Origin of the sequence: Fictibacillus arsenicus, from assembly GCF_001999465.1 — a bacterium.
Lineage (GTDB): Bacteria > Bacillota > Bacilli > Bacillales > Fictibacillaceae > Fictibacillus > Fictibacillus arsenicus.
This window is the reverse complement of sequence record NZ_MQMF01000001.1, coordinates 1-57,671: the sequence shown is the minus strand read 5'-3', so window position 1 is coordinate 57,671 and position 57,671 is coordinate 1. Positions and strand designations below refer to the sequence as shown.

59 protein-coding genes and 1 riboswitch (1 of these 60 running past the window's edge) are annotated in these 57,671 nt (G+C 38.2%); of the genes, 55 read left to right on the top strand and 4 right to left on the bottom strand.

Annotated features, from left to right (window positions below; translation table 11 throughout):
- Window positions 1-116, top strand: the final stretch of a protein-coding gene (locus UN64_RS00295) for a hypothetical protein (protein ID WP_077359131.1). The gene continues 301 nt to the left of window position 1, outside the view; 116 of the gene's 417 nt are visible here — the last part of the coding sequence; the start codon falls outside the window, past its left edge; its stop codon occupies window positions 114-116.
- Window positions 117-138: 22 nt separating this feature from the next.
- On the opposite strand, the gene sda is transcribed toward UN64_RS00295, so the two are convergent.
- The gene (sda, locus tag UN64_RS00290) at window positions 139-282 is read right to left on the bottom strand and encodes a sporulation histidine kinase inhibitor Sda (RefSeq protein WP_077359130.1); all 144 of its coding nucleotides are present in this window, start codon (window positions 280-282) and stop codon (window positions 139-141) included.
- Window positions 283-690: 408 nt separating this feature from the next.
- Between sda and UN64_RS00285 the strand changes: the two genes are divergently transcribed.
- The 13 genes from UN64_RS00285 to UN64_RS00225 all read left to right on the top strand — a co-directional run bounded on the left by UN64_RS00285 (window position 691) and on the right by UN64_RS00225 (window position 13,594).
- Window positions 691-1,206 carry a YqeG family HAD IIIA-type phosphatase gene (locus UN64_RS00285; protein WP_077359129.1) on the top strand — a complete coding sequence of 172 codons (516 nt, stop codon included), beginning with the start codon at window positions 691-693 and terminating at the stop codon, window positions 1,204-1,206.
- A complete protein-coding gene (yqeH, locus tag UN64_RS00280; protein ID WP_077361042.1) occupies window positions 1,203-2,306 on the top strand; it encodes a ribosome biogenesis GTPase YqeH in 1,104 nt (367 codons plus the stop codon). The genes UN64_RS00285 and yqeH overlap by 4 nt, the downstream gene beginning before the upstream one ends.
- A 14-nt stretch (window positions 2,307-2,320) precedes the next feature.
- Window positions 2,321-3,148, top strand: a complete 828-nt coding sequence (aroE, locus tag UN64_RS00275) for a shikimate dehydrogenase (protein WP_077359128.1) — start codon at window positions 2,321-2,323, stop codon at window positions 3,146-3,148.
- 2 nt (window positions 3,149-3,150) lie between these two features.
- On the top strand, window positions 3,151-3,441 hold the full coding sequence (gene yhbY / locus UN64_RS00270) for a ribosome assembly RNA-binding protein YhbY (RefSeq protein WP_077359127.1): 291 nt from the start codon (window positions 3,151-3,153) through the stop codon (window positions 3,439-3,441).
- A gap of 12 nt (window positions 3,442-3,453) precedes the next feature.
- Entirely contained in the window at window positions 3,454-4,032 is a 579-nt protein-coding gene (locus UN64_RS00265; protein ID WP_245801932.1) for a nicotinate-nucleotide adenylyltransferase, read from the top strand.
- Window positions 4,025-4,597: a bis(5'-nucleosyl)-tetraphosphatase (symmetrical) YqeK gene (gene yqeK / locus UN64_RS00260; RefSeq protein WP_077359126.1), complete on the top strand. Its 573-nt coding sequence runs from the start codon at window positions 4,025-4,027 to the stop codon at window positions 4,595-4,597. Before UN64_RS00265 ends, yqeK begins: the two co-directional genes overlap by 8 nt.
- Window positions 4,598-4,611: 14 nt before the next feature.
- Window positions 4,612-4,980 carry a ribosome silencing factor gene (gene rsfS, locus UN64_RS00255; RefSeq protein WP_077359125.1) on the top strand — a complete coding sequence of 123 codons (369 nt, stop codon included), beginning with the start codon at window positions 4,612-4,614 and terminating at the stop codon, window positions 4,978-4,980.
- Window positions 4,980-5,720: a class I SAM-dependent DNA methyltransferase gene (locus UN64_RS00250; RefSeq protein ID WP_077359124.1), complete on the top strand. Its 741-nt coding sequence runs from the start codon at window positions 4,980-4,982 to the stop codon at window positions 5,718-5,720. The genes rsfS and UN64_RS00250 overlap by 1 nt, the downstream gene beginning before the upstream one ends.
- 105 nt (window positions 5,721-5,825) lie before the next feature.
- Window positions 5,826-7,190 carry a sigma-54 interaction domain-containing protein gene (locus UN64_RS00245; protein WP_077359123.1) on the top strand — a complete coding sequence of 455 codons (1,365 nt, stop codon included), beginning with the start codon at window positions 5,826-5,828 and terminating at the stop codon, window positions 7,188-7,190.
- Window positions 7,191-7,489: 299 nt separating this feature from the next.
- A complete protein-coding gene (locus tag UN64_RS00240; RefSeq protein WP_077359122.1) occupies window positions 7,490-8,884 on the top strand; it encodes a GntP family permease in 1,395 nt (464 codons plus the stop codon).
- 27 nt (window positions 8,885-8,911) lie between these two features.
- The gene (locus UN64_RS00235) at window positions 8,912-9,697 is read left to right on the top strand and encodes a 3-hydroxybutyrate dehydrogenase (protein ID WP_077359121.1); all 786 of its coding nucleotides are present in this window, start codon (window positions 8,912-8,914) and stop codon (window positions 9,695-9,697) included.
- A 68-nt stretch (window positions 9,698-9,765) separates the two neighbouring features.
- Window positions 9,766-9,968, top strand: a riboswitch (cobalamin riboswitch).
- A gap of 358 nt (window positions 9,969-10,326) precedes the next feature.
- Window positions 10,327-12,552 carry a ribonucleoside-diphosphate reductase subunit alpha gene (locus UN64_RS00230; RefSeq protein WP_077359120.1) on the top strand — a complete coding sequence of 742 codons (2,226 nt, stop codon included), beginning with the start codon at window positions 10,327-10,329 and terminating at the stop codon, window positions 12,550-12,552.
- A 4-nt stretch (window positions 12,553-12,556) separates the two neighbouring features.
- Window positions 12,557-13,594: a ribonucleotide-diphosphate reductase subunit beta gene (locus tag UN64_RS00225; protein ID WP_077361038.1), complete on the top strand. Its 1,038-nt coding sequence runs from the start codon at window positions 12,557-12,559 to the stop codon at window positions 13,592-13,594.
- Between the two features lie 64 nt (window positions 13,595-13,658).
- Here UN64_RS00225 and comER read toward each other — a convergent pair whose 3' ends face one another.
- A complete protein-coding gene (gene comER / locus UN64_RS00220) occupies window positions 13,659-14,495 on the bottom strand; it encodes a late competence protein ComER (protein WP_077359119.1) in 837 nt (278 codons plus the stop codon).
- Between the two features lie 98 nt (window positions 14,496-14,593).
- Here comER and UN64_RS00215 point away from each other — a divergent pair, with 98 nt between their 5' ends.
- The 3 genes from UN64_RS00215 (at window position 14,594) to UN64_RS00205 (ending at window position 18,035) form a co-directional block, all read left to right on the top strand.
- Entirely contained in the window at window positions 14,594-15,220 is a 627-nt protein-coding gene (locus UN64_RS00215; protein WP_077359118.1) for a helix-hairpin-helix domain-containing protein, read from the top strand.
- A gap of 67 nt (window positions 15,221-15,287) precedes the next feature.
- Window positions 15,288-15,743 (top strand): ComE operon protein 2, encoded by a 456-nt coding sequence (locus UN64_RS00210; protein WP_066291133.1) that lies wholly within the window; start codon window positions 15,288-15,290, stop codon window positions 15,741-15,743.
- 3 nt (window positions 15,744-15,746) lie between these two features.
- Entirely contained in the window at window positions 15,747-18,035 is a 2,289-nt protein-coding gene (locus UN64_RS00205; protein ID WP_077359117.1) for a DNA internalization-related competence protein ComEC/Rec2, read from the top strand.
- Between the two features lie 39 nt (window positions 18,036-18,074).
- On the opposite strand, the gene UN64_RS00200 is transcribed toward UN64_RS00205, so the two are convergent.
- The gene (locus tag UN64_RS00200) at window positions 18,075-18,206 is read right to left on the bottom strand and encodes a YqzM family protein (RefSeq protein WP_077359116.1); all 132 of its coding nucleotides are present in this window, start codon (window positions 18,204-18,206) and stop codon (window positions 18,075-18,077) included.
- 274 nt (window positions 18,207-18,480) lie between these two features.
- On the opposite strand from UN64_RS00200, the gene holA reads away from it, so the two are divergent.
- Window positions 18,481-19,533 (top strand): DNA polymerase III subunit delta, encoded by a 1,053-nt coding sequence (gene holA, locus UN64_RS00195; RefSeq protein WP_077359115.1) that lies wholly within the window; start codon window positions 18,481-18,483, stop codon window positions 19,531-19,533.
- A 492-nt stretch (window positions 19,534-20,025) separates the two neighbouring features.
- Here holA and rpsT read toward each other — a convergent pair whose 3' ends face one another.
- The gene (gene rpsT / locus UN64_RS00190; RefSeq protein WP_066291124.1) at window positions 20,026-20,292 is read right to left on the bottom strand and encodes a 30S ribosomal protein S20; all 267 of its coding nucleotides are present in this window, start codon (window positions 20,290-20,292) and stop codon (window positions 20,026-20,028) included.
- A 158-nt stretch (window positions 20,293-20,450) separates the two neighbouring features.
- On the opposite strand from rpsT, the gene gpr reads away from it, so the two are divergent.
- The 37 genes from gpr (at window position 20,451) to UN64_RS00005 (ending at window position 57,306) form a co-directional block, all read left to right on the top strand.
- Entirely contained in the window at window positions 20,451-21,560 is a 1,110-nt protein-coding gene (gene gpr, locus UN64_RS00185; protein WP_077359114.1) for a GPR endopeptidase, read from the top strand.
- A gap of 155 nt (window positions 21,561-21,715) precedes the next feature.
- Complete coding sequence (locus UN64_RS00180) at window positions 21,716-22,063, top strand: DUF3679 domain-containing protein (protein ID WP_077359113.1); 348 nt, start codon at window positions 21,716-21,718, stop codon at window positions 22,061-22,063.
- Between the two features lie 138 nt (window positions 22,064-22,201).
- A complete protein-coding gene (lepA, locus tag UN64_RS00175) occupies window positions 22,202-24,037 on the top strand; it encodes a translation elongation factor 4 (RefSeq protein WP_077359112.1) in 1,836 nt (611 codons plus the stop codon).
- A gap of 73 nt (window positions 24,038-24,110) precedes the next feature.
- Window positions 24,111-25,256: a radical SAM family heme chaperone HemW gene (gene hemW, locus UN64_RS00170; protein ID WP_077359111.1), complete on the top strand. Its 1,146-nt coding sequence runs from the start codon at window positions 24,111-24,113 to the stop codon at window positions 25,254-25,256.
- Window positions 25,257-25,336: 80 nt separating this feature from the next.
- Window positions 25,337-26,362 carry a heat-inducible transcriptional repressor HrcA gene (gene hrcA / locus UN64_RS00165; protein ID WP_077359110.1) on the top strand — a complete coding sequence of 342 codons (1,026 nt, stop codon included), beginning with the start codon at window positions 25,337-25,339 and terminating at the stop codon, window positions 26,360-26,362.
- Window positions 26,363-26,384: 22 nt separating this feature from the next.
- Window positions 26,385-26,969: a nucleotide exchange factor GrpE gene (grpE, locus tag UN64_RS00160; protein ID WP_077359109.1), complete on the top strand. Its 585-nt coding sequence runs from the start codon at window positions 26,385-26,387 to the stop codon at window positions 26,967-26,969.
- Window positions 26,970-26,998: 29 nt separating this feature from the next.
- The gene (gene dnaK, locus UN64_RS00155; RefSeq protein ID WP_077359108.1) at window positions 26,999-28,822 is read left to right on the top strand and encodes a molecular chaperone DnaK; all 1,824 of its coding nucleotides are present in this window, start codon (window positions 26,999-27,001) and stop codon (window positions 28,820-28,822) included.
- A gap of 475 nt (window positions 28,823-29,297) precedes the next feature.
- Window positions 29,298-30,410, top strand: coding sequence for a molecular chaperone DnaJ (gene dnaJ, locus UN64_RS00150; protein ID WP_077359107.1), 1,113 nt, complete (start codon window positions 29,298-29,300; stop codon window positions 30,408-30,410).
- A gap of 37 nt (window positions 30,411-30,447) precedes the next feature.
- A complete protein-coding gene (gene prmA / locus UN64_RS00145; RefSeq protein ID WP_077359106.1) occupies window positions 30,448-31,389 on the top strand; it encodes a 50S ribosomal protein L11 methyltransferase in 942 nt (313 codons plus the stop codon).
- An 18-nt stretch (window positions 31,390-31,407) separates the two neighbouring features.
- On the top strand, window positions 31,408-32,160 hold the full coding sequence (locus UN64_RS00140) for a 16S rRNA (uracil(1498)-N(3))-methyltransferase (RefSeq protein ID WP_077359105.1): 753 nt from the start codon (window positions 31,408-31,410) through the stop codon (window positions 32,158-32,160).
- A 5-nt stretch (window positions 32,161-32,165) separates the two neighbouring features.
- Window positions 32,166-33,518 carry a tRNA (N(6)-L-threonylcarbamoyladenosine(37)-C(2))-methylthiotransferase MtaB gene (gene mtaB, locus UN64_RS00135; RefSeq protein ID WP_077359104.1) on the top strand — a complete coding sequence of 451 codons (1,353 nt, stop codon included), beginning with the start codon at window positions 32,166-32,168 and terminating at the stop codon, window positions 33,516-33,518.
- A 121-nt stretch (window positions 33,519-33,639) separates the two neighbouring features.
- Window positions 33,640-34,314 (top strand): deoxyribose-phosphate aldolase, encoded by a 675-nt coding sequence (gene deoC, locus UN64_RS00130; RefSeq protein WP_066291090.1) that lies wholly within the window; start codon window positions 33,640-33,642, stop codon window positions 34,312-34,314.
- 138 nt (window positions 34,315-34,452) lie between these two features.
- A complete protein-coding gene (gene rpsU, locus UN64_RS00125; RefSeq protein ID WP_007202240.1) occupies window positions 34,453-34,626 on the top strand; it encodes a 30S ribosomal protein S21 in 174 nt (57 codons plus the stop codon).
- A gap of 14 nt (window positions 34,627-34,640) precedes the next feature.
- Entirely contained in the window at window positions 34,641-35,084 is a 444-nt protein-coding gene (locus UN64_RS00120) for a GatB/YqeY domain-containing protein (RefSeq protein WP_077359103.1), read from the top strand.
- Between the two features lie 566 nt (window positions 35,085-35,650).
- Entirely contained in the window at window positions 35,651-36,985 is a 1,335-nt protein-coding gene (locus UN64_RS00115) for an NfeD family protein (RefSeq protein ID WP_425590091.1), read from the top strand.
- Window positions 36,986-37,001: 16 nt separating this feature from the next.
- Window positions 37,002-38,009, top strand: a complete 1,008-nt coding sequence (floA, locus tag UN64_RS00110; RefSeq protein ID WP_066291082.1) for a flotillin-like protein FloA — start codon at window positions 37,002-37,004, stop codon at window positions 38,007-38,009.
- Between the two features lie 2 nt (window positions 38,010-38,011).
- Window positions 38,012-38,437 carry a hypothetical protein gene (locus UN64_RS00105; protein WP_077359101.1) on the top strand — a complete coding sequence of 142 codons (426 nt, stop codon included), beginning with the start codon at window positions 38,012-38,014 and terminating at the stop codon, window positions 38,435-38,437.
- A 74-nt stretch (window positions 38,438-38,511) separates the two neighbouring features.
- On the top strand, window positions 38,512-38,793 hold the full coding sequence (gene yqfC / locus UN64_RS00100; RefSeq protein ID WP_077359100.1) for a sporulation protein YqfC: 282 nt from the start codon (window positions 38,512-38,514) through the stop codon (window positions 38,791-38,793).
- A 26-nt stretch (window positions 38,794-38,819) separates the two neighbouring features.
- Window positions 38,820-40,013: a sporulation protein YqfD gene (yqfD, locus tag UN64_RS00095; RefSeq protein WP_077359099.1), complete on the top strand. Its 1,194-nt coding sequence runs from the start codon at window positions 38,820-38,822 to the stop codon at window positions 40,011-40,013.
- Between the two features lie 5 nt (window positions 40,014-40,018).
- Window positions 40,019-40,981 carry a PhoH family protein gene (locus tag UN64_RS00090; protein ID WP_077359098.1) on the top strand — a complete coding sequence of 321 codons (963 nt, stop codon included), beginning with the start codon at window positions 40,019-40,021 and terminating at the stop codon, window positions 40,979-40,981.
- A 103-nt stretch (window positions 40,982-41,084) separates the two neighbouring features.
- Window positions 41,085-42,890 carry an HD family phosphohydrolase gene (locus UN64_RS00085; RefSeq protein ID WP_077359097.1) on the top strand — a complete coding sequence of 602 codons (1,806 nt, stop codon included), beginning with the start codon at window positions 41,085-41,087 and terminating at the stop codon, window positions 42,888-42,890.
- Window positions 42,891-43,200: 310 nt separating this feature from the next.
- Window positions 43,201-43,668, top strand: a complete 468-nt coding sequence (gene ybeY, locus UN64_RS00080; RefSeq protein ID WP_077359096.1) for an rRNA maturation RNase YbeY — start codon at window positions 43,201-43,203, stop codon at window positions 43,666-43,668.
- Window positions 43,665-44,036 (top strand): diacylglycerol kinase family protein, encoded by a 372-nt coding sequence (locus tag UN64_RS00075; protein WP_077359095.1) that lies wholly within the window; start codon window positions 43,665-43,667, stop codon window positions 44,034-44,036. Before ybeY ends, UN64_RS00075 begins: the two co-directional genes overlap by 4 nt.
- 19 nt (window positions 44,037-44,055) lie before the next feature.
- Complete coding sequence (locus UN64_RS00070; RefSeq protein WP_077359094.1) at window positions 44,056-44,454, top strand: cytidine deaminase; 399 nt, start codon at window positions 44,056-44,058, stop codon at window positions 44,452-44,454.
- Window positions 44,447-45,355 (top strand): GTPase Era, encoded by a 909-nt coding sequence (gene era, locus UN64_RS00065; RefSeq protein WP_077359093.1) that lies wholly within the window; start codon window positions 44,447-44,449, stop codon window positions 45,353-45,355. Before UN64_RS00070 ends, era begins: the two co-directional genes overlap by 8 nt.
- 98 nt (window positions 45,356-45,453) lie before the next feature.
- Complete coding sequence (locus UN64_RS00060) at window positions 45,454-45,597, top strand: YqzL family protein (RefSeq protein ID WP_077359092.1); 144 nt, start codon at window positions 45,454-45,456, stop codon at window positions 45,595-45,597.
- A 41-nt stretch (window positions 45,598-45,638) separates the two neighbouring features.
- The gene (recO, locus tag UN64_RS00055) at window positions 45,639-46,382 is read left to right on the top strand and encodes a DNA repair protein RecO (RefSeq protein ID WP_077359091.1); all 744 of its coding nucleotides are present in this window, start codon (window positions 45,639-45,641) and stop codon (window positions 46,380-46,382) included.
- A 103-nt stretch (window positions 46,383-46,485) separates the two neighbouring features.
- Window positions 46,486-47,133 carry a transcriptional regulator CcpN gene (ccpN, locus tag UN64_RS00050; protein ID WP_066291053.1) on the top strand — a complete coding sequence of 216 codons (648 nt, stop codon included), beginning with the start codon at window positions 46,486-46,488 and terminating at the stop codon, window positions 47,131-47,133.
- 17 nt (window positions 47,134-47,150) lie between these two features.
- The gene (locus UN64_RS00045) at window positions 47,151-47,966 is read left to right on the top strand and encodes a pyruvate, water dikinase regulatory protein (protein WP_077359090.1); all 816 of its coding nucleotides are present in this window, start codon (window positions 47,151-47,153) and stop codon (window positions 47,964-47,966) included.
- A 187-nt stretch (window positions 47,967-48,153) separates the two neighbouring features.
- Window positions 48,154-48,621, top strand: coding sequence for a YaiI/YqxD family protein (locus UN64_RS00040; protein ID WP_077359089.1), 468 nt, complete (start codon window positions 48,154-48,156; stop codon window positions 48,619-48,621).
- A gap of 58 nt (window positions 48,622-48,679) precedes the next feature.
- Entirely contained in the window at window positions 48,680-50,488 is a 1,809-nt protein-coding gene (dnaG, locus tag UN64_RS00035; RefSeq protein ID WP_077359088.1) for a DNA primase, read from the top strand.
- A gap of 42 nt (window positions 50,489-50,530) precedes the next feature.
- The gene (rpoD, locus tag UN64_RS00030) at window positions 50,531-51,661 is read left to right on the top strand and encodes an RNA polymerase sigma factor RpoD (protein ID WP_077359087.1); all 1,131 of its coding nucleotides are present in this window, start codon (window positions 50,531-50,533) and stop codon (window positions 51,659-51,661) included.
- Between the two features lie 254 nt (window positions 51,662-51,915).
- Window positions 51,916-53,055 carry an acyl-CoA dehydrogenase family protein gene (locus UN64_RS00025; protein ID WP_077359086.1) on the top strand — a complete coding sequence of 380 codons (1,140 nt, stop codon included), beginning with the start codon at window positions 51,916-51,918 and terminating at the stop codon, window positions 53,053-53,055.
- Window positions 53,056-53,085: 30 nt separating this feature from the next.
- Complete coding sequence (locus UN64_RS00020) at window positions 53,086-54,702, top strand: AMP-binding protein (protein ID WP_077359085.1); 1,617 nt, start codon at window positions 53,086-53,088, stop codon at window positions 54,700-54,702.
- A 325-nt stretch (window positions 54,703-55,027) separates the two neighbouring features.
- Window positions 55,028-55,372 (top strand): cytochrome c550, encoded by a 345-nt coding sequence (gene cccA / locus UN64_RS00015; protein ID WP_066291035.1) that lies wholly within the window; start codon window positions 55,028-55,030, stop codon window positions 55,370-55,372.
- Window positions 55,373-55,486: 114 nt separating this feature from the next.
- On the top strand, window positions 55,487-56,188 hold the full coding sequence (locus UN64_RS00010) for a tRNA (adenine(22)-N(1))-methyltransferase (protein ID WP_077359084.1): 702 nt from the start codon (window positions 55,487-55,489) through the stop codon (window positions 56,186-56,188).
- Entirely contained in the window at window positions 56,185-57,306 is a 1,122-nt protein-coding gene (locus UN64_RS00005) for a Nif3-like dinuclear metal center hexameric protein (protein ID WP_077359083.1), read from the top strand. The genes UN64_RS00010 and UN64_RS00005 overlap by 4 nt, the downstream gene beginning before the upstream one ends.
- Window positions 57,307-57,671: the final 365 nt, after the last annotated feature.

Below are 57,671 nucleotides of genomic sequence, written 5' to 3'. Positions count from 1 at the left end.
GCAAACAGTACAAAGAGTACTGGGAAGAAAAATGGAAGATTCCTGTTGAGGTAACATTTACTCCTAATGATTATCGTAAAGCTGAAAAACTGCTAAGAACAGAAAAAAGAGCGTAATTAATTACGCTCTTCAATAATCCTACATTAGAATCTGCTGCAATCTAACATGCAATGATCTTCTATCGATTTCTTTTTTTATAAGTAGAATAAAATCTTTGCTAAGTTTCAGTTCTCTAGCTTTCAGGTAAGATTCAATTAACAGGTCGTCCGAGAGTTTTTCCATAATAGAGCCGTTTTTTAAGCGGCTTGGCCACCTCCTGTTTTTCATTGTAAATCTTTGATTTGAGTATTCTAAAATGCTATGGAATTCATAAAATGATAAGTTAATTTTTTATGTATTTGAAGCTTACCATGTATTGTAAAATAGAACAATCGTTCGTTTATCCACAGTGTTTGGTGGATAAGTTGTGGGTAAAGTGTTAACATCTTTAGAAAAGGTAAATAAATACTAGGTGAATAATGTGAATAAGATTATCCACATTGTTGAGCAGGGGAACAATTTGTCGAAAACTTTTTTTAGCAAAGGTGAAAAAGAAGTTCTTTTGTCTAATTAAGTTGAAAAACCGTTTGTTCTTCCTCACATTACTGGTAAAATAGAAACGTTCATTAGGAAATGTGAAGAGGTGCTAGAATGTTAAAACATTTTTTGCCGGATCAGCATGTTCAAAATATATTGGATATTACACCGGAAATGTTAGTAGAACGTGGAGTGAAAGGGATTATCACTGATTTAGATAATACGCTTGTGGAATGGGACCGGCCCGAAGCAACTCCTGAATTAATTAAATGGTTTACTTCTATTAAAGAAAAAGGCATTTTAATAACAATTGTTTCAAATAATACTCAACACAGAGTAAAAAGCTTTTCTGATCCTGTAGGGATTCCATTTATCTATAGTGCTAGAAAACCGATGACTAAGGCTTTTAAAAGAGCGCTCAAAGATATGAAATTAAAAAATCAAGAGGTTGTTGTAATAGGCGATCAGCTGCTGACAGATGTTCTTGGAGGGAACCGAATAGGATTACATACGATTCTTGTTGTTCCTGTAGCAAGCAGTGATGGATTCTTTACAAGGTTTAACCGTAAAATTGAACGTATTATTTTGTCTTGGATGAAAAGAAAAGGCATGATTCATTGGGAGGAATAAGTTTGGAACAAATTAAATGTGTGGGCTGTGGTATTTCCATACAAACTGAGGACAAAGAAGCGCTTGGATACGCACCGCTTTCGGCATTAACGAAAGAGCTGCCTATTTGCCAGCGCTGTTTTCGTTTAAAACACTATAATGAAATACACGATGTGAATTTGTCTGATGACGATTATCGCAAAATTGTCTCCAGTATTGGAGAGGAAGATGCACTGGTTGTAAAGATTGTAGATATATTTGATTTTAATGGGAGCTGGCTGCCTGGTCTTCACCGCTATGCTGGCAAAAATCCAATTTTACTTGTAGGTAATAAGCTGGATCTCCTGCCGAAATCTGTGAATCCTAACAAAGTTATTCACTGGATGAAAAAAGAAGCGAAGGAGCTCGGTCTGAAGCCGATCGATGTTTTGCTTATTTCTGCAGAAAAAGGATATGGCATTGAAGAATTAGCTGATAGCATTGACCATTACAGGCAAGGCAAAGATGTTTATGTTGTAGGATGTACAAACACAGGTAAATCTACATTCATAAACAGATTGATAAAGCAGTTTGGAGAGGAAACTTCTGATTTTATTACGACGTCTCATTTCCCAGGCACCACTCTGGACTTAATTGATATTCCCCTTGATGCAAGAAGTCATATGTATGATACACCTGGAATCATTAATCATCACCAAATGGCTCATTATGTATCCAAAAAGGAATTAAGCATTATAATGCCCAAAAAAGAAATCAAACCAATGGTGTTCCAGTTAAATGAAATGCAGACTTTATTTTTCGGCGGACTTGCAAGAATGGATTATTTGAAGGGCGGTAAACAATCCTTTGTTTGTCATTTTTCTAATCATTTAAACATCCATCGAACGAAGACTGAAAAAGCAGATGAACTATATGAAAAGCATCTTGGTGAAATGCTAACTCCACCAGAAGATACAGCTAATTTTCCAAAACTGAAACGCTATGAATGGATGATAAAGGAAAGCAAAACCGATGTTGTTATTTCAGGATTAGGATGGGTTACATTCCCTGAAGCAGGAGCTAAAGTTGCTTTTTACGCTCCAGAAGGTGTATCAGTAACGGTTCGAAAATCCTTAATTTAAGGAGGATTTTTTAGATGGTAAAAGCACTGGTTATCGGAGATCCAATAGAACATTCGTTATCGCCTGTGATGCATAACGAAGCCTTTAAACAAGCAGGAATACAAGGGTCGTATGAAAAAAAGAAGGTGACTTCAGGCGACTTGCCCTCTTTTTTACAATATTTAAAAGAGAGTGATTACGCAGGGTGCAATGTTACCATTCCGCATAAAGTTGCAATTATTCCTTTTTTAGATGAAATCGATCCAGAAGCAGAAAAAATAGGAGCGGTTAACACCGTTGTAAATAATAACGGAAAACTGATAGGATACAATACCGATGGAAAAGGCTTTTTATTGGGGCTGAAAGAAAAAATCAGCAAGCCCCTAAGGGAGATGAATATTCTTTTAATTGGAGCAGGAGGAGCTGCAAGGTCGATTGCTTATGCTCTGCTACAAGAAAATCCTGAAAAGCTGTTTATTGCAAACCGTTCAGCAGAAAGGTTAGATCTTTTAGTAAAAGATTTAAATAAGATATGCGTAGAACCCTTATCCTTAAAGAAAGCAGAGAGTGAGCTTTCCAGCTTTGATGTTTTGATTAATACTACGAATGCAGGCATGTATCCAAATATTGATACTGAGCCTATACTATTAACTCAATTAAAAAATGATGCCGTTGTATGTGATATTGTCTATAACCCCCTTAAGACAAAGTGGCTGCAAACAGCAGAAAATAAAGGTGCCATAATAGATAACGGTGTTTCAATGCTTGTTATGCAAGGTGCAATGGCGTTTGAAAAATGGACAGGCACTTTTCCGGATACAAATAAAATGAAAGAAGCAGTCAATGACCAGCTCAGGAGGTAATTATGTTAACAGGAAAACAAAAAAGATTTTTGCGTTCAAAAGCACATCATATTCAGCCTATCTTTCAGGTGGGAAAAGGCGGAGTGAACTTAAACTTGGTTAAGCAAGTAGAAGAAGCGCTCGAAGCACGAGAATTAATTAAAGTGAGTGTTCTTCAAAACTGTGAAGAAGATAAAGAAACAGTTGCAGAAGAACTTTCAACTGGATCAAAAGCTGAGCTAGTGCAGGTTATAGGCAGTACAATCGTCCTTTATAAAGAATCAATCAATCAAAAACGTATTGAACTCCCATAAGGAGTGAGCGACTTGGACAAACATATCGGTCTCTTTGGAGGAACGTTTAATCCTCCGCATATTGGGCATTTAATTATTGCCCAGGAAGCTTTAAAACAGCTGAATTTAAATGAAGTGTGGTGGATGCCAGCGTCCAATCCTCCTCATAAGAAGAAAGTCGAAGATGTTTCAGACAGACATCGTATAGAAATGGTTAAGAAAACGATTGGAAACAATAATCAATTCTCCCTTTCTTTACTTGAGTTTGAGAGAAGCGGTCCTTCATATACTATTGATACAATCCGCTTGTTGAAAAAGAAATTTCCAAATAAGGATTTTACTTTTATAATGGGCGGAGATATGGTTCACTCTCTAGGCAGCTGGCATCAAATCGACCAGCTGAAAGACCTTGTCCACTTTGCAGGTGTCGGCCGTGAAGGTTTTCCGGTTGATGAACATTGGGAAAGGTTTAACGTAAAACTTATAGAAATACCTAATATCGGGATTTCATCTACTTTTATCCGCTTAAGAGCAAAAGAAAACAGCAATTTTCGTTATTTTGTTGCAGATGACGTCTGGAAGTACTTGAAGGAGCACCAGCTTTATGGATAGAAATAACGCGCTGGAAACAGTTAAAAAACACTTAACAGAACACCGGTATGTGCACACGTTAGGTGTGTTAGAAACGAGTTTGAAACTAGCTCGGCTTTATAGCGCAGATCTGAAAAAAACAGAAATCGCAGCTATTTTTCATGACTACGCAAAATTCCGTCCTAAAGATGAGATGAGAGAGATCGTAAAAAATGAAAACCTTCCGAAGGACCTTTTGCTTTTTGGAAGTGAAGTACTGCATGCTCCAGTAGGTGCTTTTTTAGTAGAAAAAGAAATTGGAATACAAGATGAAGAAGTTTTGAGTGCCATTTATTATCATACAACGGGTAATGGTAATATGAACACGTTAGAAAAAGTCATTTTTTTGGCTGATTATATTGAGCCGAACCGTCAGTTTCCCGGAGTAGAAGAAGTAAGAGAAGAAGCTGAAAAAGATTTAAATAAAGCATGTTTAATGGCTGTGAAAAACACAATAAATTTTTTGATGAAACAAAACCAAAAGATCTATCCGTTAACCCTTGAAACTTATAATGGTTTAATGGACGAGACTCAAAATAAAAAATAGGAGGAGTGCACTGGATGAATGTTAAAGAGCTTATGGAATTAGTTGTTAAAACAGCAGATGATAAAAGGGCAGAAAATATTGCTGTTTTAGACATGGAAGGAATTTCTTTAGTTGCAGATTATTTCGTCATCTGCCATGGTAATTCGGAAAAACAAGTACAGGCAATATCAAAGGAATTAAAAGATATAGCTTTAGAAAACGACATTCAATTGCGCAGGATGGAAGGGTATGACCATGCTCGCTGGGTATTGATTGATCTAGGAAATGTAGTCGTACATGTCTTTCACCGTGATGACCGCAGCTATTATAATCTAGAGAAATTATGGGGAGATGCAAATTCTGTAGATGTTGACGCTATTCTTGCACCCCAAGAAAATATGTAATGAGTTATCAGCAGTTCGCTTATCTTTATGATGAATTAATGGCAGATGCACCATATTCAAAATGGCTGTCATTTATTAAAAATGCTGTATCTGCTTATCACCCTAATACTATCCGGTTATTAGACGTAGGCTGCGGAACCGGTTCGATGTCAATCTTGCTGGCCAAAGAAGGCTTTGAAGTTACTGGTGTTGATCTCTCTTCAGATATGCTTATGGTTGCAAAAGAAAAAGCTGATAATGAAAATGTTGCACTTTCACTTTTTCAGCAGGACATGAGGGAACTAGAAGGATTGGGAGCATATGATTGTGTAACAATTTTATGCGATTCCCTGAATTATATTTTAAAGGAAGAAGACGTAAAACAAACCTTTCTTTCAGCTTGGAATCATTTAGAACCAAATGGTCTATTTATTTTTGATGTTCATTCCATACATAAGGTCAATGAAATATTTATTGGCAGTACATTCGGCAGTAATAACGAAGAGCTTTCTTACATCTGGCAATGCTTTCAAGGTGAATATGAAAACAGTGTAGAGCACGATTTATCTTTTTTCATTTTAAACAAAGAGAATTATGAACGATACGACGAATTACATATTCAAAGAACGTTTTCACCAGAAGACTATTCTAAATGGCTAAATGAATGTCAATTTGAAGTATTAAGCATAACAGCAGATTTTGAAGATCAGAATCCAAAAGAACAAAGTGAAAGAATATTATTTATTGCTAAGAAATCTTAAAGACAGCTATATGCTGTCTTTTTCCATATGAGATAATATTCAATGTACGGTACAATAAGTAACAACTAAAAGCAGTACGTTTTCTAGGAACGAGGTATTGACGCTATGTTGAATAATGACCCTTTATTAAAACACAATATTTTAGAAACGATTATTGACAGTGCTTACGAATGGATTGTTGTAGTTGATCACGAAGGTATCATTCAATACATGAACAAGACCTATTGTGAGTTTTTAGGAGAAAATCCGAGAGAAGTTATTGGCAAGCATGTAACAAGTGTGATCGAGAATACAAGGATGCATAAAGCGGTGCTTCAAGGGAAAGTTGAGATTGCTGATTTGCAGTTCATCAGAGGTAATTACATGATCGCAAACCGAATTCCTATTCTTCATGAAGGAAAAGTTATCGGTGCAGTAGGTACAGTAATCTTCAGAGATACAGAACAATGGAAGAAAATGAATTCCCATATTAAAGCACTTTTACATGAACTAGATTTTTACAAAAAAGAATGGCATGAAATAAATGGAGCAACTTATACCCTCAATGATTTTATTGGGATATCCAGTGAGGTTGAAAGTATTAAAGAGCGTGTAAAAACCATAGCGAGCGGCGATTTGTCAGTCTTAATCCGCGGTGAAAGCGGCACAGGAAAAGAATTGTTGGCCCATAGCATACATCAGCTGAGTGAAAGAAGCGCTAAGCCATTTATCAAAATAAATTGCGGAGCGGTACCAGAACATCTATTTGAATCTGAGCTTTTTGGCTATTCTGAAGGTGCATTTACCGGGGCGAAAAGAGGCGGGAAACCAGGAAAGTTTCAAATGGCTGATGGAGGTACATTATTTTTAGATGAAATTGGAGATCTTCCTCAAAATATGCAAATTAAACTTCTCCGTGTACTGCAAGAAAAAGAAGTAGAGCCTGTCGGTTCATTAAATTCCCAAAAAGTGAATGTCAGGGTAATCGCCGCAACTAACCGGCCTTTAGAGCAGCTTATTGATAATAACAAATTTCGAGAAGACTTGTTTTACCGAATAAATGTTTTACAGATCCAAATTCCGCCGCTTCGAGAGAGAAAAGAAGATATATGGCCTTTAGCCGAAAGCTTCATTCAGTCTAATTGCAGGGAGACGGGGAAAAGGATTGTGAAAATTGATGATGATGTTATAGAAGCTTTTCTTCAATACACTTGGCCAGGAAATACAAGAGAACTGAAAAATTTTGTTGAGGCCGCTATTCAGCTGACACAAAGCGACCAAATTTCTCTTGATGCTTTTCCGGACTTTCTTCGAGATAAATTTGGAGTTCAGGGAACTAAAAAATCATTAAAAGATTATGTTCATGAGACAGAGAAAAAAGTAATTTCATCTTATTTAAAAAAGATGGACGGAGACATAAAAGCTGTAGCTAATGCTCTAGGTATCGGAAAAACAAATTTGTACGATAAAATAAAAAAGTATAATATATAAAATATTTTTATTCCGAAAAACCGGAAAACAATTCCGCTTTTTCGGAATTGTTCATTTTATTAACTTTTGACTGCTAATATAGAGAAAAATAAAAAATCATTGATAGAAATAATCGCTTATCTATATTATTTTTCCGATTTTTCGGAATATATAGTACAAGAATTCATGTTGTTTGGCGGTTTAATAATTGGCACAAAACTTGCAATAGTATAACGGGGAGTAGAAAGGAGATTTCATTTTTAAAAATGTAAGCGCTTTTAAGGGTTCGCGACTTTTATTTAGAAATGGGGGAAAGAAAATTGGACATTATTATTATTTTATTATCATTATTTTTCCTAATGTTTGTAGCTTATCGTGGTTTTAGTGTCATTTTATTTGCACCGATTGCTGCTTTGTTTGCTGTTTTACTGACAGAACCGGGCCATGTACTTCCGTTTTTCTCAGGTGTATTTATGGAGAAAATGGTTGGCTTTATTAAGTTATACTTTCCGGTCTTCTTGCTGGGAGCAATATTTGGTAAAGTCGTTGAGATGTCTGGATTTGCAAAATCAATCACTCAGTTTGTAATTAAACTAATTGGACCGTCTCGTGCAATGCTTGCAATTGTACTTGTAGGAGCTATTCTTACTTATGGCGGTGTATCCCTTTTCGTTGTGGCATTCGCACTATATCCATTTGCTGCAGAATTATTTAAGCTTGCAGATATTCCTAAGAGGCTGATTCCCGGAACAATTGCTCTTGGTGCCTTTACATTTACGATGGATGCTTTTCCAGGAAGTCCTCAGATTCAAAATATTATTCCGACATCATTTTTCGGAACAACCACGTGGGCTGCACCTTGGTTAGGTTTTATTGGCGGTTTGTTCGTATTTATTCTCGGGATGGTTTACTTAGAATGGAGACGAAGACAGGCGGCAGCTAAGGGCGAAGGCTATGGTACAGGTCATAGCAACGAACCTGAAAAACTGGAATCAGAGGAGCTTCCAAATGCTTTTATCGCGATTTTGCCTCTTATTCTAGTAGGTGTTTTTAATAAATGGTTTACGGTTCTTATTCCAAAATATTATGGCAAAACATTTGATTTCTCAGCAATTGGTATGAAAAATGTACCTGAGATCCAAATTCCAGCACTTGCGGCTGTATGGGCTGTTGAAGGAGCTTTAGTTATTGGGATTATAACTGTATTACTATTCTCTTTTAAAAGAATCAAAAACAACTTTAATAAAGGAATCAATTTATCCATCGGCGGTGCACTGCTTGCAACTTTAAACACTGCATCAGAATATGGATTTGGCGGTGTAATCGCAGCACTCCCAGGTTTTGCAGCAGTAAATACTGCAATGTCAAATACGATTAAAGATCCATTAGTAAACGAAGCTGTTACAACCACTACGTTAGCAGGTATAACAGGTTCAGCTTCAGGCGGAATGAGTATTGCATTGGCAACGATGAGTGAAACCTATATCGAACAAGCAAACAAGCTTGGTATTGATACAGAAGTTCTTCACCGTGTTGCATCTATGGCGAGTGGAGGCATGGACACTTTGCCTCACAACGGGGCAGTAATTACTCTTCTAGCGGTAACTGGTCTAACTCATAAGCAGGCGTATATCGATATCTTTGCAATGACTCTTATTAAAACAGCAGCTGTATTTGTTATCATCGGATTGTACTATATGTTCGGGATTATATAAGTCATTTAAGTTAAGGAGCGGATATCTGTGGAATCGTTCGTAAAAGATAAAGTTGTTTTTATTACAGGGGCAGCAAGCGGAATCGGGCTTGAGTTAGCTAAATCATTTGCTGTGAGCGGGGCAAAAGTTGTAATCAGTGATCTGAATGATGAGAAAGCAAAGGCTTCCGCGGATGAACTTAAAAATAAGGGGTTTGATTGTTTAGGCCTGGGCTGCAATGTAACAGATGAAGACGATTTGAAGAGTGCACTCGATGAAACGCTTAAGCGCTATAATCGGATAGATGTATTGATCAATAATGCTGGACTGCAATATGTATCACCGCTAGAAGAGTTTCCGACAGAAAAATTTCAGCAGCTGATAAGTGTAATGCTTACAGCTCCATTTATGGCAATGAAGCATGTGTTCCCAATCATGAAAAAGCAAGAGTTCGGACGTATTATCAATATGGCATCTATAAATGGGCTAGTCGGATTTGCTGGAAAGGCAGCTTACAACAGTGCTAAACACGGGGTTATCGGTTTAACGAAAGTGGCCGCTTTAGAAGGGGCTGAATATGGCATAACGGTAAATGCTGTCTGTCCTGGCTATGTAGATACTCCACTTGTTAGAGGCCAGCTTGAAGACCTTGCAAAAACACGTAAAGTGGAACTTGAAAAAGTTTTAGAAGAAGTAATCTATCCTTTAGTTCCTCAGAAACGCTTATTGGATGTTCAGGAAATTGCTGATTATACGCTTTTTCTCTCGAGTGAAAAAGCGAAAGGTGTTACTGGGCAAGCGATTGTAATTGATGGAGGTTATGTGGCACAATAATAGGAGTCTTTGAAAATACTTTTTCATTGACAATTACTATATTTGGTGTCAAAGTAAATGATACAAACCTATATATAGAGATTTCAGGTGCCGGTGATTGTCCGGCTTAAAAGGGAATTCGGTGAAATGCCGAAGCTGTCCCCGCAACTGTAATTGTGGACGAAATGGAACTGCCACTGTACAGATTAGCTATGAAAATGGCTGCTGTATGGGAAGGCCCAAAGTAGGATGAAGCATAAGCCAGTAGACCTGCCTGAATCTCTTGTTTTTCTTTTCCTCGGGGATTGGGAGAAAGAACGGTATTTAACTCAAGCAATAGTCTTGTAAGTTTTCTATACGTTCCTTACCCCTCTTCCTGATGAAGAGGGGTTTTTATTATTGGCTTCTTTCTAAAATTGTTGCATTTTGGATGTTTTCTTTTTTCCTTCCTATCCAAGTTGATTGAAGCGTAAGGTGCGAGACTCCTATGGGACGAGCGGTCAGGTGGAGACTCCTAATGGCGCAAAGCGGCAGGAGGCTCACCGTACGCCCCATGGAAAGCGAGCGCCTGAAGCCGAAATCAATTACTTTCGAAGAGCAACAATGTATACGAAAACAGCCTTATTATTTTACTAAGGAGTGGTCTTAAAATGGAAAATACAGTAGCAAAATCTTCTCTCGGGGAATGGCTGCAAGATTGTGTTGCATCATTTCCTGAACTTCAAGGAGAATTGTTTTTAACAAGAGCTGAAGAGTTAGAATTAAAAAATAATAATCGTTCTGCGCTATTCAGACAGTTGATTATGGAGGCTTTAAATTGTTTAAGTTTGGAAGAACCGCAATGGACTTTTGTAGCAGCACGCCTCTATTTAAAGCAGCTATATGAAGAAGTGCAATTAAATAAAGGATTTGGCGAGAAACCTCCATATTCTAATTTATACGGTCTTATTGAGCAATTAACTAAAATGAAAATTTATAATGAAGAGCTGCTCTCTTCTTATAGCACTCAAGAAATTAAAGAAGCTGAGAAGTGTATTGTCCCTAAAAAAGACGAACTTTTTACATATATCGGAATAAAGACACTGGCTGACAGGTATCTCGCTAAAGGATTTAACCATGAGTTATATGAACTGCCGCAAGAACGCTGGATGGTGATAGCTCTATTCTTAATGAAAGATGAAGATCGCAAACATCGGATGGAGCTTGTAAAAGAAGCTTATTGGGCACTTTCAAATCAGTACATGACTGTCGCGACTCCAACTCTAGCGAACGCAGGTAAGAGCTATGGACAACTTAGTTCTTGTTTCATTGATACAATCGACGATAGTCTTCGAGGTATTTTTGATTCAAATACAGATGCGGCAACTGTATCAAAAGGAGGAGGAGGACTTGGGATTTACCTTGGTAAAATCCGTTCAAGGGGTTCAGATATCAGAGGATTTAAAGGCAATTCTTCCGGAGTGATACCATGGATGAAACAACTGAACAATACAGCAGTATCTGTAGATCAGCTTGGACAGAGGCAAGGGGCAATTGCAGTTTATCTGGATGTGTGGCATAAAGATATATTGGAGTTTTTAGATGCAAAACTAAATAATGGCGATGAAAGAATGAGGACGCATGATCTTTTTACAGGAGTCTGTATTCCGGACTTATTTATGGAAAAAGTGGAAAAGCGTGATGACTGGTATTTATTTGACCCGCATGAAGTAAGACGTTTCAAAGGTTATTCACTGGAAGATTCTTATGATGAGCAAAAAGGAAATGGCAGTTTCAGAGAAAGATATGCGGAGTGCATAAACGATGAAAGAATTTCAAAAAAATGTGTTCCTGCGATAGAAGTAATGAAAAGAATAATGAAGTCTCAGCTTGAAACAGGCACACCATTTATGTTCTACCGAGATACTGTTAATAGACTTAATCCCAATCCGCATAAAGGGATGGTTTATGCATCTAATCTATGTACGGAAATTATGCAGAACATGTCAGCAACGACAATTCAGTCTGAAGAAACGAAAGATGGAGAGATCCTCATTCGAAAAACTCCGGGGGACTTTGTTGTCTGTAACCTATCATCTCTCTCGCTAGCAAAAGTAGTTGGAGATAATGTTTTGAAAAGAGTGGTAGATATACAAGTCAGAATGCTTGATAACGTTATTGACCTTAACTCTATAGATGTTCCCCAAGCAGTTCTTACGAATAAAAAATATAGAGCTATAGGGGTTGGAACGTTTGGCTGGCATCATCTTCTCGCTAGAGAGGGGATCAAATGGGAAAGTGAAGATGCCGTCACTTTTGCTGATAAACTCTATGAAAAGATTAATTATTACGTTATAAGTGCGAGCAGTGATCTGGCAAAAGAAAAAGGTAAATACCCTGCTTTTGCAGGTTCGGATTGGCATTCTGGCGATTACTTTGCAAAAAGAAATTACGAAGCTGAAGAATGGTGTAATTTAAGAGAAAAAGTAAGAAGCCAAGGAATAAGGAACGGCTATCTAATTGCGGTTGCACCTAATTCATCAACCTCAATTATTGCTAATTCAACACCTAGTGTAGATCCAATCTTTAAAAAGTTTTATTCGGAAGAAAAGAAAAATTATAAAATACCTGTCACTGCTCCAGATTTGAACGCAGAGACGGCATGGTTCTATAAATCAGCTTTTCATATTGATCAAAGATGGAGTATTGTACAGAATGCAGCTAGACAGAGACATGTTGATCAGTCGATATCATTTAACCTTTATGTAACTCACAATATAAAAGCAAAAGAACTGCTGGACCTTCATCTGCTTAGTTTTGAAAAAGGACTTAAAACAACTTATTACACAAGATCAACGTCAATCGAACTTGAAGGGTGTGAAAGCTGTGAAAGTTAAAGCGATCACAAAATTACAAGAAAGAAAAATTTATGATGCCAGTGCGCCAAATGCTTCTACAAGTGTTATTAATGGGCATAGCTCCAACATCCTGAATTGGGACGACGTCCGTTTTCCATGGGCTTATCCATTGTATAAGAATATGCTGTCAAACTTTTGGACGCCATTTGAGATTAATATGTCCAGTGATAGTAAACAATATAGTAATCTATCTGAGAAAGAGAAGGATACATTTAATAAAATTATTGGATTGCTCGCTTTTTTAGACAGTGTACAAACTGATTATTCAAGCAGAGTTTCAGCTTATTTAACAGACTCGAGTCTTTCAGCTTTAATGGCAACCCTCTCTTTTCAAGAGGTTGTTCATAATCAATCATATTCTTACGTATTATCATCACTAGTCCCTAAGTGGAAGCAGGATGAAATCTTTGAGTATTGGAAAACAGATGAAGTATTGCGTGAAAGAAATGATTTTATTGCAAAAGGCTATGAAGAATTTATAAACAACCCTAATCCGGAAACTTTCATAAAATCTATTATTTATGATGTGATCTTAGAAGGATTAAATTTTTATTCTGGTTTCAGTTTCTTTTATAACTTAGCAAGAAATCAAAAGATGGTATCCACTTCTACGATGATCAATTATATAAACAGAGATGAACAATTGCACGTTTACTTGTTTTGCAATATATTCAAGGCTGTTCTGCAAGATTTTCCGGAACTTAATAATGAAGAACTGCATCAATTTGCAAATGAAACGTTTAAAACGGCCGCAGAGCTGGAAATCAAATGGAGTAAATATATTATAGGAGATTCTTTTGAAGGGATTACTAACACCGACTTAGAAGACTATATCAAGTTTATGGCAAATAAAAGATTAAACGAGCTAGGATTTGAAAAATTATATCCCGAATACAAGAAAAATCCTCTTCCTTGGATTAAAGCATATTCAGATGTTAATTCAGGGAAAAGTGATTTTTTTGAACAGAAATCGAGACAATACACTAAGGTTTCTGACGATAATGGATTTGATGAATTATAAAAAGCCGGATATTCATTCCGGCTTTTTTCTATAAAGTTTTTTATAATGAACTGCGTAAGGAAAATTACTTTAGTTCTTCCTTTACTTCGAATTGCTGATTAACTTTTTCGCATTCTTCGTGATATTTTTCATGTGTCCGCTGTATGACCTTATCAAATACTTCATCCATTTCACTGCTTAAGATTTTAATTCCCTCTCCAGTAATACCGCCCTTCACGCATACTTTTTGTATAAGCGCAGGCAGTGTATAAACTTCTTTTTCAAGTAATTTACCCATTCCGATAATCATGTCACTGGCTAGCTGAGTTGCTTGTGCTTTCGTTATATCGGTTTGATTAACCGCGCTATTAACAAAACATTGCAGCACGTAGCCGATAAAGGCAGGACCACAGCTTGCAATATCAGAAGACACCCTCGTGATGTTCTCATCAATCATTAAAGGGGTTGAAATGAAAGACATAAGAGTAAGTAATTTTTCTTTGTAGTCAGGGTGGCACCGGCTTCCAAATGAAATAAGAGAAGATCCAGACAAGGCTCGATTATTAATGCTTGGAATGGCTCTCGCTATATTGCAGTCAAGAAGGTCTTCAAGCTGTTCACATGAAATAGGACTTGTAATAGATACAAGCAGCTGATGTTTTGAAATATAGTTTTTATTAGCTGAAAGCAAAGAATAAAATTCATGAGGTTTAACACAAATAAATACGATCTCAGCGAACCGAAATACTTCTTCTGGTGTATTCCCTATCTTTATCTTTGGATAGGCGTGCTGCAGCCTTTCCGCTTTGGACAGGGTACGGTTAGTAACCATTAACCGTGATGGGGAAATGGCTGAAGATTCTATGAAAGAAGCAACGAGAACGCTTCCCATATTCCCGGTTCCGATAATTCCGATCTTCATACCTTAACCTCCTTCCTCTACCTTAAAATCTATGCGCACAATGTTTTGTTTATGATTTTGTAACGTTCCGCCTTCATATAAAAAAGGAGTGAACTTTTATGATTCAGCTGAAAAAGCATATAAACTTGGTGCTCGGAGCCACTTTATTACTTTTAATTTTGATTGGAGTGTTCATTTACAAAAATATAAACAGTCAGCCTGATTTGGTGATTTCACCCGAACAAATGCCTATGATAAAAGATGAAACTGAAACGATTGACTCTGAAACTGAAAAAAATGAGGAGGAATCTATTGTATCAGGTCCAATTATGGTCGATGTTCAGGGAAGTGTTAATCGACCTGGTGTGTATGAAATGAATAATGGTGATCGTGTGATTGACGTGATTAAAAAAGCGGGTGGTTTTTTAGAAGAAGCAGAAGCTCGATCAGTAAATCAGGCTGAGAAAATTATTGATGAAATGATTATATATGTTGCAGCTAAAGGGGAAGAGGTTCATCCTTTATCTTCTAATAAGGGAAATGAAAAAGATGATTTGTTAAATATTAATTCTGCTGATCTATCTGAACTTCAGACCCTTAGCGGTGTCGGCCCCTCTAAAGCTCAAAGTATTATTTCCTACCGTGAGGAATTTGGACCGTTCAAATCAATTGATCAGCTTTTAGAAGTTCGTGGAATTGGTGAGAAAACGATTGAAGAATGGAAAGATAAAATTAAATTCCAATAAGGGTTTTTATTGACCCGCTTTTTCGCTGAGTCTACACTATACATTATAGAATAAGGAGGGATAGGAATTGAAACGTATTTCCTGGAATGAATATTTTATGGCGCAAAGCCAGTTGCTTGCGTTGCGCAGTACGTGTACCCGCTTAGCTGTAGGTGCGACGATTGTAAGAGATAAACGGATTATCGCAGGAGGTTATAACGGTTCAATATCTGGCGGCGTTCACTGTATAGATGAAGGATGTTATGTAATTGATGGGCATTGTGTAAGAACCATTCACGCTGAAATGAATGCTCTCCTTCAATGTGCGAAGTTCGGCGTTCCAACTGATGGCGCTGAAATGTATGTTACACATTTTCCCTGTCTGCATTGCTGCAGATCAATCATCCAAAGCGGCATAAAGAAAATTTATTATGGTGAAGATTACAAAAATCATCCATATAGTATTGAACAATTTAAGGAAGCCGGAGTGACTGTTGAGAAAGTTGAAATGACTATCCCTCCATCAGCATTTATACCAAGCTGATTTATGAATCCAAGGCTTGCTGTTCTTAGTGTGCTATTTGCTTTGACTGGTGTATGGTTTTCAAAAATGATATCGGTAACTGGGATCGTTTTAATGACTTTCCTGGTTATCGTAATCTTCTTTCAGTTAAAAAGGAAAACTTTTGTTGTTCTCATGTTTCTTCCTCTTTTCTTTTTTTATTCCCAATGGTATGAACTAAAAAATATCTCCTTATTTCCTCCGCATACTACTGATTTTCAAGGCACAATTGAAACGATTCCAAAGGTTAACGGCAACATGATCTCATTTAAATATAAAAGCTCTGGAGAACTTCTTGTTGTCCGATACAAAATGAACTCAGCTGATGAAAAACAAACTTTGAAAAAACTTGAAATCGGCATGCATTGTTTTTTTAATGGAACACTTAAAGATCCTCAACCACAATCTCATTATTATGGGATGAACTATCGCGAATTTCTGCATAACAAAAACATTCATTGGATTCTTGAACCGTCTCAGGTTGATGCAGGCAGTTGTGTCACAGATAAAAAGGAAAGTTTAATTTCCAAAATAAAAATCTGGAGAAACAAAAGTATTAAACAATTAGAAGCTCATTTTACTCAAAATACTGCAGGATTAATGAATGCCCTTGTTTTTGGATACCGTGAGAATATTGAAACTAAGACACTTGAATCGTATCAGAAATTAGGACTGACACACCTTTTAGCTGTTTCAGGCTTTAACGTAGGTATCGTTTCATATTTTTTATATCTGTTGTTCGTAAGAATAGGAATTGTGAAAGAACTGGCTTATGTATTAATCGTGATTTTTCTACCCATTTACATTGTATTAACAGGCGGTGAAAGCTCAATAGTGCGGGCAGGGATCATGGGGATGCTGGCATTATGTTTAATAGTTTTCCAAAAAAAGATTAACCCAGCAGTACTGTTATCAATTGTTTGTATTACAATGCTTTCTTGGAATCCGTTATACGCATTTGATCTTGGTTTTCAGCTTTCCTTCTTAATGACCTTCGTTCTGATAACTTCAATTTCTTTGTTTAAAGCCAAATCGAACACTCAACTGCTTATAGTTACCTCTTTTATGTGTTCGCTATTCTCATTTCCTATCATTCTGTACCATTTTTTTGAATTCTCACTTTGGTCACTTCCGATTAACATAGTATATATTCCTTTTGTATCTCTTGTTTTATTTCCTGTTTCTATTTTTGTAGTAGCTGTCATCCATTTCATTCCTAGTGCCGTATATTTGCTGAAACTTCCGGTTCAATTTCTTTTTGAAAGTTCTGCTTCCATTTTAGAAATGGTCCAGAAATTCAACGGAACACTTCTTCTGGGACGTCCGTCTTCATGGTTTTTTTTAATCTATTTTTTAGCCATACTCTATGTATTTTTTGAATGGGAAAGAAAAGACCGTTTTTATCTTCGTTTATGCATACCTTTTATTTTTATTCTAACGCTGCAAGTCTGTATTCCATATCTGAATCCCTCTGCTAAGGTTTCTTTTATAAATGTAGGTCAAGGGGACAGCATTCTCATAGAACTGCCTTTTCGAAAAGCGGTGTATCTAATTGATACAGGAGGAGCAATCCCTTTTGAAAAAGAAGAATGGGAAGAAGCTGATGAAGAATATGATGTTACAAAAAAAGTTGTTCTTCCATATTTAAAAGGAAGAGGAATTAGAAGGTTAGATGGTTTGATATTAAGTCATGCGGATATGGATCATGCTGGCGGAACGGTATTTTTATTAAAAAATTTTCCGGTTGATACTCTCTACCTCCCTAAGAATAAAAATCTTAGCGAGCTCGAAACGGAAATTATTGAAACAGGGAAACAAAAAGGGATTCAGATGAAGTACTTGAGAAAGGGGATGGAGTTGAGTAGTGGTAATTCTCGATTTTTAGTTCTGCATCCGAGCGGAAAAAATACATCTGCGAATAATAGATCTGTTGTTCTCTGGGTGAACCTTTACAATACGTCTTTTTTATTAACAGGTGACATAGAGAAGGAAGCTGAACACGAAATAATTAATAATTTTTGGAGACTAAAAGCTGATGTATTGAAAGTTGCACATCATGGAAGTGCTACTTCTACAACAAACGAATTTTTGAAGCTTGCAGAGCCTGAATTTGCAGTTATAAGCTCTGGGGCAAATAACATTTATGGACATCCTGCAAAAGAGGTTATAACCAGATTAAAAGAGAAAAAAGTGACTGTTTACAGGACTGATGAAAATGGAGATATTATATTCGAAGTCGTCAAAAGTGGTTTGAAGATACATTCAGTTCAATAAAAAAGAACCGAATACGAGTATCCGGCTCTTTTTTATGTATTATGCAATAGCTTTAAGAATGACCCCGATGGCAAAAATAACTGTAAAAAATCCAAATGATACAACAAAGCCAACACCGGAATCAATAAGGTCGTTACGCTTGCTCTGTACATCTTTTTCGAAATGGTTCATGTGACAACCCTCCTAATCCATCCTTAGTATACGTTATCATTTTCAAAAAATCCATACTGAAAATGCTTTCTTTCACGCTTTTATCAAAAACTTACCAGAGTTGCTATTCGTTGTCACCCATAAAAGTTTTCAGCATAGGATATCCTAATTAAAGCTGACACGAGGGCTGTTAAAGTTCATGTGTTAGTGTTTATCATAAATGAAGGAACGGGCTGGAGCTCTGTTCCTTCTTTTGCTTGCAAAACGCTTCTATTCACCATAGGATTAAAGAGAGGTGAAAAAGGTGCTTACAGTCGATGCATTGAAAAAAAACATAAAAAATAAAAAAACTTCTCCTATTTATTTAATATGGGGAACGGAACTTTATTTAGCTGAGGAAGCTATTCAATCGATCTCTTCCTTGTTGGCTCCCGATGAAAGAGACTTCAATTTAAGTATACATAACCTGGATGAAATTTCGGTGCAGGAAGTTTTGGAAGACGCCGAAACAATGCCCTTCTTAGGTGACCGCCGGATTGTTGTCATGAAAAATGCTGCTTTTCTTACAGCCGCTAAAGATAAGGCTAAGATAGAACATGATCTTAAAGTGTTTGAACAATACATACAAAATCCAGCAGAATACACAACGCTTGTGATCGTTGTTCCATATGAGAAACTTGATGAACGAAAAAAAATAGTCAAACAATTAAAATTACAGGCTGAGACCATACAAGTATCTCAGTTAAGCAATGAAACTGCAGAAAAGTGGCTCTTTAAGGAAGCTCAATCCTTGAATGTTTCTATTGAAACGGATGCAATCGAACTTCTTCTATCCAGATTAGGTACAAAAATGTCTGTTTTAGCAAAAGAAATCGAGAAAATGGCTTTATTTGTCGGATTGAACGGTAATATTACAAAAGAAACTGTGGACGAGCTAGTTGCTAGAACTTTAGAAGACGATGTTTTTGGGCTCGTAGATCACGTCGTACATAAACGTACAGAGCATGCGTTAAGAAGTTTTTATGATTTGATGAAGCAAAATCAGGAACCGATTCAAATACATGCTTTAATTACACGTCAGTTCCGAATAATAAATGGAGTGAAAGAACTTCAAAAAAAAGGATATGGAGAGAAGCAGATTGCCTCTTCGCTCAAATTGCATCCCTACGCTGTGAAATTAGCAGCTAAGCATGCGGGTCAATTTGATGAAAGATTTTTAAGGAATTGTCTCGATGATTTTGCGGAAACAGATTATAAGATGAAAACAGGTCAGATGGATAAGACACTGCTGTTAGAAATGGAAATTATCAAACTCTCACAAGCGCAAAAAACCAGCTCCCCCGTATAAGAGGGCACTGAAAAAGTCCCTGTTGAATGCGGGGGTCTCCGCTCCAGGGTACATGCTTTCCACGGGGCGGGCGGTGAGCCCCTTGCCGCTACGCGCCTTTAGGGGTCTCACCTGTCCCACTCGTCCCGCAGGACAAGGAAGGCTTCGGCAGCATTGCCTCGCACGAAGAAAATGTGAATTTCATTTTCGAGGAGTCAGTACCCTTCCGCTACAATCCTTACATGTTTGTATGCAAAAAAAGAATCAAACCAGCTCTTTATCGAGGTGGTTTGATTCTTTTTTATGATTTAAAAGAAACACCGGTGAAATTCAACGGTTTTTTCAGTTGAAGGTGAGACTAATGGCGCAAAGCGTCAAGGAGGCTCAACGCACAAAAGCGAGCAACCTGAAACGGAAATCAACCACTTCCAAGAGCAACAAACATTGCGAAAACAGCAAAATAAAAAAACGACCTATTGGTGTAAGGCCGTTTTTCAGGTTTCATCCTTAAATTTATGCGTTAACACCGTTTAAAGCCTTCGCTAGACGAGACTTTTGGCGAGAAGCTGCATTTTTGTGGATAAGTCCTTTGTTTGCTGCTTTGTCAATCTTCTTAGAAGCAGTAACAAATGCCGCTTGAGCACCTTCTGCATTGTTTGAAGCTGCAAGTGCTTCAAAGTTTTTGATCGCAGTACGCATGCCAGACTTTAGTGAAGCGTTGTGAGCACGACGCTTTTCGTTTGTTTTTACACGTTTAATCGCTGATTTAATATTAGCCAATCCATTCACCTCCCTAAATGAACCATGATGCAACAAAATTGCTATCCGTTGCAAAAAATAGGACACAAAGTATTCTATCAAAATCGTGATTTAAATGCAATACAAGAATGAAAAGGAACAGTTGCGGCAAAAATAAGAAGAAAGGACGGTGGAAGATTATGGGTAAAGATTTAGATCTCCAGGCATATTCAGTTCGTACGGATTTAGCGATTGAAGCACACGATATGTTATTAAAAGAAGATGAAGTTGTAAATAAGAGCACTCTTGAAGGTGTCATAATAAATGAAACAAACAAAGATGGAATTAAGTGTGTAAGAGTTGAAATCGATGAAAAAGGAGCAGAGACTACAGGGAAAAAACCAGGATTATATTTAACTTTTGAAGTTCAGGGAATCCGTGAAAAAGACTCAAAACTTCAGCAACAAGTCCAGGAAGTATTCGCAAGAGATTTTCATCAATTTTTAATAGAAGAAGGCGTGAAGCAGGATGATACATGTTTAGTAGTTGGATTAGGAAATTGGAATGTAACGCCAGATTCACTAGGTCCGCTCGTGGTAGAAAACTTAACGATTACTAAGCACCTTTTCGAGCTGGCTCCAGAGAATGTTGAAGAAGGTTTCAGGCCAGTCTGTGCAATCTCTCCGGGTGTTATGGGTATAACAGGAATCGAAACTAGCGATATCATCGACGGGATTGTAAAAAGAGTTAATCCAGACTTTGTGATTGCAATTGATGCATTAGCTTCCCGGTCAATCGAAAGAGTGAATGCTACGATTCAAGTATCAAATACAGGTATTCACCCGGGTTCCGGAGTTGGAAATAAGCGTAAAGAACTGAGTAAAGAGACGCTTGGTATCCCTGTAATTTCTATTGGAATCCCTACAGTTGTTGATGCAGCTACTATTACAAGTGATACAATCGATTTTATTTTAAAGCACTTCGGCCGGGAAATGAACGAAAAAGACAAGCCTTCTAAGTCGCTTCTTCCAGCTGGGATGACATTTGGAGAAAAGAAAGTATTTACAGATGAGGATATGCCGATAGATGAACACAGAAAGTCGTTTTTGGGAATTGTCGGAGTATTGGAAGATGATGAAAAGCTAAGGTTAATACGTGAAGTATTGGCGCCGCTCGGACATAATCTTATGGTTACCCCGAAAGAAGTTGATGTCTTTATTGAAGATATGGCGAACGTTTTAGCTAATGGTCTGAATACTGCACTTCACGGACAGATAGATCAAGGGAACACTTCTTCGTATACACATTAAAAAAGGGTAGTTGTTTTGTGAGGACATCGTTGAAAAGTTGATTGAAACGGAAATCCACCACTTTTAATAACAACATGTTCAAATAAACAGTCATGTTTGGACAAGCTGCTGCATAAATTTGAATCGTATATCCTCGTAAATAAGGGGGAAAACCAATGACGAAATTTATGTTAAAGTGTTTTGGGATAACAGCCTTACTTTTATTCGGTGTTTTATTTGGTATTCAAAAAGCACATTTTGAGATGAATGAACTAAAAGGCGCTTCTAACAAAGGGAGCATAGAATCAATAAATGATAACTTTTCTTCAGATGAAAAAGATGTTGAAAAAACATCCAGCCATGATATAGAAGCGAAACAGGAAACTTTAAATAAGATTGATTCGTTTAATGTTTTTTCTGCTTTTGGTCAAAAGCTCACTTCATGGATCTCATCAGCTTTCAGTGTTATGATTTCAGTGCTGGGTATCATTATTCAAGAGATGCTTGATGTATTCTCTCCATAAGAACCTTTAAAGGGCAGATCTTTAAAGGTTCTTTTTTGTTCAAATCCCTATTTTTACAGGTTGTGATTGAAAGAGGTATCTTGTATTGCTATAATCAAAGCTAGTGACTTTTCCTAAAATTGTAGGAGTGAACGTATAATGAATAGAGAAGAAAAATTAAAAAGACAATCAAAAATACGGAATTTTTCCATTATTGCACATATCGACCATGGAAAATCCACTTTAGCTGACCGTATTTTAGAAGAAACAAGTGCATTAACTCAGCGAGAAATGAAAGAACAGCTGCTGGATTCCATGGATTTGGAACGTGAACGTGGAATTACGATCAAATTAAATGCTGTACAGCTTCAATATAAAGCAAAAGATGGTGAGATTTATACGTTTCACTTGATCGATACCCCAGGACACGTAGACTTTACATACGAGGTGTCTAGAAGCTTAGCAGCTTGTGAGGGAGCGTTGCTTATCGTAGATGCTGCTCAAGGAATTGAAGCACAAACGTTAGCGAACGTGTATTTAGCGCTTGAGAATGATCTAGAAATATTGCCGGTTATTAACAAAATCGACCTGCCGAGTGCTGAGCCAGAGCGAGTACGCCAGGAGATTGAAGATGTTATCGGACTGGATGCATCAGAAGCAGTACTTGCTTCAGCGAAAGCAGGCATTGGTATTCAAGACATTCTAGAGCAGATTGTAGCAAAAGTGCCAGCTCCTCAAGGTGATCCTGAAGGTCCGCTGAAAGCACTTATCTTCGACTCTTTATATGATCCATATAGAGGCGTAGTTACGTATATTCGAGTGGCAGAAGGAACTGTTAAGGTCGGCGATAAGATCAAAATGATGGCAACTGGCAAAGAGTTTGAAGTACTTGAACTAGGGGTGTTTACTCCAAAAGCGGTTCAGAAAGACTTTTTAACGGTTGGTGATGTTGGATTCTTAACGGCATCCATCAAAAATGTTGGCGATACACAAGTCGGTGATACAATTACTAGTGCCGTAAAAGGGGCTACAGAGCCACTCCCAGGATATAGAAAGATGAACCCAATGGTATATTGCGGACTCTATCCAGTAGATACGGCAAAGTACAACGATCTTCGTGAAGCGTTAGAACGACTTGTATTGAATGATTCCGCTCTTCAATATGAGCCAGAGACATCTCAAGCACTTGGATTTGGATTCCGATGCGGATTCTTAGGACTTCTTCATATGGAGATCATTCAAGAACGTATTGAACGTGAATTTAACATCGATCTAATCGCAACAGCACCAAGCGTTATTTATAACGTTACGATGACGGATGGGGAAAAAATAGTCGTCGATAACCCTGCAAATATGCCTGAAGCACAGAAGATTTCTGTTGTTGAAGAACCTTATGTAAAAGCTTCAATCATGACACCGAATGATTATGTCGGAACGATTATGGAGATCTGCCAAAAGAAACGCGGTATCTTCATGACGATGGATTATTTAGAAAACAATCGCGTAAACGTTCTTTACGAGATTCCGCTTTCTGAGATCGTGTATGATTTCTTTGATCAGTTAAAATCAAGTACAAAAGGGTACGCATCTCTTGACTATGAGTTGATTGGTTATAAACCTTCAAAGCTGGTTAAAATGGAAATATTGCTGAACAATGAAAAGATTGATGCATTGTCTGTTATTGTTCATAAAGACTTCGCATATGAGCGTGGTAAAGTTGTCGTTGAAAAGCTAAAAGAACTGATTCCGCGTCAACAGTTTGAAGTGCCAATCCAAGCTGCAATTGGTCAGAAGATTGTCGCTCGTTCTAACATCAAGGCATTAAGAAAGAACGTTTTAGCAAAATGTTATGGCGGGGATATCTCACGTAAACGTAAGCTATTAGATAAGCAAAAAGAAGGTAAGAAGCGAATGAAGACAATTGGTCGAGTAGATGTTCCGCAAGAAGCGTTTATGGCCGTTCTTCGTATGGATGATACTAATAACAATAAATAAAAACCATTATAAGACCGCGAAGGCAATATTAGCGGTCTTTCCCAATTTATGAGAATAAAAGGCGGTGAACAACGTGCTTAAAGCGGCATATCTTCATATACCATTCTGTGTCCAAATTTGTCACTATTGTGATTTTAACAAGATTTTCATTCATCAGCAGCCAGTAGAGGAGTATTTAGCGTCCATGAAAAAAGAGATGCTGAATACGACTTCCAAGTTTAAGAGCTATGAAATGGAGACGATTTTTGTAGGAGGGGGTACCCCCACTTCTTTAAGTGAAAATCAACTGAATACCTTTTTAAATGATGTAAACGAAGTGTTAGGAAACAAATCCGTAAAAGAATTCACTGTTGAGGCGAATCCTGAACAAACAACAAAAGAAAAAATCGCAGTTCTAAAAGATAACGGGGTTAACAGGCTGAGTATAGGCGTACAAGCATTTCAATCATCTTTGTTAAAAAAATTAGGCCGAACACATAACAGGGAAGACGTGTATTCAACTGTTGCTGAAGCTAAAGCAGCAGGAATACACAATATGTCGATTGATTTGATGTTTGGTTTGCCAGGACAAACGATGGATATGTTCAAGGAGTCAGTGGACGAAGCGCTAGCTTTAGATGTTCCGCACATATCGTCTTACTCATTGCAGATTGAAAAGAAAACAGTATTCTATAATTTAGCCCAAAAAGGTAAGCTCATCTTGCCAGATCAAGAGCTTGAAGCCGCTATGTACGAATATTTAATTGAAACTCTCGATAAAAAGGGATACCGTCAATATGAGATCAGTAATTTTGCTATTCCAGGATTTGAAAGCAAGCACAATCTCCAATACTGGAACAATAACGAATATTTTGGGATTGGAGCAGGTGCTCACAGTTATGTTGAAGGTACTAGAAGAAGAAACGCAGGTCCTTTAAAGCAGTATATGAATTTAATAGAGGAACATGGCTTTCCTTATATAGAAGAGCATCCTGTTCCGATTACAGAAAAGATGGAAGAAGAAATGTTTATGGGTCTTCGTAAACAAGAAGGAGTTTCAGATCAAGTTTTTATTAATCGGTACGGCCGTTCGATGTTCGAAGTATATAGAGAACCCATTGAAAGAATGATACAAAAAGGCTGGCTTGAAAAGCTTGATGGAAGGCTGTTCCTCACAAAAGATGGGAGACCTCTCGGGAATGAAGTATTCCAAGAATTTATTGGTGTAGTTTTAGATTGACAACGAAGACTACCTTTTGGTAACTTATATTATAGATTTAGCACTCGCTTCTAATGAGTGCTAACAAATGGGGTGATGGGATGTTATCGGAACGCCAACTCTATATCTTACGTGTATTAATAGATGATTACATTAAGCATGTTGAGCCTGTAGGTTCCCGTACAATCTCTAAAAGAGAAGACATTACTTACAGTCCTGCCACGATTCGCAATGAACTGGCAGATCTTGAGGATCTTGGATTCTTAGAGAAAACCCATACTTCTTCTGGAAGAATTCCGTCTGAAAAAGGCTATCGGTTCTATGTGGATCACCTGCTGCCTTCATTATCTGTTTCGCCAAACGAAATGGACAGAACTGAACTTTTATCTACTGAAAAGGTTCAAGAAGCTGAAGTATTATTTGACCAATCGGCAAAAATCTTATCAGATTTAACAAACTATACTTCTGTAGTTCTTGGTCCGAACGCTCTTGATATGAAACTACGGCACATGCAGATCATTCCTTTGTCATCACAGATGGCCGTGGCGATATTTGTAACGAACACAGGTCATGTTGAAAACAGACAGATTGTGCTGCCGAATTCTATCGAGCCGTCCGATTTGGAGAAGCTTGTTAATATTCTGAATGAAAGACTTGCAGGTGTGCGATTAATAGAGCTTAACAGCAGAATTCAGATGGAACTGTCAGCTGTATTTAAAAAACATCTGAAGGATTATCAAAATATGAGCGTTTTCCTGGATCAGCTTCTTTTGTGGAGCAAAAAGGAAAAGCTGTTTTACGGCGGGAAAACAAATATGCTATCCCAGCCAGAGTTTAGAGATCTTGATAAGGTGCGGCCGCTGTTAGACTTTTTAGAAACACGCGACTTGATGGAGAAGCTTGTTTCTTCTACTGAAAAAGGTGTAACGGTTAAAATCGGTACGGAGAACGAACATGAAGCGATGAAGAATTGCAGTGTTATTAATGCTTCTTACACGATGCACGGCAAACATATCGGTACGATCTCGTTAATCGGTCCGACAAGAATGGAATACAAAAGAGTGATTTCGTTGCTTGATTCTTTATCAAGGGAAATGACGAATCGATTAAATGATTTTTCTAAGTAATGCATTTTAGGGAGGTGAAAGCATGAACAAAGAGGAAACAACACAGAACCAAACAGAGACTGATTTAAACGAAGAAACAGTAAATGCAGCAGTTGAAGAAGAAGTTCAAGAAAATAACGTTTCTGAAGAATCAGTTGAAGAAACACTGACAGAAGATCAGCAGCGAATTCAGGAGCTTGAATCCAAGCTAGAAGAAATGAGCCAAAAGAATCTTCGCCTGCAAGCGGATTATGATAATTTCCGCCGCCGTACAAGAGAAGAACAGGCAGCTAGCCTAAAATATAAATCTCAAAGTCTGGTCGAACAATTATTACCTGCTCTAGATAACTTTGAGCGTGCTTTGAAGACTGAAGCTACGAACGAACAAGCCAAGACCCTGATTCAAGGAATGGAAATGGTATATCGCCAGTTAGCTGATGTGTTAAAGCAAGAAGGTCTAACAGAAGTACCAACAGTTGGTGAAAAGTTTGATCCAAATATGCACCAAGCTGTAATGCAAGTGGAGGATTCAGAGTATGAGTCAAACACTGTTATTGAAGAATTGCAAAAAGGCTATATGTTAAAGGACCGTGTTATACGTCCTGCTATGGTAAAAGTAAACGCATAAAAACTACATATAAATATGGAGGGAAAAACATGAGTAAAATCATCGGTATTGACTTAGGTACAACAAACTCTTGTGTAGCTGTTATGGAGGGTGGAGAAGCGGTAGTAATTCCTAACCCGGAAGGCAACCGTACAACACCATCTGTTGTAGCTTTTAAAGATGGAGACCGTTCAGTTGGAGAAGTAGCGAAGCGACAAGCTGTTACAAACCCAAACACAATTATGTCCATCAAGCGTTATATGGGTACTGACCATAAAGAAACAGTAGAAGGAAAAGACTATACTCCTCAAGAGATTTCTGCGATCATTTTACAGAAGCTAAAATCTCATGCTGAAGATTACCTTGGAGAAAAAGTTGAAAGAGCTGTAATTACTGTACCAGCTTATTTCAACGATGCACAGCGCCAAGCTACTAAAGATGCTGGACAGATTGCTGGTCTGCAAGTTGAGCGTATTGTTAACGAGCCTACTGCAGCAGCACTAGCTTATGGTCTTGAAAAAGATGAAGACCAAACGATTCTTGTGTTTGACCTTGGTGGAGGTACGTTCGACGTATCAATCCTTGAACTAGGCGATGGTTTCTTTGAAGTTAAGGCAACTTCTGGTGACAATAAACTTGGCGGAGATGATTTTGACCAAGTAATTATTGATTATTTAGTAAGTGAATTTAAGAAAGAGAATGGCATTGATCTTTCTAAAGATAAAATGGCCCTTCAACGCTTAAAAGACGCAGCTGAAAAAGCGAAAAAAGATCTTTCAGGAGTAACTTCTACTCAGATTTCTTTACCGTTTATCACAGCTGATGCGTCTGGTCCTAAGCACTTAGAGCTAAACTTATCACGTGCTAAATTTGAAGATTTATCTTCTGATTTAGTTGAACGTACGATGGGACCTACACGCCAGGCATTAAACGATGCTGGAATGTCGCCATCTGACATTGATAAAGTTATTCTTGTAGGTGGATCAACACGTATCCCTGCAGTTCAAGAAGCGATCAAAAAGTTTACTGGCAAAGAGCCTCACAAAGGAGTTAACCCAGATGAGGTAGTAGCACTTGGAGCTGCGATCCAAGGTGGAGTTCTAGCTGGAGATGTTAAAGATGTTGTTCTTCTTGACGTTACACCTCTTTCACTTGGTATCGAAACGATGGGTGGCGTGTTCACAAGATTGATCGACAGAAACACAACGATCCCTACTTCTAAATCACAAGTGTTTTCAACAGCTGCTGACAACCAGACATCTGTAGACATCCATGTTCTGCAAGGTGAGCGTGAGATGGCTGCACACAACAAGACTCTGGGAAGATTCCAATTATCTGAGATTCCTCCAGCACCACGCGGCGTACCTCAAATCGAAGTAAGTTTCGATATCGATGCAAATGGTATCGTTAATGTACGTGCGAAAGATCTTGGTACGAACAAAGAACAATCAATTACGATTAAGTCTTCTACTGGACTTTCTGATGATGAGATTGAACGCATGGTAAAAGACGCTGAGGAAAATGCTGAAGCTGACAAGAAGAAACGTGAAGAGATTGACACAAGAAACGAAGCAGATCAGCTTGTATTCACAGTTGGTAAAACATTGAAAGACCTTGAAGGCAAAGTAGATGAAGCGGAAGTTAAAAAAGCAGAAGAAGCTAAAGAGAGCTTGAAGAAAGCTCTTGAAGGCAATGACATCGAAGAGATTAAGAAAGAAAAAGAAGCATTAAGTGAAATTGTACAGCAGCTATCTGTTAAACTTTATGAGCAAGCATCACAACAAGCACAAGCTCAACAAGGTGGTACAGAAGGAAAAGCTGATGATAATATCGTAGATGCTGATTATGAAGAAGTAAACGACGATAAAAAATAAAAAAAACTAGCAATAAAAAGTCAAAGTCAGGATATCTTGACTTTGACTTTTTTTCTGAAAAGGCTTGTTTTGCAAAACTTTGATGCTCTTGGAAGTGGTTGATTTCCGTTCCAAGATGCTCGCTTTCCGCGGGGCGTGCGGTGAGCCTCCTGGGCGCTTTGCACCATTAGGAGTCTCACCTGTCCCGCTTCATGGAAGTAGTATCCTTGCTCCTGCGTCTACAAGTAATTGTTACCGATGTGAGCTTCCTCGTCGCTTGCCTTGCGAGAAGCTTCTCATGTGGTAGGCACGCACCTTCCACTCTAATCAACTGGTCAATGGAGCGGCCGAAAGAAATAATCTTTTTAGAGAAGAGCCTGAAAAGCAATGGTTTTTATACAGACTCTTGACTCGCTGTTGTTTGCAGTTTCGTCTTGAGTCAGGTGGTATTCAATGGTAAGATAATTTTTATGTGAGAATTCGGGAGTGTCCTATTATGAGTAAAAGAGATTATTACGAAGTACTTGGATTAGATAAGAACGCCTCCAATGACGAGGTGAAAAAAGCATACCGTAAGCTTGCCAGACAGTATCACCCTGATGTGAACAAAGAGGCAGATGCGGAAACTAAGTTTAAAGAAGTAAAAGAAGCATATGAAACGCTAAGCGATCCACAGAAAAAAGCACACTACGACCAATTTGGGCATACTGACCCTAATCAAGGTTTCGGTGGAGCGGGAGCTGGCTTTGAAGGATTTGGCGATATTTTTGATATGTTCTTTGGCGGTGGCGGAGGAAGACGAAATCCAAACGCACCTCGGCAAGGAAACGACCTTCAATATGGGCTTCGTCTCTCATTTGAAGAAGCTGTGTTTGGCAAGGAAACTGAGATTCAGATTCCAACTGAAGAAACATGCGGTACGTGTCATGGTTCAGGAGCTAAAGCAGGCACTAAACCAGAAACATGTTCACACTGTAATGGCAGCGGCCAGCTGAATGTTGAGCAAAACACTCCATTTGGACGCATTGTTAATAGAAGAGTATGTAATCATTGCAGTGGTAAAGGGAAAATTATTAAAGAAAAATGTAATACATGCCATGGAGCAGGAAAAGTACGCAAGAATAAAAAACTTTCCGTAAAAGTTCCTGCAGGTGTAGATAATGGTCAGCAAATCCGTATGTCAGGACATGGTGAACCTGGAGTGAACGGTGGTCCTGCCGGTGATCTTTATGTTGTTTTCCAAGTGGCTGATCATGAATTTTTCGAGCGTGACGGAGATGATATCTATTGTGAAATGCCTTTAACATTTGTTCAGGCTGCATTAGGTGATGAAATAGAAGTACCTACTCTGTACGGTAAAGTAAAGTTGAAGATTCCTGCTGGTACACAAACTGGAACTCACTTCAGGCTGAGAGGAAAAGGCGTGAAGAATGTTCATGGACGCGGTCAGGGAGATCAGCATATTCAAGTGAAAGTTGTTACACCTAAAAACTTAACAGAAAAACAAAAGCAGCTGCTTCGAGATTTCTCTGAAATAAGCGGCAGTCTGCCAGATGAGCAGCAAGATGGATTTTTTGATAAAGTAAAACGTGCTTTTAAAGGTGAGTAAAAGAAACCTTCTTAATCTTAAAAACGGAGTTGATATGATGAAATGGTCAGAAATTAGCATCCACACTACGCAGGAAGCTGTTGAACCAGTATCAAATATTTTGCATGAAGCAGGAGCAAGCGGAGTTGTGATCGAGGATGTGGATGATCTCTCAAAAGAGCGCCAATCCGTATTTGGTGAAATCTATCAGCTAAATCCTTCTGACTATCCTTCTGAAGGTGTCATTTTAAAAGCATACCTTCCTGTAAATAGCTTTTTAGGAGAAACCGTTGAAGAGATTAAGCAGGCTATTACAAACCTTGTGAAATACGATATCGATATTGGCGCGAATACCATTTCAATATCTGAAGTGAACGAAGAAGAATGGGCAACTGCTTGGAAAAAATATTATAAGCCAGTCAAGATATCTAAGCGGATTACGATTACACCGACTTGGGAGGAGTACGTACCTGTCCATTCTGACGAGTTAATTATTGAATTGGATCCAGGAATGGCGTTTGGAACTGGGACTCATCCCACCACTGTCATGAGTCTGCAAGCAATCGAAAAATATATCCAAGAAGGCGATTCAGTAATTGACGTTGGAACGGGATCGGGTGTATTAAGTATTGCATCTGCAATGCTCGGTGCAGGCAAGGTTGATGCTTATGATTTGGATGAAGTGGCAGTAAACAGTGCCCGATTAAATGTAAAGCTGAATAAAGTGCATAATAAAGTTCATGTTGATCAAAATGATTTACTGAAAGGGATATCAGGTCCTGCAGATCTTATTGTCGGCAATCTTCTTGCAGAAATTATTCTTTTATTCGTCGATGATGCTGCTAAAGTATTAAAACCAGGCGGTTATTTCATTACTTCAGGCATCATTCAAGGGAAGAAGCGTGACGTAAAAACGAAGCTAGAACAGCAAGGATTTAGGATTGTTGAAATCTTGGAGATGGAAGATTGGGTGGCGATTGTCGCTCAAAATCAGAAATAAGAATAGGAAGTGCTCTAAATGCAAAGGTATTTTGTTCCCGCTGCAAGCTGGGAAAATGACCGTGTTTTCATAAAAGATGAAGATGCGAAACATATTTCTAAGGTTATGAGAATGCAGCCGGGAGACACCATTATATGCTGTGACAACCATAGCAGGTCCGCTGTTTGTGAAATACTTGACCTTGGCGGGAACGTTGTAGAAGCGCGCGCTGTAAATGAGCTGGAATTAGACTCTGAGTTGCCGGTTTCTGTTACCATTGCACAAGGCCTTCCGAAAGCAGATAAACTTGAATTCATCGTTCAAAAAGGAACAGAGCTTGGTGCTTCAACCTTTTTCCCTTTTTCTGCTGACCGTTCAGTTGCGAAATGGGATGATAAAAAAGCGGCTAAAAAGAAGGAACGTTTAGAAAAAATCGCTAAAGAAGCAGCTGAACAATCGCATAGAAGCAAGATTCCAGAGATTATAAATCCTGGGTCTTTTGCTGATTTGCTAAAAATAGCAGAACAGTATAATATAAAAATCGTTGCATATGAAGAAGAAGCTAAACAGCAAGAATACAGTCGTTTTTCTTCTGCTTTAAAGAAGATTGCAAAAGGAGATAAACTTCTTTGCGTTATTGGTCCAGAAGGCGGGATAAGCGAAAAAGAAGCGATGGTCCTTCAAGAACATGGATTTGAACTATGTGGACTGGGTCCGAGAATCTTAAGGACCGAAACAGCCCCATTATATATTTTATCTGCTATTTCTTATCATTTTGAATTAAAGGGGTGATGAAAATGCCATCTGTTGCTTTTCATACTTTAGGCTGTAAAGTCAATCATTACGAAACAGAAGCAATCTGGCAGCTGTTTCAGTCAGAAGGCTATGAACGAACTGATTTTGACAGTTCCGCCGATGTTTATGTTATTAATACTTGTACGGTTACTAATACAGGTGATAAAAAAAGCCGGCAGGTAATTAGACGTGCAATAAGAAAAAATCCTGAAGCAGTCATTTGTGTTACAGGATGCTATGCTCAAACCTCACCTGCTGAAATTATGGCTATACCTGGAGTAGATGTTGTTGTCGGCACACAAGATCGGTCCAAGATGCTTACGTACATTCAGCAATACCAAGAAGAAAGAATGCCTATTAATGGTGTATCTAACATCATGAAGGCTAGAGTATATGAAGAATTAGACGTACCAGCATTTACTGACAGAACTAGAGCATCTTTAAAGATTCAGGAAGGCTGCAATAACTTCTGTACTTTCTGCATCATACCTTGGGCAAGAGGATTACTGCGTTCAAGAAAACCAGAAGATGTTCTGTCTCAAGCACAGCAATTAGTGGATTCAGGCTATAAAGAAATCGTTCTAACGGGAATCCACACTGCAGGTTATGGCGAAGATATGAAAGATTATTCTTTTGCTAAATTGCTCCGTGATCTCGATGAGAATATTGCAGGACTTAAACGTATCCGTATTTCATCAATTGAGGCGAGCCAGATCACAGATGAAGTGATTGAGGTGATGGGTAATTCTGAAAAAGTTGTTCCTCATCTGCATATTCCTTTACAATCAGGTTCAAATACGGTTCTTCAGCGAATGAGAAGAAAGTATTCAATGGAAATGTTCGGTGAACGTCTTGACAGGTTAAAAGAAGCTTTGCCAGGGCTTGCCATTACATCTGATGTCATTGTAGGTTTTCCAGGAGAGACAGAAGAAGAATTTATGGAAACGTATCGTTTCATTGAAAATCATAAATTTATGGAGCTTCATGTGTTCCCCTATTCAAAACGTACGGGTACACCTGCTGCTAAAATGGAAAATCAGGTTCCTGAAGACATAAAGAACGAACGTGTTCATAAATTGATTTCTCTATCTGATCAATTAGCTAAAGAATATGCATCAGATTATGAAGACACGGTAGTTGAAGTCATTCCTGAAGAAGAGTTTAAGGACGAACCAGGTAAGCATTTATTTGTAGGATACACGCCAAACTATCTAAAGGTAGTCTTCGAAGGTAATGAAGAAATGATTGGCAAATTAGTAAAAGTGAAAATCACAGAAGCTGGGTATCCTTATAATAAAGGTATATTTGTTAAACAAGAAATGGAAGAAGTTTTAAAGCAAGCTGTTTCAAGCTAACATCCTGGAATTCATTTCAGGATGTTTTTTATAGGGCTGTATAAAAGCTGCTCGATTTATCATAAATATTTTGGTATGATACTACGGTATTTAATTTTTAAGTTCAGAAAGGATTGTTTTTATGAGCAATTTAAACGTTGCAAGAATGATTGATCACACCGCTTTAAAAGCAGAAACTACAAAGAAAGAAATTTTGACTCTTTGTGAGGAAGCTAAAAAATATAATTTCTTTTCTGTATGTGTTAACCCTACTTGGGTTTATACAGCATTCGAACAACTAAAAGATTCAGACGTAGCAGTTTGTACAGTTATCGGATTCCCTCTTGGTGCAAACACTCCTGAAGTAAAAGCGTTCGAAACAAAAAATGCTATTGAAAATGGTGCAACTGAAGTTGATATGGTAATTAACATCGGCGCTTTAAAAGATGGTAACTACGAGCTTGTTGAACAAGATGTTCGTGCTGTTGTAGAAGCTGCAAAAGGCAAGGCGTTAACGAAAGCGATCATTGAAACAGCTCTTTTAACTGACGAAGAAAAAGTTAAAGCGTGTGAGATCGCTGTAAAAGCAGGAATTGATTTTGTTAAAACTTCAACTGGTTTCTCAACTGGCGGAGCTACAGCAGAAGATATTAAGCTAATGCGTGAAACTGTTGGTCCTAACATTGGTGTGAAAGCTTCAGGTGCTGTTCGTGACCGTGAAACAGCCTTAGCAATGATTGAAGCAGGTGCTACACGTATTGGAGCTAGTGCAGGTATTGCGATTGTTGAAGGCGGAACATCTACTTCAGACTATTAAGCAATAAGCAAAAAATCTCTCCTGAACTGCCTGTTCAAATTAAGTTGACCGCATGACGCGGATATATTATAATGGCAAAAGATATGTGACGCATTCTTACGATTTTTGTAAGGGTGGTCTGGAGGGAGGGAAATACAAATGGCAGAAACACGTGTTCGCAAGAACGAATCCATTGATGATGCTCTTCGTCGTTTTAAAAGATCCGTTTCCAAAGATGGAACATTGGCTGAAGTTAAAAAGCGCAAGCATTATGAAAAGCCAAGCGTAAAGCGAAAGAAGAAGGCTGAGGCAGCAAGAAAGCGTAAGTTCTAAGAGAGGTGTAAGATATGAGTCTTCTTGATGCATTAAATCAAGACATGAAGCAAGCGATGAAGAACAAAGATAAGCAAAAGCTTTCTGTAATTCGTATGTTGAAGGCATCTCTTCAAAATGAGGCCATCAAACATGGACGCGAATTAAATGAGGAAGAAGAGCTCACTGTGCTTGCACGCGAGATGAAACAAAGAAAAGACTCCCTCCAAGAATTCGAAAAAGCTGGCCGCGAAGATTTAGTCGCTGGTCTTCAAGATGAAATAGCTGTTCTTACGCCATATCTTCCTAAACAGCTGACTGAAGAAGAACTTCATGAAATTGTTGCTCAAACAATTTCAGAAACTGGGGCTGCTTCTAAAGCTGATATGGGTAAAGTTATGGGTGCACTGATGCCTAAAGTTAAAGGGAAAGCCGATGGCGGTCTCGTTAACCGTATAGTGCAGCAACAATTATCATAATTGAAATTGACAAACGCTCTGTATTTATACAGGGCGTTTTCTTATTTTAAAAGCTTTTTTCGCAAATCTTTATCGTTTTATGTGAAAGTAGTTGATTTCCGTTCCAGGTGCGCGCTTTCCGCGGGGCGGGCGGTGAGCCTCCTTGGCGCTTAGCGCCATTAGGAGTCTCACCTGTCCCACTGGTCCCGCAGGAGTCTCGCACCTTGCACTCCAATCAACTTATCAATGAAGTTAAAGAAAAAATATTTTGTAAGCAACAATCTTTCAGAAAAGAACTAAGATAAGAAAGCTTTAAAACCATGAGAATGACGTCTTTAGTTTGTACTTGTCGAAAATTCGATAAATTTCTTTATGTGTGGAATTTTTGGTGATTACAATGGAATAATTCCAGATTACCATGTAAAAATTAGCTTTTACCCTGTAACAGTACTTGTACACTTTATCCACTGCTTCAATTGGTACAATGATTAGAAAACAGCCTTCTAAAATAACAACAAAGTCTGCGCAAACAACTTTTTATTGAAACTTTTCCCACAAATTAACGTAAAATAGAAGGAGAAGGGGGGATTTTCGTGAAAAGGGCCCGATTGCTGATCTATACCTTATGTTTTATATGGGGATTTTACGGTTTAATATCTAATCAGCAAGTTTTTTCAGCTGGTAAAGGGAAAACGGTAACATTTATACCTGTGGAGCATGAAGTAGAAAGAGGTCTTGAGGCTTTTTTAGAAAGAAATATTAAAAAAGCGGAAGACGATGGTACTGATCATATCGTACTCGAGATCTATACTCCAGGCGGAAGGGTAGACGCAGCAATACATATAGCAAAATTGATGAGGGAAACAGACATACCTATTACTGCCTACGTTGTGAAAAATGCTTTTTCTGCTGGTGCTTATATAGCTTTGAATGCAGATGACATCGTTATGAAACCTTCTACTACGATTGGTTCAGCTGCTGTTATAGACAGTCAGGGAAATGCAGCGGGGCAAAAAGCAGAATCAGCATGGAAGGCAGAGATGCTGGCTGCAGCAGAACTTAACGATCGGGATCCATTATATGCAGAGGCAATGGTCGATCCAGATGTTGAAATTCCAGAGCTTGAATTGAAGAAAGGTGATCTTCTGACCTTAACAGCAAGCGAAGCTTTAAAAGTAGGCTATGCTGAAAAGATTGCTGAGGATCGACAAGAACTATTAGCCTATTTAGACTTGGAAAATGCAAAGGTTTTAGAATCGGAACCAACTTTCGCTGATAAAATAGCCCGTTTTGTAACAAATCCAGTTATCGTGCCGATCCTGCTTTCTTTAGGCAGCTTAGGACTTGTACTTGAATTATACACACCAGGGTTTGGTATTGCAGGATCCATAGGAGCACTGTCATTATTTTTGTTTTTCTATGGTCATATGATAGCTGGTTTAGCAGGCTGGGAAGCAATCATTTTGTTCGTGATAGGATTTATATTAATCATAATGGAGATATTTTTGCCCGGAGGTATTATGGGCATAATTGGGGTGGTAGCCATGTTAACTGGTTTGATACTTGCAGGAGGTTCTTTATCAGGGATCCTGCTCGCGATTGCTATAGCGATAATTGTAACAATCATTGGCTCATACTTCTTCATCCGCTCGTTTGGCTATAATGGACCGCTAAAACGTTTGGTGCTCTTCGATTCAACAAGTTCTGAAAAAGGATACCTTTCCCACAGTGAGCGTATTGATCTTACCGGAAAGACAGGTATTACTGCTACACCATTACGGCCAGCGGGCAGTGTGAAAATAGATGACGAGTATATTGATGTTGTATCTGAAGGTTCTTTTATTGGAAAAAATGAAAAAGTTAAAATTGTAAAAGTTAGCGGAGGCCGTGTCGTAGTAAGGCTGGCCCAAAATAAAGAATGAATGGAGTGTGTTGTTAATGTTAGAACTTAGTTCGATTGCAAGTATTGTAATAATCGGTTTAATCGTAATTGCTTTAGCAGTATTGTTTACTTTTGTTCCGGTCATGCTTTGGATTTCTGCCTTGGCTGCAGGAGTAAGAGTAGGTATCTTTACCTTAGTAGGGATGAGATTAAGAAGGGTAATTCCAAACCGCGTCGTAAATCCATTGATTAAAGCGGTAAAAGCGGGATTAGAATTAAGTACAAATCAGCTTGAGAGTCATTATCTTGCAGGAGGAAACGTTGACCGTGTAGTAAATGCATTGATTGCTGCCCACCGTGCTAACATCGAGCTTAGCTTTGAAAGAGCGGCAGCGATCGATTTGGCTGGACGTGATGTGCTTGAAGCTGTACAGATGAGTGTTAATCCAAAAGTGATTGAAACGCCTTTTATCGCAGGTGTAGCTTTGGATGGGATTGAAGTGAAAGCTAAAGCAAGAATTACAGTAAGAGCAAATATTGACCGTCTTGTAGGTGGTGCTGGTGAAGAAACAATCATCGCCCGGGTCGGTGAAGGTATAGTTAGTACAATCGGTTCTTCTGAAACACATAAAAAAGTACTTGAGAATCCTGATATGATTTCTCAAACTGTCCTTTCAAAAGGTCTAGATGCAGGAACAGCATTTGAAATTCTTTCGATTGATATTGCTGATATTGATATCGGCAAAAATATTGGTGCAGAACTGCAAACAGATCAAGCGATGGCTGATAAGAATATAGCACAGGCAAAAGCAGAAGAAAGACGCGCGATGGCAGTTGCAAACGAACAAGAAATGAAAGCAAGAGTACAGGAAATGAGAGCCAAAGTTGTGGAAGCGGAAGCGGAAGTACCGATGGCTTTAGCAGAAGCACTTCGTTCGGGCAATATGGGCTTTATGGATTACATGAACATGAAGAACATTATGGCAGATACAACCATGAGAGAATCGATCAGTAAGTCTTCTAATCCAGATAAAGAGAACGATGATAAAGGACGGAAAATGTAAATATGAATATCATTGAAGCGATTATTGATATTCTGATAGCAAATATCGCTTTTGTCATTATTATCGCTGGCGGATTATACAGCTTCTTTAAAAGATTGAACGATACAAAGGATACGAATAAATCTGCCCCGGCTAAGCGGAAGAATGAACGGCCTAAAGAACAAGCTTCTCCATTTGGAGTTCCGCGTGAAACAGTGAGTGAGCTTGAAAGAGAGATTGCTATTTCTCCGGAAAAGAAACCCGGCAGGAAAGAGGCGATTAGTAAGCGATATGAGGAAATAAAGCAAAGCAGCAATGGATCGAATCGTTATCAGGATAAAGAAGAAGCGATTCTGGGCAGTTTTAAAGCAGATCAAAAAGAACTTCAAAAAGCGGTAATTTGGTCAGAAATTCTTTCAAAGCCCAAAGCATTGCAAAAACGAATGTAACTGAAAGCAAAACAAAGAAATAAAGTGATAGTTTGCCCCCTTCTCTCATAAAAATGGAGAGAGGGGGTTTTTTTATGGGAAAATTGCGGCAGCAAGTAAGCAAATGGATGATGCAGAACCTTGAGTTACCAGCAGACGTAGTAATGGATTTACCCCGGATCACGATGATTGGACAACTACACATTTATATAGAAAATCACAGGGGCGTAAAAGCTTTTTCCAATGAACAGCTTAAGCTCAAATTGAAGCATGGTACGCTCGTCATTTCAGGAAGAGAATTTGTCATTAAAACCATACTTCCAGAAGAGATTCTATTAGAAGGAACCATCTCTTCAGTGGATTTTGAAAACGATTAAAACTTTCTAGGATATGGAGGGACAATATGAAAAGCAAATGGGGCAATAATTTTAAAGGATATGTGAGAATAGAAATTATTGGACAAGAGTCCAGCTCTTTTATCAACACTTGTATTCAGTCAGGAATACAAATTTGGGACATCAAACCTATCGATGGTGATCGAGTACATGTATCAATCTCCGTTCCGGATGTCCAGAGAGCAAAAGCCATTTTAAAACAAAACAAGCTGAAAATTAGGATTAAGGAAAAAAAGGGAACGCCGTTTCTGCTTAAAAAAATGTGGAAAAGAAATGGATTTATGCTGGGCATGGTCTCATTTATTTTCATTCTATTTTTATTATCTAATATGATTTGGAATATTAATGTCATCGGCGCAAATCCTAAAACTGAATATGAACTTCGAAAAGCAGCATTAGAAATAGGCGTTAAAAAAGGAAAGTTTATTTTCTTGCTGCCGAATGTACGAGAGGTCCAAAGACAGCTGACAGAAAAAATGGGAAACGTTACTTGGATAGGCGTTACACAGTATGGGACATCGTATCGATTTGAAGTCGTTGAAAAAGAGATACCGAAGGAAAAACTAATTACAGGGCCGAGGCATCTCGTCGCTACTAAGCAAGCAGTTATCCATTCTTTATTCGTTGAAAAAGGACAACCAGTAGTAACTGTAAATGATTATGTTCGAAAGGGAACTTTATTAGTGTCAGGATATATAGGCAAAGAAAAGAAACCGGAACTTGTAAGTGCAAAAGGAGAGATCTTTGGTGAAGTCTGGTATGAAACCAGGGTTGAAATCCCTTTAAATACTTCTTTTCAAACGTACACAGGAAAGTTTGAAAATAGACATTATGTTTCTTTATTTGGACTAGATATTCCGATTTATGGATTTTCTGATGGAGAATTTCAGGATAAAACGGAAACACTAAATGAAAGTCCTCTATATCTGGCTAAATGGAAATTACCTGTTTCTTATATAAAAAAAGAGATCCGGGAAACTGACGGAGTAAAACGGTCTTACACGAAAGCAGAAGCTATCGAGGTCGGGAAAAAGATGGCTAAAAAAGAATTGCTTAAAAAACTGCCTGAAGATGCAAAAATTAAAGGTGAAAAAGTTTGGCAACAAAAGGTCTCGAATGGTAAAGTAAAACTAACGATGCTCTACAAAGTAATTGAAAATATTGCATCTGAACAACCTATACCTATCCAACAAGGAGAATGAGTAGTTTGTCAGAAACGAAAAGACTTAATTCATTACAACTCGAAAATACAACAGAAGCCGCATCACTCTTTGGGCCGAACGATGCCTTTTTAAAGGTTATTGAACATAAGCTCAACGTAGGTATAGTCACCCGCGGAGAAGAAATTTTAGTGACAGGGGAACTAGCGAAAGCCGAGATGGTCGAGGAAACGCTTTCCGTGTTATTGAAATTAGTGCGCAAAGGCATAAAAATATCTGAGAGGGATATTGTTTATGCAGTTCAACTCGCAGAAAAGAACATGCTGGATGAATTAAGTGAGTTATATGAAGAAGAAATAGCAGTTACAGCTAAAGGTAAGCCGATTCGTGTTAAAACGCTTGGGCAGAGGCATTACGTTCAATCTATGAGAAAGCGTGACCTCGTGTTTGGCATTGGACCAGCAGGAACGGGTAAAACCTATCTTGCAGTAGTCATGGCAGTAAATGCATTAAAAGACGGCCGGATTAAAAAAATTGTTCTGACTCGTCCTGCAGTGGAAGCAGGTGAAAGCTTAGGTTTCTTGCCAGGTGATTTAAAAGAAAAAGTTGATCCGTACTTACGCCCGCTTTACGATGCGCTGCATGATCTACTTGGGGCAGAACATACAGAGAGGCTTATCGAACGGGGAACAATTGAAATAGCACCATTAGCATACATGAGAGGCCGTACCCTGGATGAAAGCTTTGTTATTCTAGATGAAGCTCAAAATACATCCCCTGAACAAATGAAAATGTTCCTGACACGTCTTGGATTTGGATCGAAGATGGTGATTACTGGTGACCTTACCCAGATTGATCTGCCTAGAGGAAAAGAATCCGGATTAAAAGTCACCGAAAAAAGACTAGAAGGCGTTAATGGAATTGATTTTATATACTTAAAACAATTAGATGTAGTAAGACATCCGCTCGTTCAGCGGATTATTGAAGCATACGAAACATATGATAAATAAGGACTCCTGTTTCAGGAGCCCTTTTTTACTTTATATAAGTACCATATTTGTCCAACTTTTGCTAAGATTAGTATAGGATTCACAGTTTAGGGAGTGGTAGCGTTTGTCCAACTTGAAGCACATCCTTTCAAATTACTTTCGTTTAAGCGTAGCAACTGTATCATTTATCGTAATGGGGATTATTTTATTTGCTATATTAGTCAGCAATGTAACTCCTAATGTCGTCGATGTAAACGTTTATGAACGTGCTCCACGTGATATACAATCACCAATTACAATCCCATTGGAAGAACAGACAGAAGCAAGAAAAAGGCTTGCTGAAGAAAATGTGAAAAATGAATACACTTTTAACAATGACATCGCATTTGAGCAGGCTGATGCGATGAAAATCCTGATTAATACAATTATTTCAATAAATAAAACAGAAGAAAAGAAAAAAGAAGATGAACCACTATTAACACGGGAACAAAAGATTGATCAACTAGAAGATTACATAGATACTTCAGAGATTTCTGATGAGACATTTGATACATTGTTTCGTGCAAGTGAGACTGAGCTTACAAATGTAAGAAATCTTGGACCGGATGTTGTGAACAGTGTACTTGAAGAACCAATCATGGTTGAAGAGGTGGATGGAAAAAAAGATGAAGCCGTTCGATTAATCCGCGAAAACGGAAATTTGTCTTACTCCCTTAGGAATGCGACAGAGGAAATAACAAGAACTTTTATCATTGCAAATCGGACACTCGATACAGAAAAAACAAGACAAAAACGTAAAGAAGCTAGTGAAAAAGTCGAAGAAGTATTTATAAGAGAAGGGGAAGTTTTAGTTAAAAGCGGATCCGTTATCACGCCTGAAATCTACGAAAGACTTAAGAAGGTCGGCCTGCTGGATCAAGAAATGAAAACATATCCTTACTACGGGCTGTTCTTATTTGTTTTACTTGTAATGGCAGGGCTTTATTATTTTATGAAAGAAGAACGGAAGAAAGAGCATTTTAGAAAATATGTGACGATTTATGCACTGCTTTTCACTCTTACACTTGTAGTCATGAAGCTGATCAGTATCAGCACTGAAATTGGATTGAACAGTTTAATGTATCTTGTTCCTGTAGCAGCTGGTGCGATGATGATCAAGATGCTGTTTAATGAAGAACTTGCTGTTGTTTCATCTGTAATCTTTGCACTAAGTGCTGCACTGATATTTAATGAACAAACAACAGGAAACTTTAATTTCATAATGAGTTTGTATGTTTTATTTAATGCAATTTCCGGTATTGTATTCTTAGGGAAGACACAGCAGCGTTCAAAAATTCTTCAAGCCGGATTTTTCGTTTCTTTTATAGCCATCCTAACAGTAGCAAGTGTACTTTTGCTTCAGAACGGAAAATTCACATCTTGGCAGATTGGATTAGATCTTGGCTGTGCCGCTTTATCTGGTTTTATTTCAGCGGTTCTTACATTAGGATTACTGCCGGTGATTGAATCATCTTTTAACATTTTATCGGTTACAAAACTGATCGAGCTGTCAAATCCGAATCATCCAATTCTGCGAAAAGTCCTTATGGAAGCTCCTGGTACTTATCATCATAGTATTATGGTAGCAAACCTATCTGAAGCTGCATGTGAATCAATCGGTGCTAATGGGCTCCTGGCAAGGGTAGGTTCTTATTATCATGATGTTGGTAAGACAAAGCGACCGCATTTTTTCATTGAAAACCAGATGAATATGGAGAATCCGCATGATAAGATTGCACCTCAGTTAAGTAAAACAATCATCACGGCTCATCCTTATGATGGAGCGGACATGCTTAGAGCAGACAAGATACCTAAAGAGATTATTGATATAGCGGAACAGCACCATGGAACAACGCTTCTGAAATTTTTCTATCATAGGCTACTCAGTTAACGGAAAAAGAAGTTTCAGAATCCGATTTCCGTTATCCTGGACCAAAAGCACAAACGAAGGAAGTAGCAATCATAGGTATTTCTGATGCAGTAGAAGCTGCTGTTCGATCTTTAGCAAAGCCTACACCAGTAAAAATAGACACGATTATTCGAAAAATTATTAATGACAGACTTGAAGATGGCCAGTTTGATGAATGCGATCTAACCCTTAAAGAATTGGATGCCGTAGCAAAAACTTTAACAGAAACGCTTCAAGGAATATTTCATTCCAGAATCGAGTATCCAGAAGAAACGAAAAAGGTGGAAAAACAATGACATTACATGTTGAGTATTTAAATGAAGTTGACGAAAATAGTGAAGAGTTTCAAGAGTTACTAGTCAATGTACTGCAGAAGGCCGCAGAGATGGAAGAAACGGGACCGGCAGAAGTATCTGTGACGATCGTTACGAAAGAAAGGATTCAGGAAATTAATAGTGAATACAGACAAAAAGATGCCGTGACAGATGTTATCTCTTTTGCAATGGAAGAAATGGGAGAAGATGAAACAGAGATTATCGGTGGTGAAGAAACAAGGTTCCTTGGGGACATCATCATCTGTTTAGACGTTGCTAAAGAACAAGCAGAAGAATATGGACATTCGACTGAGAGAGAAATGGGATTCCTCGCCGTTCACGGATTCCTTCATCTTTTAGGATATGATCATATGAACGAAGCGGATGAAAAAGCAATGTTTGGCAGACAAGAAGAAATCTTGGAGCAGTACGGATTGAAAAGATGATCGCATGGGGAAAGTTATTCAATAGCTTTAAATTTGCTTATACAGGGATAATTAAAACATTTAAGAGTGAACAAAACTTCAGACTACACATTTTGATAAGTGTAATCGTTATCTTAACAGCGGTCACACTTGATTTTTCTGCTTTCCGCATGACAGTTTTACTCATTGTAATCGGAATTGTCCTGGCATTAGAACTCATGAATACTGCTGTTGAGAAAACAGTTGATCTAATAACTTTGGAACGTCATCCGTTGGCAAAGGAAGCGAAAGATGCTGCTGCAGGTGCGGTTTTGGTTTTTTCGATATTTGCTGTTATAATCGGTATACTGCTTTTTATAGAACCTTTATTAAGAAGCATAGAAAGTTAAGAAAAAGGTGAAATGTATTATGAACAAAGATAAATTGATGGAACAAGCAAAGAAAGCAAGAGAAAAAGCTTATGTACCTTATTCAAAATTCCAGGTTGGTGCGGCATTGCTTTCTTCTGAAGGGAAAGTTTATCATGGTGCAAATATTGAGAATGCAGCTTACAGCTTGACTTGCTGTGCTGAAAGAACCGCTTTATTTAAAGCGTATACAGAAGGCGATACCAAATTTACTGCAATTGCTGTAGTTGCTGATACAAAACGCCCTGTTCCGCCTTGTGGTGCATGCCGTCAGGTCATTTCAGAATTATGTCCTCCTGACATGCCGGTTTATTTAACAAACCTTCATGGAGACGTTCAGGAAATTGCGGTTAAGGACCTGTTGCCAGGTGCTTTTTCACCGGAGGATTTAAATGATTAAACCGGGGTATAAATCAGGATTTGTAACCATCATTGGCCGTCCAAATGTAGGCAAATCCACATTGTTAAATCAGGTGATCGGACAAAAAATCGCTATAATGAGTGATAAGCCGCAGACCACTAGAAATAAAATTCAGGCTGTTTACACAACTGAGGAAGCACAAGTGATTTTTATTGATACCCCTGGTATTCATAAGCCTAAGCATAAGCTTGGGGATTTTATGACAAGAACGGCACAGCAGACATTGAACGAGGTGGATCTTATTCTTTTCGTAATCAATGCCGAAGAAGGCTACGGCCGGGGTGATCAATTCATCATAGACAGACTGCAGCATGTACAGAACCCTGTTTTCTTAGTAGTAAATAAAATTGATAAAGTCCATCCGGATGATTTGCTGCCGCTGATTGATATGTATCGAAATAAGGTGGATGTTGCAGAAGTTGTTCCCATTTCTGCTTTAAAGGGAAATAATGTAGATACATTATTGAATCAGATTGTGTCGTATATGGAAGAGGGACCTCAATTCTATCCGGAAGATCAAGTAACAGATCATCCTGAACGATTTATAACAGCAGAATTAATACGGGAAAAAGTTCTTCATCTAACACGTGAGGAAATTCCACATTCTGTTGCTGTAGTAATCGAAGAGATGAAAGTTCGGGAAGAGAAAAATGTTGTTTTTGTAAATGCTACTATAATTGTTGAAAGATCATCTCAAAAAGGCATTATCATAGGAAAACAAGGAAAAATGCTAAAAGAGATCGGTAAAAGAGCGAGAGCTGATATCGAAACTCTATTAGGATCTAAAGTTTTTTTGGAACTCTACGTAAAAGTTCAAAATGACTGGAGAAACCGTCAGAAACAGCTTGCTGAGTTTGGTTTTAATGAGGACGATTATTAATAGTAAAAACTGTTAATTTTTCCTTCACATGAAAACAATATTTAAGGTGAACCTAGTTATATCAGGAGTAAAAACAAATAGAAAGGTGTGTCCAAACCATGAAAGAATTTACTTGGAAAGTATTCTGTGAAACGGGCAATATTGATACCTATTTGTTATACAAAGAGCTTGACCATGAAATAACAGCATTATCAGCAGTTATTCCTTATGAAGAGTCTCTAGAGGAACCTCCATTTCATTAATTAACTAAGGTGCCTTCTTAACGAGAGGGTGGTGATATACCTTGCTTTATAAAGTGGAAGGAATAGTTATTAAAACCGTTCCGTATGGAGAATCAAATACGATTATTACTCTGTACACAAAGGAACTTGGAAAAATTGGCGTGATGGCAAGAGGAGCGAAGAAGCCTAAAAGCCGCTTCACTTCCATTGCGCAACTTTTTACATACGGAATATTTGTATTTCAAAGAGGTAGAGGACTTGGAACTTTGCAGCAAGGAGAAGCATTGTCTTCCTTCCGGCATATACGCGAAGACTTGGTTAAGACAGCTTATGCGGCTTATTTGACAGAGCTTCTTGACCGGTATACATCTGAGGAAGAAATGAAACTCGACTTGTTTGGCTGGCTGAAACAATCTTTAGAATATATAAATCATGGAATTGATCCAGAGGTTATTACATTTTTATTCGAATTAAAAATAATGAAAACAGCTGGTATAGTACCTGAGCTAAGCAGATGTGTCTCATGTCATGCAGCAGAAGGGAATTTTTCTTTTTCGATTCGAGAAGGCGGTTTTCTCTGTGAAAGATGTGCCTATAAAGACCCTTATAGAATGAATATCTCTAAAGGAGCTGCCCGGCTGTTAAATATGTTTTATCATCTCGATCTCGCCAGACTTGGAAACGTGTCATTAAAAAAGGAAACCAAAAGAGAGTTGAGAATGCTTTTTGATGCCTACATGGAAGAGTATTCGGGTGTATTTATAAAATCAAAAAAGTTTTTAAAACAACTTGATGACTTAACGTGAATTCAACTGTGAAGACTTTCTTTGCAGTTTTTTTTGTTCGCATTTTCTCCTTAATGAGTTATAATAATGAAAAATAAGTATAACACATTGGATGCAGCAAAAGGTGGTGTACAAAATCGAACTAAACAAAAGGCAGCAGAAGATTATTGAGATCGTTAAGGATCACGGACCTATAACAGGAGAACAAATTGCTGACCAGCTTGATTTAACCCGGGCGACACTTCGTCCAGATCTTGCAATACTAACGATGGCAGGTTATTTGGACGCCAGACCGAGAGTAGGCTATTTTTACACGGGCAAAACAGGTTCACAGTTACTGACAGAAAAAGTGAAGAAAATTAAAGTAGCTGAATTTACCTCTATGCCAGTAGTCGTTCAAGACTCTGCAACTGTATACGAAGCAATCTGTACCATGTTCTTAGAAGATGTTGGAACACTGTTCATCATTAATAAAAACGGACATCTTGCAGGGGTTGCTTCACGAAAAGATTTATTGAGAGCAAGTATGGGGAAGCAAGAGATCAATAGTATCCCAATAAATATTATTATGACAAGAATGCCTAATATTACGTATTGTTATAAAGAAGATTTCCTGCTGGATATCGCTCACATTCTGATTGAAAAGCAAATTGACGGGCTTCCTGTAGTGAAACGTTCTCAGAATGAGAGCGGACTAGAGGTAGTTGGAAGAATTACTAAAACTAATATTACTAAGGCTTTTGTGGAACTTGCTCACGACGAAATACTTTAATAAATGGGGAGGCCAATATGACAGGACGTCCAATCGTATATGTCGTTTCAGATTCAGTTGGAGAAACGGCAGAACTGGTTGTAAAAGCGGCTGCTAGCCAATTTAATTCAAATGGAATAGAGATAAAGAGGGTTCCCTACGTAGAAGACAAAGAAACAATCGATGAAGTCATTTCTTTAGCAAAGGATCACAATGGTATCATTGCATATACTTTGGTTGTTCCCGAAATTAGCGAATATGTAGCTAAGCAGGCTGCTGCTAACGGAATACCCACAGTGGATATTATGGGACCTATTATGAATCAGCTGCAATCCAGGCTTAATCAAGTACCGAGATATGAACCTGGGGTTGTACATAAACTGGATGATGAATACTTCAGAAAAGTTGAAGCTATAGAATTTGCAGTCAAGTATGATGACGGAAGAGATCCGAGGGGAATTTTAAAAGCCGATGTTGTACTAATTGGTGTTTCAAGAACTTCAAAAACACCGCTCTCTCAATATCTAGCTCATAAGCGTCTAAAAGTGGCTAACGTACCTATTGTTCCTGAAGTGGAACCGCCGGAAGAATTATTTAAAGTTTCGCCTAATAAATGTTTTGGGCTAAAAATAACTCCGGAAAAGTTAAATGATATTCGCAGAGAGCGCTTGAAAGCATTAGGACTGAATTCAGAAGCTAACTATGCAAATATGGAAAGAATAAAACAAGAACTCATTTATTTTAATAAGGTTGTAGACCGAATTGGCTGCAGAGTAGTGGAGGTATCCAATAAGGCTGTTGAGGAATCAGCTAACGTCATATACAATCTTTTTCAAGGCAAATCCTATAAATAAAAGCGCAAATTTCTGCGCTTTTTTTATTTCGATCTTTTTACTGGTAAAATCATTCCGTTTTTATTATAATATTACATTGTGATTAAAAATAAAAAGTTTGACTAAAATAGTGATACATTCAGAATGCATTTTTTATGTAAATGCCAGCAAATAAAGGAGAATCACTGGAAAAGTAGAACATAAAAATATGGAAAAATTCAAAGCTGATATATATGTAGATGCAGATGCTTGTCCTGTAGTGATAAAAGAAGAGATTAATAATTATTCAAAGGTGTTTCGATTTGAACCTATTTTTGTGACTTCATTTGCACATGCAAGCCATACAGACCAACCTGGACGCTGGATTCTTGTAGATGCCCGGCCAGAGGAAGTGGACATGTACATACATAATCATTCTAAAAAAAATGACATTGTGGTAACCCAAGATCATGCTCTTGCAAGTTTGCTTATTCCAAAAGGGGTTTATGTTATCACCCCAAGAGGGAAACATTTTCAAGAGAATGAAATGGAAAGAGTGCTGCATGAACGCTATCTGTCGGCAAAAGCAAGACGCTCAGGAAAACATTCTAAAGGGCCAGCTAAATTCACAAAGGAGGATGCAGAAAGATTCGGTTCAGTTTTTTGTGAAATCCTGTCGAATGTTGAAGGAAAATAGACTTGGGGCACGAATATATATCTAGTGTCAAAAGAAACAAGAATTTTGTGGTGGTAATATGGAACGTATACCAGAGGATTTAATTGAAAAAGTCAGGTCATCAAGCGATATTGTAGATGTGATAAGTGATTATGTTCCTTTAAAAAAGCAAGGACGAAATTATTTTGGTTTATGCCCGTTTCATGGAGAGAAATCACCTTCGTTTTCTGTATCACCGGAAAAACAAATCTATCACTGCTTCGGATGCGGAGCAGGAGGGAATGTTTTCTCTTTTCTAATGAATATCGAAGGATATTCATTCATTGAAGCCGTAACTCAACTCGGAAAAAAGAATTCGATTGAACTGCCTCAAATACATCAGCAAAATTACTCCTTAAAAAGTACTGACGAAAAAAGAAAAATGGCTGATATTCATGAGTTGCTGGCTAAGCTGTACCATCATTGCCTTCTCCATACTAAGCAAGGAAGACCAGCACTGGACTATCTGGAAAACAGAGGTTTTACACGAGAGTCTATCGAACGCTTTCAAATAGGCTTTGCTCCTGATTCATGGGAAACAGCTTCACAATTTATTCAGAAACGTGAATTGGATATGACTCTTGCTGAGAAAGCGGGATTGATTGGAAAGCGGCAGTCAGATGGAAAACCTTATGACCGTTTTCGAAACAGGGTCATGTTCCCGATATGGGACCGTACTGGTGCTGTAGTTGCTTTTGGAGGAAGAGTTTTAGATGGGAACGATGAACCGAAGTACTTAAACAGCCCAGAATCAAAAATTTTTCAAAAAGGTAAAACTCTTTATGGTTTGAACCTATCCAGAGCAGACATCAGACAAAAACAGCATGCTGTTGTTTTTGAAGGCTATGTAGATACCATTGCCGCTTTCAGAGCGGGTGTTACAAATGGAGTTGCAACGCTGGGTACTTCATTAACTGAGGATCATGCTTCAATATTGAGAAGAAATGTTCAATCTGTCACAATCTGTTATGATTCTGACCGAGCAGGTGTTGAAGCCGCTTTTCGTGCATCAGAAATACTGACGAAACAAGGCTGTACAGTTAAAATCTCGCAGATGCCAGATGGAATGGACCCCGATGACTATATCTCCAAATATGGAGGCGAATCATTCCAAAAAGATATAATAGGGGCTAGTCTTACAGTTATGGCATTTAAAATACAATACTATAGACGCGGTAAAAACCTTCGTGATGAAGGAGAACGGATGATCTATATCGAAGAGATTATCAGCGAAATAGCCCGTCTTCCAAAAGCGGTTGAAAGAGATCACTATCTCCGTCAGATCGCTTCAGAATTTAATTTGTCATTAGACGCATTAAAACAACAGCAAATTCAGACTTTCAAGCAGCAGCAAAAGTCAAAGGATAACAGCCCAAAAAAGCGGGATAATAATTTTAGAATACAAACACTTTTGCAGAAGTCTTTATTGCCAAAAAATTTAAATGCTGAAAGAATTGTTCTAGCTCACATGCTTAAAAGCGAAGAAACAGCTTTTCTAATACAGGAAAAGCTTGAAACGGGCTTTAATGTAGAAGAACATAATGCAATCGCTGCCTATCTGTATGCCTTTTATGAAGAAGGAAATAAACCCAATGTAGGGTTGTTCATGCAGCGGATTGACGATGACAAATTAAGAAAACTAGCATCAGAATTAGCAATGCTCACAATCAGTGATGAAATGAATGAAGTTGAGCTTGCAGATTATATTCGAATTATTTCTAGCTATCCATTATTGCGGGAGATACAAGAAAAAGAGAAACAGCAGGAAAACGCAATAAGAAGGAATGAAATAAAACTGGCAGCCCAAATTGCCCAAGAAATTATGAGAATGAAAAGATCTCTAAAATAATCGGGACGCAGGATGGTTGAAGTTTTGGAAGGAGGGGATCGAATGGCTGAGAAACCAAACCGTCAAGGGACGGAAGGCGATTTAACCATCGATCAAGTTAAAGAACAATTAGTTGAAGCCGGTAAAAAGCGAGGTCGGCTGACATATACAGAAATTACAGGCAAGCTTGCTCCATTTGAACAAGATTCAGATCAAATGGATGAATTCTATCATTATCTTGAGGAACAAGGGGTTGAGGTAGCAGAAGCCTCAGAAGATTCAGATGATGAAGATGATCCAAAGTTCGAAATGGAAAAAGACGAGGAAGAATTTGATTTAAATGATCTTAGTGTTCCTCCTGGAGTTAAAATTAATGACCCAGTACGTATGTATCTTAAGGAAATCGGTCGTGTTGACCTGCTTTCTGCAGATGAAGAAATTGAACTCGCTAAAAGAATCGAAAATGGCGATGAAGAAGCAAAACGCCGTTTGGCAGAAGCAAACTTGCGACTTGTTGTAAGTATCGCAAAACGTTATGTCGGGCGCGGAATGCTGTTCCTGGATCTAATCCAAGAAGGTAACATGGGATTGATCAAAGCCGTAGAAAAATTCGATTACGATAAAGGGTTTAAATTCAGTACGTATGCGACATGGTGGATTAGACAGGCTATTACCCGTGCAATCGCTGACCAAGCTCGCACAATTCGTATCCCGGTTCATATGGTTGAAACAATCAACAAACTAATTCGTGTTCAGCGCCAGCTTCTCCAAGACTTAGGCCGTGAACCTTCTCCTGAAGAAATTGGAGCAGAGATGGAGCTTACACCAGAAAAAGTTCGTGAAATCTTAAAAATTGCCCAAGAGCCCGTTTCATTAGAAACACCAATTGGTGAAGAAGATGACTCTCATTTAGGTGATTTTATTGAAGATCAGGATGCACTTGCTCCATCTGAAGCAGCGGCGTACGAATTATTAAAAGAACAGTTAGAGGATGTTTTAGATACTCTAACTGACCGTGAAGAAAACGTTCTTCGACTGCGTTTTGGTCTAGATGATGGACGAACACGCACTCTTGAAGAAGTAGGTAAAGTTTTCGGAGTTACCCGGGAACGTATTCGTCAGATTGAAGCAAAAGCACTTCGTAAGCTCCGCCATCCAAGCAGAAGCAAACGTTTAAAAGATTTCCTAGAATAGAAAGCTTGCCATTTATGGCAGGCTTTTTTTATTTGATTTTATTTTACTGATTATTCCACTTCAATGCAAACACCTCAAAATATCAATTATTAAATCAGTTTACTCGCAATTCCTAACATTTCCTTATGTATTCTACTCATTAATAAATATAAAAATCGTTTAAATCTTGTAAAAATTCAGCCTTTATATCTATAATAAGTATGAAAGCGTATACAATAGAGAGTAAATTAATTTTAAAAGGGTGGGAAACAGCCATGAATTTTACTTTAACAGAAGAGCAATTAATGATTCAGAAAATGATGCGGGAATTTGCTGACGAAGTGGTAGCACCGGGTGCGGAGGTAAGAGACAAAAATAAAGAATTCCCTGTGGAGATTTTCCAAAAGCTTTCTAAGCTTGGTATGATGGGACTTCCTTTTCCTGAGGAGTATGGAGGCGGCGGAGCTGATACGATCAGTTTTGCGATTGCCGTTGAAGAATTAAGCCGTGCTTGCGGTTCTACAGGTATTACATATTCAGCACACGTTTCTTTAGGGGGAGCACCTTTAAATTTATTTGGTACGCATGAGCAAAAGGAAAAGTATCTGACACCAATTTGTACAGGTGAATCTTTCGGAGCATTCGGGCTGACAGAGCCAAACGCTGGATCTGATGCTGGAGGTACAGAAACTACAGCTGTATTAGAAAATGGTGAATGGATCATTAATGGAAGCAAGTGTTATATAACGAACGCAAGCTATGCAAAACACTTGGCACTAACGGCAATCACTAATAGAAATGGCAGTAATAAAGAAATCTCTGCGATTATCGTTCCTACAGACGCAAAAGGTTTTAAAGTAATAGACAACTACGAAAAAATGGGGCTTCATTCTTCGAACACTACAGAACTTTTTATGGAAGATGTAATTGTTCCAGAAGAGAACTTATTAGGAAAGCGCGGAGACGGCTTTAAACAGTTCCTTGTAACTCTTGATGGTGGAAGAATAGGGATTGGTGCTATGGCAGTAGGGATCGCTCAAGCAGCCTATGAGAAGGCGCTGACATACGCTAAGGAACGAAAGCAATTTGGAAGATCGATCTCAAAGTTTCAGGCAATTCAATTCAAGCTGGCTGATATGGCAATGAAAATTGAACTGGCAAGAATGATGGTGTACAAAGCAGCATGGCTGAAAGACCAAGGCAAAAAGTTTTCAAAAGAAGCATCTATGGCAAAATTATATGCATCTGAAGCTTGTATGCAAATTTGTTCTGAATCAGTACAAATTCATGGCGGAAATGGGTATATGAGAGATTATCATGTTGAACGCTACTTCAGAGATGCGAAGCTTCTTGAGATTGGAGAGGGGACATCTGAGGTTCAGCGTATCGTAATCGCGAGAGAGATTGGCTGCTGATTTTCATAATTTTATATGATGGGGTGAATTATGGCTGAGTTATTGAAAGTAACTGTTGGAGATTGTTTAAAGGAACAAGCACAGAAGAACAAGGCACAAGAAGCCATTGTTTACAGTAAACTTGGAATTCGCTACACCTATCAGGAATTTTATGAATTAACAACAAAAGTTGCAAAAGGCTTAATGGCTATGGGAATCAAAAAAGGCGATCATATTGCTGTGTGGGCTACAAATGTTCCGGAATGGCTGCTTCTGCAATTTGGTTCTGCAAGGGCTGGAGCTGTTTTAGTTACGGTGAACACGAATTATCAAAGTGCAGAACTAGACTATCTGCTAAAACAATCTGACTCAAAAGCTTTATTTTTCATAGAAGAATTCCGAACAACTTCTTATAGAAAAATGATTGACTCTGTTAAGGAAAGATTAGCAGAGTTTCCGCATTTGAAACATTTTGTTCAAATCGATCATAGTTCTTCTTCAAGTTACGATACGTTTCAGCAAATGTTAGCAGCAGGTGAAGCTATTTCTGATGAAGAGCTTCAGGAAAGAGAGAGTTCCCTTCATTATGATGACGTTATTAATATGCAATATACCTCTGGAACAACTGGATTTCCTAAAGGTGTAATGCTTACACATAACAACATTGTAAACAATGCACGCCAAATTGCTGATAGCATGAATTTAACAAGTGCTGACAGATTGTGTATACCCGTTCCGTTCTTTCATTGCTTTGGATGTGTTCTTGGAACGCTGGCAGCTGTATCCGTTGGTGCGACGATGGTTCCAATCGTTCAATTTGATCCTAAAGAAGTTTTAGAGACAGTGGAAAAAGAAAAATGTACCGGGTTGCATGGGGTTCCTACGATGTTCATAGCGGAACTGAACCTTCCTGACTTCGATACTTATGATGTGAGTACACTGAGAACCGGAATAATGGCCGGGTCCCCTTGTCCGATAGAAGTGATGAAGAAAGTGATCGATAAAATGGGTATGAGTGAGATTACAATTGCTTATGGTCAAACAGAAGCTTCTCCTGTTATCACGCAAACAAGAACGGATGATCCAATCGAAAGAAGAGTAGAAACTGTTGGTAAGAAGCATGCACAGGTAGAAACAAAAATCGTTAATCCGATAACTAATGAAGAAGTAAAAACAGGTGAACAAGGGGAGCTATGCACAAGAGGCTATCACGTTATGAAAGGGTATTACAAAATGCCTGAAGCGACAAAAGAGGCCATAGACAGTGATGGTTGGCTGCATACAGGTGATTTAGCCACTGTAGATAGTGATGGCTATTACAGAATAACCGGTCGCTTAAAAGACATGATTATCCGGGGAGGAGAGAATGTCTATCCAAGGGAAGTTGAGGAATTTCTTTATTCTCACCCAGCAATTTTAGATGTGCAAGTTATTGGCGTACCCCATAAAAAGTTTGGCGAAAAAGTAGCAGCCTGTATACAGTTAAAAGAAGGTCAATCAATATCATCGGATGAACTTAAAAATTACTGCAAAGGCCAAATAGCTAATTTTAAGATACCTGAATACTTTTTATTTATTGATGAGTATCCGATGACAGCTTCAGGGAAAATACAAAAATACAAACTTAGAGAACAAGCATTAGAGGCTCTATCTGTAACCCATGAATAGCCACCAGTTGTGTGGCTATTTTTCTTTAGGGAGTATATTTTTACGGCTGTTATTGTAAACTTTGTTGCTATTAACTTTTGTATGGCTAATGAACATGGTTGAGAATAAAGTATAAGTGCAGATCAGGGGAAATGCTTCGGACATTATCTAACCTAATTTTCTTTATAAATTCTGTAATATCTTGTGACAAAACTGGGAAAAATATAGTTTGCCCTTCCCAAGTAAACGCTTTTAAAGTACAATAGGTTATGGATTGTTAACCAATACATAGTAAGTTTTTAAAGACAAACAACAAATGTGCTGTACAGAAGAAGGAGGAATTTGAATGAAACGTAATCCACTCATTCCTTTTGCCATTATAGGAGTTATTGGAATTGTTCTTATGCTAACAATGGGCGGATATGGTATCAACAAGATTCATCAAGCAAGCCAGGATAAAGAAAAGGCTGCTATGGATCCTGAAGCTATTTTCAAACAGAACTGTGCTTCATGCCACGGACAAAATCTTGAAGGCGCATCGGGTCCGGCTCTCGATAAAATTGGCGGGAAATACTCAGAAGAAGAGATCGCCGATATCGTAAAAAATGGTAAGCCTGGTGGAATGCCTGCTGGTGTTGTTAAAGGTGAAGAAGCAAAAATAGTAGTGAAATGGCTCGCAGAAAAAAAATAAAATAAAAAAGAGCTTCTTGTTTTTTTTGGACAAGAAGCTTTTTTCATTGAACTTTGCAATAAATGCTGAGGAAGAGAAATACTATACTATTGAAAATTAAAGCGGTGATAAAAAATGAATTCTGAAAAACTATCTCAAAGGCTTGAAAAAGTTTCAAATTATGTATTGCAGGGATCTGTACTTGCTGATATCGGATCAGATCACGCTTACCTGCCTTGTTATTTAGGTCTTAAAAAGAAGATCAAAAAAGGAATTGCGGGCGAGATAACTGAAGGTCCATATTTATCAGCAAAAGAGCAAGTAGTGCTAGATGGATTATCCGATATTATTGAAGTTAGGAAAGGAGATGGACTTTCCGTCCTTAAAGAGAATGAAGCAGAAGTTGTAACAATCTGCGGCATGGGCGGATCTCTTATTACTTCAATCCTCGAGAAAGGCAAGGATAAACTTGGTAATGCAAAAAGGTTAGTTCTGCAGCCAAACATCGGTGCTAAAAACGTGAGAAATTGGCTTTTAAAAGAAAAATGGGTACTTTCTGCTGAAGATATTATAAAAGAAGATGGTAAAATCTATGAAGTACTTGTTGCAGACCGGTCTGGTGAACAGCCATATACAAATAATATTGAAGCTGAACTGTTATTTGGTCCATTCTTATTAAAACTTCAAAATGTAGCGTTTAAGGAAAAATGGGCTGGGGAAGTGAGACAATGGAAGGCTATCTTAGCCCAGATGGAAAAAAGCCAGGGGACAGCTGCCGAAACAAAAAGAAAAGAGCTGTTAGATCATATTAATCTTGCAGAGGAGTGGATCGATTGAACAAAGCAGCAAACGGACAGTTTGTTATTTCACTTTTAGAAAGCTTCGCACCAAAAAAACTGGCAGTTGAAGGTGACCCAATCGGATTGCAAATTGGGTCATTAAACCGTCCGGTCAAAAAAGTAATGATAGCGCTGGATGTTCTTGAAAATGTTGTCGATGAAGCAATTGAAAATGAAGCAGATATGATCATCGCTCATCATCCCCTGCTGTATAGACCATTAAAGAAAATTGATACGAGTACGTCTCAAGGTAGAGTCATTGAAAAGCTGATCAAGAACGATATTACAGTTTATGCCGCTCATACGAACCTCGATGTAACAGCTTCAGGAGTTAACGAATGGCTCTCAGAGCGATTAGAACTTAGTCAAACTGAGGTTTTAGCCCCTACATATGAAGAACAGCTAATTAAACTATCCGTTTTTGTCCCATCTTCACATGAAGAAGCTGTGAGACAAGCACTAGGCGATGCAGGGGCAGGGCATATCGGAAATTATAGTCATTGCAGCTTTTCATCAAGTGGATGGGGAACTTTTACACCGCTAGAAGGCACAAATCCATACATTGGAGAGCAAGGAAAACTAGAGCGAACAGAAGAAGTGAAGATCGAATCTGTTTTTCCTGTTTCAATCCAGAATTCAGTTTTATCCGCAATGAAAAATTCTCACCCATATGAAGAAGTAGCTTTTGATCTATATCCGCTCCTCAACAAAGGAAACGAACTTGGAATTGGAAAGATCGGAAAGTTGAATAGAGAGATGAGTATTGAAGAATTTGTTCAGCATGTTAAAAATGTTTTTGGAATCTCGGGTGTTCGGGTGATTAAAGGGCACAATCACCTTATAAAAAAAGTTGCGGTTGTTGGCGGAGATGGCAACAAATACATTTATCCTGCTGTCAGACAAGGGGCGGATGTTTTAGTAACGGGAGATATTTATTATCATAACGCTCATGATGCTCAAGCAGAGGGTCTGACTATAATTGATGCTGGCCATCATATTGAAGAAATAATGAAAAGGGAACTTAAAATCGTTCTTGAGAAAGAACTTTCAGATAGAAAGTACGATACAGTTGTTATAGAATCCACTATTAATACTGAGCCTTTTACGTTTATGTAATTAACCGTTTTCTAAAACATACTTTCTAATAGAATGTTGGTTCATTGAATAATTGAATGGAGCGAAAGATGCGAGACTGCAGCTATGCCCGGTTCTCAGGAAATTTACGGAACGTGTTCTTATATTTTTTGCACGTTCGTTCAAACTCATTGAGTTCGCTCAAAATTTCCGAGTTACACTCAAGATTTTCTGGCTACGCTCAAAGAATACATTAGTTTCGCTTAAAATCTTCTTCTTTCGCTCAAAGTAACTAAAAAGGAGTGCGGACTCAAGAGGTTCACCGCTAGCCCCGCGAACTATCAACTGTAGTAGAGATCAGCCACTCCTCATAACTGCATTTTACGAAAAAAACCATGTAAAAAAAG

Coding starts and splice junctions, on each gene's coding strand:
- sda (WP_077359130.1), bottom strand. CDS start 282: ATGGAAAAACTCTCGGACGACCTGTTAATTGAATCTTACCTGAAAGCT.
- UN64_RS00285 (WP_077359129.1), top strand. CDS start 691: ATGTTAAAACATTTTTTGCCGGATCAGCATGTTCAAAATATATTGGAT.
- aroE (WP_077359128.1), top strand. CDS start 2,321: ATGGTAAAAGCACTGGTTATCGGAGATCCAATAGAACATTCGTTATCG.
- yhbY (WP_077359127.1), top strand. CDS start 3,151: ATGTTAACAGGAAAACAAAAAAGATTTTTGCGTTCAAAAGCACATCAT.
- yqeK (WP_077359126.1), top strand. CDS start 4,025: ATGGATAGAAATAACGCGCTGGAAACAGTTAAAAAACACTTAACAGAA.
- rsfS (WP_077359125.1), top strand. CDS start 4,612: ATGAATGTTAAAGAGCTTATGGAATTAGTTGTTAAAACAGCAGATGAT.
- UN64_RS00250 (WP_077359124.1), top strand. CDS start 4,980: ATGAGTTATCAGCAGTTCGCTTATCTTTATGATGAATTAATGGCAGAT.
- UN64_RS00245 (WP_077359123.1), top strand. CDS start 5,826: ATGTTGAATAATGACCCTTTATTAAAACACAATATTTTAGAAACGATT.
- UN64_RS00230 (WP_077359120.1), top strand. CDS start 10,327: ATGGAAAATACAGTAGCAAAATCTTCTCTCGGGGAATGGCTGCAAGAT.
- comER (WP_077359119.1), bottom strand. CDS start 14,495: ATGAAGATCGGAATTATCGGAACCGGGAATATGGGAAGCGTTCTCGTT.
- UN64_RS00215 (WP_077359118.1), top strand. CDS start 14,594: ATGATTCAGCTGAAAAAGCATATAAACTTGGTGCTCGGAGCCACTTTA.
- UN64_RS00205 (WP_077359117.1), top strand. CDS start 15,747: ATGAATCCAAGGCTTGCTGTTCTTAGTGTGCTATTTGCTTTGACTGGT.
- UN64_RS00200 (WP_077359116.1), bottom strand. CDS start 18,206: ATGAACCATTTCGAAAAAGATGTACAGAGCAAGCGTAACGACCTTATT.
- gpr (WP_077359114.1), top strand. CDS start 20,451: ATGGGTAAAGATTTAGATCTCCAGGCATATTCAGTTCGTACGGATTTA.
- UN64_RS00180 (WP_077359113.1), top strand. CDS start 21,716: ATGACGAAATTTATGTTAAAGTGTTTTGGGATAACAGCCTTACTTTTA.
- lepA (WP_077359112.1), top strand. CDS start 22,202: ATGAATAGAGAAGAAAAATTAAAAAGACAATCAAAAATACGGAATTTT.
- hrcA (WP_077359110.1), top strand. CDS start 25,337: ATGTTATCGGAACGCCAACTCTATATCTTACGTGTATTAATAGATGAT.
- grpE (WP_077359109.1), top strand. CDS start 26,385: ATGAACAAAGAGGAAACAACACAGAACCAAACAGAGACTGATTTAAAC.
- dnaK (WP_077359108.1), top strand. CDS start 26,999: ATGAGTAAAATCATCGGTATTGACTTAGGTACAACAAACTCTTGTGTA.
- dnaJ (WP_077359107.1), top strand. CDS start 29,298: ATGAGTAAAAGAGATTATTACGAAGTACTTGGATTAGATAAGAACGCC.
- prmA (WP_077359106.1), top strand. CDS start 30,448: ATGAAATGGTCAGAAATTAGCATCCACACTACGCAGGAAGCTGTTGAA.
- UN64_RS00140 (WP_077359105.1), top strand. CDS start 31,408: ATGCAAAGGTATTTTGTTCCCGCTGCAAGCTGGGAAAATGACCGTGTT.
- mtaB (WP_077359104.1), top strand. CDS start 32,166: ATGCCATCTGTTGCTTTTCATACTTTAGGCTGTAAAGTCAATCATTAC.
- deoC (WP_066291090.1), top strand. CDS start 33,640: ATGAGCAATTTAAACGTTGCAAGAATGATTGATCACACCGCTTTAAAA.
- rpsU (WP_007202240.1), top strand. CDS start 34,453: ATGGCAGAAACACGTGTTCGCAAGAACGAATCCATTGATGATGCTCTT.
- UN64_RS00120 (WP_077359103.1), top strand. CDS start 34,641: ATGAGTCTTCTTGATGCATTAAATCAAGACATGAAGCAAGCGATGAAG.
- floA (WP_066291082.1), top strand. CDS start 37,002: ATGTTAGAACTTAGTTCGATTGCAAGTATTGTAATAATCGGTTTAATC.
- UN64_RS00105 (WP_077359101.1), top strand. CDS start 38,012: ATGAATATCATTGAAGCGATTATTGATATTCTGATAGCAAATATCGCT.
- yqfC (WP_077359100.1), top strand. CDS start 38,512: ATGGGAAAATTGCGGCAGCAAGTAAGCAAATGGATGATGCAGAACCTT.
- yqfD (WP_077359099.1), top strand. CDS start 38,820: ATGAAAAGCAAATGGGGCAATAATTTTAAAGGATATGTGAGAATAGAA.
- ybeY (WP_077359096.1), top strand. CDS start 43,201: ATGACATTACATGTTGAGTATTTAAATGAAGTTGACGAAAATAGTGAA.
- UN64_RS00075 (WP_077359095.1), top strand. CDS start 43,665: ATGATCGCATGGGGAAAGTTATTCAATAGCTTTAAATTTGCTTATACA.
- UN64_RS00070 (WP_077359094.1), top strand. CDS start 44,056: ATGAACAAAGATAAATTGATGGAACAAGCAAAGAAAGCAAGAGAAAAA.
- era (WP_077359093.1), top strand. CDS start 44,447: ATGATTAAACCGGGGTATAAATCAGGATTTGTAACCATCATTGGCCGT.
- UN64_RS00060 (WP_077359092.1), top strand. CDS start 45,454: ATGAAAGAATTTACTTGGAAAGTATTCTGTGAAACGGGCAATATTGAT.
- UN64_RS00045 (WP_077359090.1), top strand. CDS start 47,151: ATGACAGGACGTCCAATCGTATATGTCGTTTCAGATTCAGTTGGAGAA.
- UN64_RS00040 (WP_077359089.1), top strand. CDS start 48,154: ATGGAAAAATTCAAAGCTGATATATATGTAGATGCAGATGCTTGTCCT.
- dnaG (WP_077359088.1), top strand. CDS start 48,680: ATGGAACGTATACCAGAGGATTTAATTGAAAAAGTCAGGTCATCAAGC.
- rpoD (WP_077359087.1), top strand. CDS start 50,531: ATGGCTGAGAAACCAAACCGTCAAGGGACGGAAGGCGATTTAACCATC.
- UN64_RS00025 (WP_077359086.1), top strand. CDS start 51,916: ATGAATTTTACTTTAACAGAAGAGCAATTAATGATTCAGAAAATGATG.
- UN64_RS00020 (WP_077359085.1), top strand. CDS start 53,086: ATGGCTGAGTTATTGAAAGTAACTGTTGGAGATTGTTTAAAGGAACAA.
- cccA (WP_066291035.1), top strand. CDS start 55,028: ATGAAACGTAATCCACTCATTCCTTTTGCCATTATAGGAGTTATTGGA.
- UN64_RS00010 (WP_077359084.1), top strand. CDS start 55,487: ATGAATTCTGAAAAACTATCTCAAAGGCTTGAAAAAGTTTCAAATTAT.